Genomic DNA, 56,372 nt, shown 5'->3' on the forward strand with positions numbered 1-56,372 from the left:
GTTTCCAACATCCCCACAGTTACAACAACAATAATTATATTTTTGAATTAAATAAGTCTATAAAATACCAGTCCGAACTAAGGGAGGGTTACAGAATGTTTAGTAATATCCTAAAATAATGCGCCTTAAAACGCTAAGTGGTGGGTTATGCTTATTATTTAATATTATTTTAATTTTAAGGCAATATTTTGACATAACCCACCACTTCGGAAATAAATAGCCTGTTTTTTTGCACGTGAACGAAAAAGAATTACCCGATTGTTTGAAATCTGATGCCGCTATGCGGAATCGATGAATCGTCGAGTAGTGCTATTCCAAAACGAGTCTTTTATGAGTTTTCAATTATTCGTCGATTATTTATCTACGGTGGCCGCCTTGTCCCTGGAATTTACAAATGAGCTTAAGGACAACACTGAAACGGAACACTATCGTGCCCACCAGGTTTTCCATGCAGCCGGGCAGTTGGAGCAACGTTCATGGTTCCTTGTAAGCGGTTTTGCGAGGAGTTATTATTTCGACCAGACCGGCAAGGAACATACACTTAACTTTTACAATGAAAACGACATCATCTTTTCATACAAAGGCTACTGGAAAGAAACGACGGATTACTATTTGGAAGCGGTACAGGAAAGCGAACTGCTTGCTATCCCGTACGAAAAAATAAATCCGTGGCTGGAGCAGTTTCCCGAAATGAAAACTTTAACCCAGGTAATTACCCGCCAGCGGTACCATGAGGAACTTTTCCATTACCGCCTGATGACCTGGAACGCCGAGGAACGATATCACCAGTTCCGCAAAACCCATCCTTACATCTTTAAAAAGGCTTCCGTCAAACTAATCTCCACTTACCTCAACATGACCCGCGAGAACCTCAGCAGGCTAATGGGTAAGTAAAAACGTGATCAAACGCTTTGGTTTGCTTACAAAAACTGGTGATCTATTTCCGCGAAACTGGTAATCCAGATCACGCATAAAAAGTAATCACCCAACTACCTTAGCCTAAGTTTATATCACAAATAAAGAAAGGAGCACGGTGACAAAGAGTATTCAAAAAAAATGCAGGTTACGTACCTGCAGGTGACTGAAGTCACCATCATAAAAAAGATGGCACACACATTAAAGTCTATGGAAAGTTTAATTTTAAAGAGAGAAAGGGTTCGGTTATCGGAGCTTGCTAAAGAAAGAATAATTATCGGCATACGTTTTATATGTCTATTTTTATTCCTGTACACCGCTTACGCCAAAATAGTTGATCACGCCCGTTTTTATAAGGGTTTGACAAGAGTACACCTCATCAGCGCATTTGCCGGGTTTATTTCTTACGCAGTACCCGTAATTGAAATCATTGTATCGATTCTCTTACTCATTCCGCAAACGGCAAAAGCCGGATTATATGCCTTTACTGGTATAATGTCAGCATTTACGCTCTATATTATCAGCGCTATGCTTTGGGAACAAAACCTCCCATGCCACTGTGGTGCTGCCATCGAAAAGTTAAGTTGGGGACAGCATATATGGTTTAATCTCGCATTTATATTCATCGCCATCATTGCCCTCCGGCTCGTTCATTCAAAATATATCTTCAAAAAACAATAAAATGAAAAACTTCAAACAAATCGCCTTTGGCCTATTAGTAGGTGCAATGGCAATCGGCTTCAGTGCATTTACAACCGCCAAATCAGCAAAATTTGCAGGGGCATATTATTATAATCAAGCAGCTCAACAACCTTGGGGTGTTACCGTTGCTGATCAAACTTCCAGTCATTATACAATGATCAGCGGACAAACTTACAGTTGTGAACAGAGTTCCAACATATGTAGCTATGACTTAGTAGGAGGAAAATTTGTTCAAAATTCCAAAGGCGACAATAGCCTTGTTCCTTAATTAATAAAAGGGGAAGGACAATCTATTTCCTTTCCCTTTTATTTTACCATTTACATATGTAGAGTTAAGTAACTGATTAAGTTTTCAGGATGATGATCAGGCCTAGGCGGATCTGTTGATAAAATATCCCCATCCACCCCAACTATTAATAATTGAGGAAATGAGTTCTTAGGGACATATTTCCGTATGAAATCATTTTTTGATCCAGTTCCTCCGGTGAACAATGTTATTGTGCCTTCTGCCGGACGGTATTTTCCTGCCCATGGATTGAGTTTGGAACGTTGCTGTTTTCCGATACTTAACTTCCACATTTTCGAATCTTTATCAACGCATAAGCTGACAAAAACTATTTTTTCTTTTTTTAATTGTTCGTGAACAATTTTCAACCCGTTATTACATTCTATACATGCTCCGCAGCCGGAATACCAAATATCAACCACAACTAACTTCCCAATAAAATCTGATAGACGAACATCTTTATTAAGGTGGTTTTTAAAGACGAAATCTGTTAAATTGGCCGTATCCCTTTTATTGAATGAATCGATTGTGGGGCCCGTTGAGTTTTGTCCGTTTGTATTTGAAAAAGAAAAGCCGAATATATTAATGGCTATAAGGCCTGTTAAAAGAATATTTTTCATGTTAATTACGTTTTAAAATGATGTATTACCTATTGTTTTGTTGTATGCCTGACAATGCAATTACATCAGGAGGAATGGGTAAAACGAAACGGGGATCGTTTGGAGGCAATACATAAACTTTTCCATTTAGGGTTCGCGTCAGCGTGATATTAAAACCTTCTTTATTTAAACGCCGGATGTCGTTCCAACGAAGTCCTCGCATAACAAGTTCCTTTCTTCGTTCCGTAAAGATGGTATTTAATAACGTAGGGCCGGATAGGTTTACAAATGGGATATAAGTTCCCGTTTTATAGCGATTAGACAAAAGTGCATTCAAATCAGTCAGGGCCTTGTCGTTTTTTGCCGCTCTTGCATAACATTCGGCTCTGTTTAAATATAATTCGTCCGTTGCGATTTCATTAGAGACATTTCTACCACCTGAATAGCCGCCTTTTTGATTGATCGTAGTGCCGTTGATAGAAAAGTAAACAGCCTTCCGTAAATCATTTGTAGAATAGGAACGGTATAGCAAAGTATCAATGGAATATCCAACTGATCTAAATATTGAAATGGTCGGCGTACTGCCTACCAAATAGTTATTGTAAAGTAACTCATCATTGATCAATGGAAATGGAGATTTCGACGTTTTGCTTATTTGATTGTAATCAATTAATGTACTGTGCAATAATAACGCGCTATCAGCGTATAATCCCGCTTGTTCATAGTTCCTCATATTCAAATATATACGGGATAAAAATCCATAGGCCGCAGCCTTAGTAGGGCGATTAAAGTAATTTTTCACGTAGCCGACGGTTAACAAAGATTTGGCCTTTAAAACGTCGGATATGATCTGATCGTAGGTGGCCTGCAAAGTTGCTCTTGTTGAAGGGACATTGATATCTGCCGTTAAGCGTATTGGAATGCCTAAATCTGCACCGGCCGTAGTTTTGTCATACGGAAGAGCAAATACCTGGGCTAAATCAAAGAATATAAATGCTCTCATAAAAAGCGCGCTACCTTTAATGTTATCGTAATCCGCACCATTCGTTGAATTTCTGTCGATCCTACTTAGTTGTTCGAGCGCAACATTGGCCGTCAGAACTTCAGCATACGGAGCATCCCAATCTGAAACTTGGCCGTTTCCAGCAAAAATATCTTTCGCCCAGATGTAGGAATTTGCCTGATATGGCGCTATTAAACTGCCCCATGCAGTTGAAGACAGGTAGTAATCATCAGCGGCTAGTTCGCCTAATACCGGGCTTCGGTTAATGTCCTGCGTATTATCTAAAAGCAATTGCAAATCACTTAAAGAGCTGGGTACGTTTAGATTTGTTGCCGGTTTTTCATCCAGAAAGGACTTTTTACAACTCAATATAAATGAGATTGAACACATTAAAAGTCCGAAAAATATATAAGTAAGTTTTTTCATCTTTTTGATATTAATTATTTAAAAACTGGCTTTTAATCCTAAAGCAAAAGTTCTTGGATTAGGGTATATAGCATTACCATTTGGTACATAGTCCGGGTCTATCCCATCCTTATTTGCCCGCCAAAGAATGCCAATGTTGTTGATGTAAGCATATATCCGGACATTCGAAAACGGCATTTTGGTGAATTGCTGTTTATTAATGTCATAACTCAGGCTAATGTCTTGTAGCCGGATATGATCACCTTTGTCTATCAAAATGCTGGAGAAGTAATAAACTTGATCTCTTAAACTATTAGCAGGGTAGGTCATTGATGGAATATTTGTTTTTGCTTCATCCCCCGCCTTTTGCCATCGGTTATTAAAATCACCGTCCGGGAAATTTGCATTACCCGCGAAAAGCCTGCTGTAGTTTATAGAAGGCCGTCTAAAATAATATCCTAACTTATAAGTAATGTTAACGGATAGTGTAAGACTTTTCCAGGCAAAATCATTTCTTACACTCCCGAATGTAGTAGGGTTCGCAGTACCCTGATATTTAAGGTTGGATAAATTCATGGAGTTATATATACCAGAATAGTCTTTACTTAATTTGCCATCCAAATAAATCTGAGGATCACCGGTTGCATCAAGTCCGCCCCATTCAAATCCATATAATGAATATAAAGGATTGCCTACAATTGGATTTATACTTGAACTGAGCGCATTGTCGACATTCGAAGGTTTCAGAAGGTATTTGGTTACTTTATCTGTAGAATGACTTAACAAAAATGAAGTATTCCACTTGAAAACTCCATTAACGTTTACTGTGTTTAAAATAACGTCTATGCCTCTACCAGTCATATCTGCTGAATTGCCGGTAAAAGTGGTTACACCCGTTGTCGGATCGACCAAACTGGTCCCGATCAAATCGGTTCCCCTTTTAATGTAGTATTCTAAACTACCACTTAGAACATGACTAAATGCGAAATCTGCGCCGAAATTAGTAATATTCACCTTTTCCCACCTGAGTTGCGGGTTTGGCGGATTTGATAATGTGGAGTAAGGTTGCTGGTAATTATTAATAGTTTGAGGATCAATAGTTGCTGTCACCAAAGAAGATAAGGAGTTATCGACATTGCCCTGATAGCCGTTAGTTACTCTTAGTCGTAGATATGGAAGCCAATTTAAGCGATAAAATTTTTCTTTACTAAAATCCCAGCTCGCCCCTAATGACCACAGAGGGATTCCTTTTTGATTAGTATTTACACCAAATATGTTAGCTTCATCCTTTCTTGCACTTCCGGAAAATACATACCGGCTATTTAAAGTATACGCGATATTGGTAAAATAGGAAACGAACCGGTTGGTCGTACCCAAATGGGAGAGGTTGGAACTTATATTGCTGACCGAATAGGTTGGCATTAACAAATAAGTAGTTTTATAATCGATTGCTGCGCTTGAACCTAAATCGTCATAACCATATATCCTATTACTGGTATAATTTGTGGTGATATCCCGGACTTCGATTCCAGCTAAAACCGATAAGCTATTCCCATTATTCCATTCATGATCATAATTAGTTTGGGCACGTATGTTTTGGGAAATAGAAGATTGATATGCCTGGTCTAATATATTCCCCGTAGGAACTGGTCTGGTGTAAGTATTGGAAGTCGGATCATATTGTGTGAACTGATTAATATAATTCCTGGTGTAATAGCTTTGCGCATCATATAGTGTTTTTTGATCCGAATTTCCCTGGTCATACTGGTATTGGACAGATGCGTTAAGTCCTTTAAAAAAATTGTACCGTACCGCCGCATTGATTCTATACTCGGTTAAGGATGTAGAATTGTCATTTAGAGCAAGTTCATCAAGTGGGCGATAATTCCAATTTAATAGGTTGCCATTTCCTGCAGTATCAATATAGCCTTGTCTGTATTGATAAGGCACGTTAGCTGCGTTTCCATTCTGGTTTTTAAGTTTGACATATGGATAGGAAAATCCTAATGAATTCAAACCGTTATTGTCGGTTTTGTTTTTAGTAAAATATACGTTAGTAGTTATTTCAAGTTTTTTATTTAAAAGTGTATAAGTATTAGATCCGTTTAAACTTATACGATCAAAGTCATTACGGTTGAGGCTGTTTAAGTTTTTATCGAAGCCAGAACTGAAATAATATAGATTGTTATTTCCGCCACCTGAGATATTAATGTTGTATTGCTGATTAACGGCCTTTCTATAAAGGTATTTTGCCACATCATCGCGCGTATCCTGTCCTTTATACTGATTAATAGCTTTTGCAGAATCCGCTGACGATATTAATCCGTTTCTTCTTTTATCGAGCAGGTCAACAACTGGAGATACAATCGGAAAGGATGTGCTTGTTAGCGCGTTATCGTAAAAACCCTGTTTAAATAAATATTGTTCAACATTGATATAATTTGATGAAGAAAATTGTGGTGCATATCGTAAATCAGGCTTATTTCCTATAGTTATACTACTGTTGATTTCGACTTTGGGTGCTTGGTTAAATTTGCCTTTTTTTGTGGTAATGACGATTACACCGTTACCTGAAAATGCGCCCCATATTGACGCGGCGGCGGCATCCTTTAATACGGTAATAGATTGTACGTCATTAGGATTTATTGAAGATAGGTCCCCACTATATGGAAAGTTATCTATGACTATCAATGGATTGGGGTTTGCGAAAATCGTACTTCTGCCCCGAATTGTGATTGCTGAAGAATTATCGGTAACACCATTAGTATTCTTGTTAAAAATCAATCCGCTAGTTACTCCATCCAGCCTGTCTATAATATTAGTTCCTACACTACGATTTAATAGTTTATTATCAACATAGACGAAGCTTCCTGTGGCTCGTTCTTTTGCAACTGTTTGATATCCGGTTGAAACAACGCTTACTTCTTTAAGAATGCTCTGACCTGGGTGAAGTAAAATATTAAAAGGCCCAACATTATCGTCGATAAAGTTTATTTTGGCGGTTTCATAGCCAACAAAGCTGATTATTAATATCCCACGTTTATCGCTTGTCGCAAATGAAAAATTGCCATTTTCATCTGTAACAGTTGAAAGCAGTGAACCCTGTAATTTAATCGTTGCGCCCTTTAAGGGATGATTTGTTGTAGAGTCGGTTACCCGCCCTTTTAAAGCAAAATTTTCCTGTGCCGAAAGCTTAAAAAATGGACAAAGCATAGCCAGGACTATATAAAGTATAGTTTTTTTCATAAAAAATTTGAGGGTGTTAAACCGCAAATCATTTATGATATTAATTTTTCATACCTGATTTGCAGGCTGTTTTTTATAACTAAGAAAGAGAGCCCATTGGGCTGATAGGAAAAGCAGCCGAAGAAAAAGATTTAACTATTAACTGATCCTTTGGCTGCTTTAAAAATAATTATATAGGAGCTTTGGGCTTAAGAGGAAATAAAATCTGTTGGGGGCTTATGCCAGATGGAATGGCAACTATCTTAAGACTATAAAATGGGTCAACCTTTCCAATTACTTGAAAAACTTCAGCTTCTTCAATATGCTTAAAATTTGTATTAGTTTTCATTACTCGTTTAAATACGAGTCCCGTTGATATTAAAGCACTATGGCACCATGGGCTCTAAACACCGTACTACCAGGCTTCTGACGGCCTTGCCAACGGATTTACAATAGAGCCCATGACGCCATAGTGTACACAAAAGTACAACAATATAGTCATGGGCATAATCTATTGTCTCGTTGGCTGTAATTGTCAGAATTTAGTAGCCGAGACTCTTAATTAATACCCTGTCTAAAAGGGGGAAAATTTTAACATCAATTTCAGTTCATTGAACTTCTTATCAAATTCAAATATAATACTAAACAATCATTTATTTAAATTTATTTTTAAATAAATGATTGTTTTTGTTACGCACTCGTCATTTAGAGACCGCTTCAATACTTTTAATAAAAAAGCAATTTTGAAATTAGAAGCGCCAGATAATTTTTTAGGTCCTTATTTGACAAAAAAGGGAAAAGACAGTGTTGAAATATCTGAAATAACCGGCATACCTATTAACAGTGTAAGGAAAATGCGGAGTGGAGAAACAAAGGCAATCCCAGCAATTGAACTTTATAAGATTTCTTTATTCACAAAAGACTTAATTAACCAGTTATTGAAAGAAGTATATCCAAATTTAAAATTAGATTCAATAGATAAGGTCGTCTCATCAAAAATAAGAGCAGATTCTACAGAACTCGGCAAAATAATTTTTTCTCTGGAAGATTATGATCTTAGCAACTTAGCCTATAAAACAGGAATTGAAAGAGATCGTTTACTCCGTCTTACAAAATTAGATTCGTCAAAGATTCAGTCACATGAACTTTATCTAATAGAATTGGCATCTGATAAGGAACCGGGGGAGCTTTTTGCTAATCTTTTTAAAGACGTCACACTTTAATTCTTACTCTTGTAGATTGTTTAATTCTAAAACTTTTTGCGATGGCTACTAAAGATCAAATCAAAAAGGAATTCTTTCTGTCCTTATTAAAAGTACTTATGAACTTGCAGTAAACTATGAAATTGTTGAAGGTATTGTCAACAAAGACTTATACGAAAAATATTAATGTTACTTAACGACCAATGAATTTAATTTAATACGCCTCGGCATATCACACCATATTGCGATAATTGCTACTGAATACCTGGCAGATACGGTCGAAAGATTTTATTGCTGTTGGCCTAAAAGAAGTAACGATATCAATCGTTATAAAGCCTGATTTCATAAATTTGCAACAATTCACGAATCAATCTCATTCATGGCTGAACTTAACTTATCGATCAATTTTACGCAGCCATTCATACATCGTGAACTTATCCGGATACTTTCACCGGTCTATCACCTATCCCCCGGCGACAAAGTACATCTAACCATCGCCTTGTCCAATAATATGGTGCATTCTGATAGCCTGCTGATCGCGGCGTCAGCGGTCAATTACCTGCGTGAGAACGGTATCGACGTACAAATCACTATAAATGGTCAAAGTACCTACGCCAGCCGAATTAACTTCTATGCCCTTATTGGCGTTCCCTTCCAGGAAGGCTTTATCCGCCGCAACAGCACCGGCAGGTTTATTGAATTAAAGTCTTTTGACCGGGATACGCTTTACCCATTGCAGGATGAGCTCAATATGATCCTGTATCAAAACGGGGGCATTAATAAAGAGGTCTTGCAATTACTGTTCTATTGCCTTGGGGAGATCATGGATAATATCATCGTCCATTCCGGCTTAAATGGCGGCTGGGTATCTGCCCAGTATTATCCCAACAAACAGGAGATAAGGCTAACGATCTGCGATAATGGAAATGGCATCCACCACTCGCTAACCACCCATCCCAATAGCAAATACCAACAGGTATCAGAAGCTGCAGCACTGGACCTTTGCATACAACGCGGTGTTACTAATAGTGAAGGGCTGGGCTTTGGATTATTTGCGACCTCCCAATTTATTTTAAAGAACGACGGCGATCTGCTGATCTACTCCGGCGATCATTACCTGCTGGCCACACATGGAAATTATGAGGTACAGGAAGGCGACTTTTATAAAGGAACCCTGGTCTCCCTGCGGATCAACACGGATGTTCCGGTCGATTATAAAGACATTATGCCTGCTCATCATACGTTACCTGACGATTATGACTTTTTCATTGATAAGTATTTTGGTGAGGATAACGAACTTTGGTAATGATTTTTAGTATTTTTGTATAAATTAAAATGATGCGCATCGAGTTTTCACATATCGGCAAACAGCTTTCCACCCGTGTGGCCGGCGCAGCTATGCGTAAACAGATCATTGAGGGGATCGAAAAAAACGAAAGGATCGTTTTTGATTTTTCCGGTGTAGAGATCGTGTCCAATTCCTTTGCCGACGAATGCTTCGCCAAATTAATGATCCATTTCGACCTGCCGGTGGTAAAGGAGCATACTACCTTTCAAAATGCCTCCCCTTTTATAAAAGCGGTGATCGCCAATTCCTTTAAAGAGCGGTTACAGGCGATACATGCCCATTAACCAACCCAGGAAACTGTATACCGGCTATTAATTGTCGCTCTTAACCTTTAATTTCTGATAATCATAGGCATTTGCGCTGTCAAGCACAGCCAGCTCATCATAATATTTATTGGCGAGGTCCATGTAATACAGGTACTTTTTTTTTCGTTCCGTCGCTTGCTGGTTAGTATAGCGCCAGAGATCAACGGGGGCATATCTGCCGTTTAGTTCCTTACAGACCTCGGCTCTCAACACTTTCAGATAAAAGCTTTTCATTTTCAGGCTGTCCGCCCGGTCCGTCATCGCTTTAGCCGTCCGCAGATTATTGGTAGCCTTGGTACTGCTTAAGTCTGGATTGGCTATGATGCTGTTAAAGCGCAGGTAAAGCAATGCACGAAAAAACAGGCTGGTGGTATCTTTGGGATGCGTTTGTAGATTGCGGTCCAGGCTGTCTGTGAAAAGCTTGTACTTATTTTCTTTAGGCGTTAAAGTTCCATCATCCCAAGCGATCATGCCGGACACGACACGCACAGGGTGTTGCGCGCTAACCTGAAGAACAAGCCCAAGGCTTAATACAGAAAGGACATAAGGAAAATATTTCATAGCATTATCAGCTTTTTGAATAACGATCATCAAAAATAACCGCGCAATTTGTTCAAAGTGGTGGGTTAAGCAGCCTTTTTATGACTTTGGTCCTCTTAGTTAATGCGTAAAGAAAGAGGAAAAGAGAAAAATTCCAGGAAAGCTAGCAATCAATCGGAGCGAAAAGTTTAATCTTTCTCATTTTTACGCTGTAAGGACTCTCCCCGCTCATAAATTTCTTTAATAAGTACCTGCAGATCCACAGGAAAGTTTTTAGTACAGTTCCCATTGAGGTTTTCCAGATCGATCCCTTTCTCGCCGAGGCTTTTCAGAAACCACTCGTCCAGGTTAGACTTAAACTGCTCAAACGGCACCTGTTGAAAGTAGCCCATTATTTCACCAAGCGAATTGAAATTAGGGTTAGCTGTTTTATCTTTCTGGTTAGTCATTGTTAATCGATTAACTTAAATATAACAAAAATAATGAATGTCCAACACGCAAATAGTTTCATTAATCGAAACAGGTGTATAGGTATGCTATCCAAAATTAATGAAATTGTTTGAATTGATTATACAGGTGTACTTTAATTCTAAATAACTGTAAAGAATTTAGAGATTAATGACTGATTTAGGACTTTTTTTATCAAAACGCTCGGTAAACAAGGCTGAAGTTTCCCGTCGTACAGGAATCAGCAAATCACGTCTCACCCAGTTATCCAATAATGCGGATACCAAGTTAACAGCGGAGGAATTGTATAAAATTGCTTTGTCTATTGGAGTTCCCCCGTGCGAATTGCTTACTTCGATATACCAGGGTGTCGTACTCGAAGAAAAATAAGGGGCAGGATGCTAGGAACAGGCTATTTCTTCTGATTTGAACCGGCATCAAAAGCCCATTTTACCATCATTTCCAAAGCCCGTACCATTTCGCTCCGGCCTTCTTCTGTAGAAATATTGATATCGGAAAATATACCGCCGTTAAACCGGGTATGCAGGATCGTATAATAGATGCCCCCAACGAGCAAAGCGGCTATGGCACGAAAGTTAACTTCCGTGCCTTCAAAATTAGCATCAGTCAATTCGAGTAATTTCTGGCCGGTCATTTCCCTGGTATTATGGATGCTGCGCATCAGGGCGCTATCTGTGGAAACCTCCCAAAGGATCAGTTTTTGCATATCCTTATCCTCATAGAAAGATTTGAATTGATTTTTTAAAATGCTGCTGATCAGTTGTTGGGTATCTGCCGGCGCATTCTCATTGATCGCCTCCTGGACTTTATTTCCAAATAAAATCCAGTAATCTGTTTTGATCACATATTGTTCGACCAGCCGGTCAAACGTCTTGAAGTTATCGTAAATGTGTTTTTTATGTACCCCGGCCACCCTGGCGACCTTATTCACGCCCAGTCCGGTATGGCCTTCCTTCTGGAAGATCTCTGTAACTGCTTCGATCAGTTTTTGGTCGGTAAGCGCTTTATTACGCGACTTTTTGTTTGGATTCGATTTTTTCATAGGTATTAGGTTTAGGCCTTATTTTTATTCCTGACTAAAGGGGCTTTGTATTATTTTGCGGCGAAGTTTCGCCAACTCATTAATCAATAGTTAAACGTATAAATTAAAATAGACAAAATTTTCTAATTTATAAAAAATGGACTTGTTATGACAATATTAACTTAGTGTTAAATAAAACTATAGCCACTTATATAAACAGTTGGCTATAAATCTTTAACAGCAATCAAAAACCATTGATAAGATTCCCGATCAATCAACCAAACACCATAGAATCTCGTTCTACCCTCAGAGAATACCCGCCATCGTTTAAAATCATAAAACAAATGAAGCGCCTCCTGTCCTGGAAAGCCCCTAACGAAAAAATGGACAGGGGAAGTTGGGGCCCCGGCAAAGCCGGGGCCGCCGGGAAGTTTTCAGAAATTATTGGGGGGATCGTAACAGCTCCTGGTATTTGCCTTTCAATGATTCATGGGTCATTCCCTTGGTGTTGGCCAGTTCGACAAACGATTTAATTGTCCGTTCCCTTGTTTTCCAGTGAAAGGAATAGACCAATACCTCACCCTGTAATTTAACGGTCAGGGGTATTGGCAGGCGGTGGTCGTGGGCATTTTGCAACATGACCATTTTACAGCAGGTATCATGGTATTCTTCATCATCGGTTGCGCCCTTCAGTTTAAATGCCAGTTTTTCCAACTGGCAACGGCGCAGGTCAAGTACCGGGTTAGTTTTGTGCGCCTTGACCTTACTTGTTTTTTGCTTCAGGTCGATGGTTAGCTGCTGTTCACTATAGCCGGGATAACGGGTATGGATTTCTTCCAGTGCAAACAACTTGTTCTTTTTATATACCCGTCTGACGAAGTTCTTTCGGGTTCGCTCCTGTGACAGAAAGACTTTACGTTCGATCAGTTCGGGAGTGATCGGTATTTTATCGCTCTTTTCAAAGTTCTTATACAGTTCACGTAGCAGGATCAAGATGGACATCCGCTTGCCACCCTCCTGTTCGGCGCGCATCAGTTCTGTCACTTGCTTTGCCGTGTATTCCTGACCGTGCTGTATCAGTTTCCGTATATAGCGGATTTCTTCACTTTCCATTTGCTCCGGCTTCGCTACGGTTAGCTGGTTTTGGGATGTTCCGATAGGATAACGCTCCCCGTAGCTTTTAAGCTGCGCTAAAAATATTGTTCCCGTTCCGGGGTTTTCTTTATCCAGTTCATCCGCTTCCTGTTCCTCGGCATAGATGAGTTTCTCCCAATCCTCGTACTGGTGGTAACACAAACGGATGTCGAAATGGTGATATTCAATTTCCTCCCGGTTCATTGGGCGGGTCAAAAATGGCATGGCGTTGTATAATCCCATCGGACGGCGATTACGGTCGCACCAAATTTCCGAGTGCATGAACACATAGATCCGTGGCGGGTATTTGGTCTGCGGTTTATAATAGTATTCCACCTTGCCCGATGGTTTTCGTGGTAAGGCGTTCATCCGGTCAAACTCCGCTTTTTCCCTTGGGGTCATGACAATGCCCGCTTTGATCTTTACCATAGCCTTATTACTTTTGGTTGCATTCCCGCATCATGGAGCGCAGGTATTCTTCAAACAGGCGTTCCCGGTTTCGTATTTCCTCCGCTTTCTTTATGCGCCTGTTCCATCCCCAAAAGAATAACGCCCAAAGGCCAAAGGCTATCCCAAAGGCGGGAAACGGGTTCTTTGCGTTCAAAGCCCCTAATAAAGCACCTGTAGAAATGAAGCAGGTGCCGATAAAATAGATGAATGTTTTCATGGTCGAGTTTTTAGTGTTGTTGTTAAAGCCTGGCCTCACCTGCACTTTGCAGGGATAACAGTTTTTGGTAAACGTCCTCCCAATACGCCTGTTGCCTTTCATCAAATGAGCGAAAGGCGGGGTAGGTATGTTGGTAATGGCGGTAGTCGTCCGCTTGCATAATAGCAAGCGGTAAATTGTCTATTTCGATAATTTTTCCATTTAGGTCAATGATTTTCATAGTAGTTTATTCTATTGTCGGTCTATATTTTATGGAATTGAAAGAAGCGCAACCTTGATAGGCTGCACCCTGAAATCATGCAGGTTCATAAAAAAGCCCCGGTTAAAGAGCAACCCCTCCCGGAACAGCTGCCAAAGCAGGGATGCCCCCATATTGGCTAAGTTCGAGTTGATGAACAAGTCCTGTTTGGTGAGGGCTTCGGCAAGGGAGCAGCTCGGTGTATTGTCGGTGGTATCAGCCATTTCCAGCAGGTCTTTAAAGGTCTCCGTTACAAATGGCAGCTTACCTACGGGCGCAAATTTTTCAGATCCCGGCTGTTTGTGTTTGCCGATGGTGGACAAAACGACCTGCCCTGTGTCCCGGCTGTTGCCCAAATCTATCCAGTATAAGGGCTGATTGCGGTCATAGTTGTTGCGCCCCTCGAAGCCATCCAGTATTTCGGAAATTTCAAACCTTGCTTTAGCCGTATCAACGCAGGTAATAAAGAGGTTGGCTTTGCCCTCGTTCGGGGCTTGGGATAATAGGTCTTCATTATATAGTTCTGTTACCGCTTTCCAGTTCGTCCCGAAAAAACGATTGATACGGTTAATGAGTACCACACTTTTGTGCAAGCCTATTTCAGCTTCGGCAAAAAGCTGCCTGCCGAGGTTAGCCTCGCTTATGGTATCATTGTCATAAGCATACACCATGAGCCCGGGATGGTTCAGGGCAAGCATGGCCTGATGGATACGGGCAAGGCAAGTGAGCATCTGGCTGCCTGTTCCGCCTGTGCCAATAAGGTTCACTGTTACGGGATTAGTCGGGTTACCCAAATATTTGTGGGCGATATGTACGGGTATTATCGTGTTCATTGGATGAGATTTTTAAGGCGGTAACGGTTTTCAATTAATACATCGGTTGGAAAGTCGGCTTTGGTGGAGCATAGGCTTTGCCATAGCTGCACGATGTTCCCTTTGACAGGGGAATGACCGCCAAACAGGTGGCTGAAATAACTGTTAAAAAAGTAGTCCTGCCATAGGGTGATGAACTGTTCCAATCCGCAATCTTTGGGGATAGCGATTTGTACATTGCCCATACAAACCCTGCCGTCTGCATAGACATTAAAGAACGGGGCATGGCATAGCGGTGTTTCTTCCCTTACCGCCCCGTCTGCGATGGCGAATATTTGCAGGGCGTTTCGGCTTGCCCTCCAAATCAATGCGGGTATCGCTGCGGTTTCCGAGGGGATGCCGAGGCTTTCGGTGAACAGCAATTTAACGTGCTGCGGTTCGGTTCGCCATACGGCATAGCCGTCAACGGTACTTTTCAGGTAAAGGATATTTTGAGGCAGCAAACCTTTCGGGTTGAGAAAACCCAATGCCTTTTTTTGATTGGCTTGCAGGGCTTTGGCTAAGGCGTTGCTTTCTCTGAGGGATAAAGGATGCCCGTTGACGGGGCAACCCTGTTTGTCCATATCAAAGCTTTCTACATAATAGTCGCTCTTATCATCGTAACCCTTTTTCTCACGCTGGTAGATCACGAGCGCTTTTACAGGTAAATGGAGGTGTCCGAAGCTGTTGGTTAAGTCTTTCATGGTTTTTTGTATAAAAGAGTACACAGGTCGTCGATGATCTCAAAGACCTCACATTCATAATTCAGGTCATCGGCATATTTGCCTTTGGGTTCGTTAAAGTGGGTAACGAGTTCCGGCTCCTGGAACGATGGACGTTCGTTAAAGTCCGTGTTCACCATGCTGAATACATCGTCGCACAGCGCATCGTCCCCGCTCCCGATAAAGGAAATGTATTCTGTCATTCGGATGATGTTATCCTCCCGGTAATAATCGTCCTCGTTTTCATCTGTTACAGGCTCGTTGCAATGCAGGTAAAGGTGATTATGGGGATAAGCTGCCGACAGTTTTAAGGTTTTTTTACCAAGTTCAAGACAGGCGGTTTCATAGGTACTTTTTGGTATAAAGGCATTTACCAATGCCTCAAAGCCTGTCAGCGTGTCTTTTTGCAGCATTTTGGCCTGTATAAAATCCCCCTGTATTTCCGCAGACTTCAGGGCTTTTTTCTTTGCACGGTATTCGGCTTTGTCCAAACTGTCCTTATCGTCTTCTATCCAGTCTTTCAGTATATCATAGGTATAAGCCATATAATTGTCCCCGTCACGATAATTTTCTACCCCCGCCTTGATATAGAGGTAAGCGCAAACGGCGGTGAGCAGTTCAGCGCATTTTTTCTGCGCCCTGTTCTTCCATAATTGGTAAAGGGGCATCACCGGGATGTAATACAGCCCGAAGTCACGGGCGAAGCTTTCCTTAACGGACAGGCAGGTACATCCGTCTTCTTGTTCGGTTATCAGCAGTTCCCGGTAACGGTTCTTTATTTTCAGCTGCTTGTTGACCTCCTTTTCTGCAGATAATATATTATAGGGATAGGGCAAGCTGCGCAGGTTAGTGACGTCCATACCGTAGTGCTTTTTCAGAAAAGAGAGGGATTTAAAGAAATCCCGCTCGGTTGCTTTGCGTTCCGGCAATACTTCCGCAGGTTGATACATCTGCAAAAAGCTGTGCCTTAAAAAACCATCGGCAACAGGTGCTGTGGGGCTGAACGTGGTTTGTTCAGCCTTGCCTCCCGTGCATCGGGCAGCCTGTCGAGGTCTTGGGCGAATTGTGCGATTTGCTGATGTAGTTTCCATTGCTGCGGCTTTCTTGTTTTGATGCGTGCTTTATCTTCCTTTTTCATTTTTTAGCCTTTTGTGCCGATGGTCGATACGAACTCGTACTCCCGGCAGTCGTTATTGATCTCGGGGCCTGATATTTTGGCGTTATTGAGGATAGCGTACAAGTTGGCGTAGTGGTTGCAAACCGCTTCGGGGCTAAAGTCCTCGTTGGGGTCGGTCAGTCTTATCTTCTGTCCGTTCTCGGAGTGGATGAATATGCGTGGTAATAATTTTGTGGCTAACATGGCTTTACGTTTTAGGGTTATGAATTAAATGTCAGGGTGGCTTGCGCCATCAGTTCTTTTTTGCGGTTGAGGTCTGCCCGTTTGTTTTTGAGTTCGTTTTCCTTTTCGGGGTACTCTTCCACAGTTGGCAGCAGGTCGAGGGCTTCCTCGTATTTGCAGCGGTCGTTCAGTTCCGCAATGCTTTTCATGATACCCTCATACTTCTTTTTCTTGTCCTCTTTCGGCTCGGGTATCTCTTGGTCTGCCTCGCTTTTGGGTGTAGTTCCCGTAGTGGTGGTTTTTGCCTTTTCCTTGTTCTTTTTGTCCTGTTCCATTTTTGAGGCGGTCTTGGCTGCTTCCACGCTTTTCAGGTGGGCTTCCATATTGGTGTACAGTTCAGCGGTTTTGGGCAGGGGTTCGGTAACCTTGTCAAAAAATCCTTCGTCCAAATCCTGTGCAGTCCCGCACAGGTTCATGGGGATAATCAGTTTGGCAGCGTTGTCCCCGCAATGCAGGGCGGTAAATAGTTCCGATACGGTAAAGTTGCCGTTGGCATCTACCTGTATCGCCAGTTTCCAAATGCCGGGCGTGTTCAGATTAGCTATATGTTCAAAAAAGTTCGTTTTCATGTTCTTAAATTTTAGTGTTGGCGTTTTGTTTCTTTCTCTCCAGTAATATTTCGAGGATGTCGTAATCGGCTTCGTAGGTTTCTCCCTCGAATGTGTAATCGTCCGTTTCCTCGTTGTAACTGTATTGCTCCAAGTCTTCGTTTTCGAGGCAGGTATCGGTCAGCACCTCATTTTCATAGGTGTACTGCCCGTAGATGCCGTTGCCCATTTCCGAATAATCAAAGCGAAAACATACCTCGTAGTGGTCGGCTATCTCCTGTATCACTTCCACATTGGGCGACCATTTGGTTTCGTAATAAAGGATGTCGCCATCCCATTGGATTTGAAACAGCCAGTCCTTATCCCCTTTGCTGAACGGGGGAAGTTGCCCATGTTCCGTTGCCTTTTCTTTCGCTGCCATTTCTTCAAATAGCGTTTGCAGGGCGGTTAATTTATTTTTGTCGTTGGTGGTAAATTCCACCCTATTGCTGCACCAGTTTGCCATGATTTTAATTTTTAAGGTTATTTTTCAGGTTAATTAAATGGTTAGCCGACCTGCCGTCCGCAGTAAACAGGTATTCGTTCGCCAACATCGTTTCAATAACAGCGGTATCGCTTATTAAAAACTCGTATTGGTTTTCAAGGCTCTTGTAGAGGAATTGGTTCAGGTGTTTCGCCACGTCCCGCAATCCTATTTCGAGGTTATCCAGTTCCTCGAATAGCAGTTCGTGGTTTCTGCCGTTTTCGTTAACGACATAAATCCCCAAATCCACGGTTACATCGTATTGCTTTTGCCTCCCAATGATTTGCGGTTCATTGGGCAGGATGCCATTTTTGACCAATTCCAGTACCCTGCGGTCAATGGTCGGCAACTGGAACGGGAACTCCTGTTGGGGCGCATAGTCTTTCCATGATTGTTGGGCGATGGCGTTAAAAAGTTTGGATAAATCGACCTTTGCGGAAAATGCGCTGCCGTCACCCTGCGAATAGAAACCGCTGAATTTGATACTGTCCTTATCTACGGCAATGCCGAGGTGGGAAACCAATTCGATAAAGTCCTCGTATTCATGCTCCCACCAATCGAAGCCAATATTTAAGTCCCGAAAAGTAGTCAGGGCTTTTTCTTTGGCTTCTTTGGTAAGTTCCTTGAAACTGTATAGTTTAAGTGTTATCGTTTTCATCTGCTGTGCTTTTAAAATGAGGGGGATCGCTCCCCCTTTTGAATGTTAGTTGAGGGTCAATGCTTCTGCTCCGCTTTTGGCATAGCCGAGGCATAAATCAAATGCAGCTTGTGTGCGCAGTTGTCCTGTACCGCCTATGATGGATTTTACTTTGGCTTCATCGTCTTTGTATTCCTTGACATTTTGGAAATAGCCTGTAATGGCGTTGAACGCGCCGAACAAAGTCCCTTTAGTGGTTTCGGTTTGTTGGGTAGGGCTTGCCATTGCGTACATAAAGGCATTCTCGCAGATGTTTTTAAAGACGGTGGAAAGTTCCTCGCCTGTTTTCAGGCTCTTTAGCACTTCCTTGCTCGGTGCCATTGCCTGTTGGATGAGTTTCATGACGTCTTTATCGGTAATGCGCACTTTTGTCCATTGGTTAAAGATGCCGTCCAGTTCATCAGCCATTTTGTTGGAAATGCCCATTACCTTGTGGGCTTCTTTCAACCTGTCCTCTGCGCTGGCGGTGTGGCGTATCTTAATTGTATTGGAACTGTTACGGAGTGCAGCACCGAGGGTATTCTGGCAGACAATCCTAACCGGGGTAAATGCTGCGGTGATACTACCTGAACCATCGTGCGAAGTGGTCAGGAAAAGGTATTTCTCAATAAAATCGTCTTTGCCTACACGGATATAGCCGGGCAGTTTGGCGGTAATAAAAATGCGTTCGCCATTCCCCAAAGCCCCTGCGGTTTCGTACTGCATCCCATCCCCGCCAACGATAGCATCAAAAAAGCTGAATGCGTCCCGGTTTTGTACGATACTGTAATCCCTGCCGACTACGCCTAAAACCGTATTGTTATCGGTGCGCATGGTAGCATAGTAGTTAGGAACGGCAATGTCCATACCTGCTATTAATTCCCCTTCGTTGCCAACTGTCATTGCCCTGCTTTGGGTAAATAAGGGTGATTTAATAACCTCGTAGTCAAGCCCTGCAAATTGCAATGCTTCTTTACTGGTGGGGTAATCTGCTACGATTTGCCCTAATCCGTGCCATGCTTTTTCCTTTACGCTGAAAAAACTATGCTGTCCTGTTTGCTCGTTGAAATTGATATTGTGTGCCATGATGTTTTAATTTTGATTTTGAAATAAATGGGATTGCTAATAATTAGAATGGCAAATCGTCTTCGTCCTTGCCTATACCTATTGCTCCTGCAACTTCTTTTGCAGTTTCCTTTTTGTCCGCCCTTTGTCCTGTTTGAGTGGTCAGTGAAAAAAGCTTAATAGTGTCGCAGGTGCAAATCAATCTTGCCTGCAACCCTTTGGTTTGGCTTTGGTAGGCTTGTGCTTCCATCCAGCCCTGAATTTCTACAACCGCGCCTTTGGTGAGGTATTCGGCTATGCCGGAATTTCGCCAGTAAGCGCAATCAATAAATGCGGTTTTTCCCTGTTTTTCGCCCGCTTTGTTTTTCCATCTTTGGTTGATGGCTACGGTAAAATTGATTACCTGTTTGTCTCCTTTGACCGCTTTGCACTCTGCGTTTGCGGTTACTCGTCCTGTGAATAGCATAATTTTTAATTTTTTAATGAATAATTATTTTGTTTCTCTTTCCTTTCTTCCGTGTGACTTTTGGGATGATTTTTTTCAAAAGAAAAAGGGAAAAAAGAAAGCAAATCTTAAAGCCCGGCTACGGGCAAAAGGAAACGGAATAAGTGCCGAAGGCTGAGGGAGAGAGGTACGAACGACTGAATTATGCCGGAAATCTTTTGCAAACCCAACAACAAATCCGGGCTTGATTTTAGCTGCGCTTTTTACCCGTTTCGCCTGAAAAAATTATTGATTTAATTAAAAAATGCCATTGGAGCCATAGGCGATCAGTGTTTCAAAAGACATGGAGAAAGGAACTCAAGCTTTGAGATATGTGACGGCTCAAAAGAAAATAAATGGTGTTAAAAAGGGAGGTGTGTGGAGGGAAAGCATCAGGGATTGGAAGCGTATCCTTCGATAGAAGATATAGCGGAAAGCCCGCCCGAAGGGGATGCCATGAGAAAAAAAGCAGGATGCTATTTGGTATTCCGAGGCATTAGCCATAACATTATCAAAAAGGTGTGTTAAGCGTGCCGGGTAGTGTTTAGCTAAATTGGAGAATATTGGTTGTATTGATCAGAACTATATTGGTTGGTAGCTTATCCTTTTTTTTGCAATTTTGTAATACAAAGTCCATTAAAATGTCGGGAACCAACAAATTACCACTCAATTTATATGCCGAAGCTTTTGGTCAGTATGCGATGGTACAGCCAAATGCTTTTAATATCGGGTCAAAGGACGGCCAAATGCTTGTACAGTTTTGGGGGAATGTTTACCAGGTATCTCATTTCAATGATTTAATGGCGACCTATAAAAGCTATTTCGACATCAACCATAGTTTGATCTATATCGAACTACCGGCTGCTATCTGGAACACTTTTGTAACCAAAAAAATTGCGATTGACCCGGATAATTTTATTATCGACCTGTACCGCGCCTGGGAAATGATATGGGACAAACAGCGGGACATTTACGATAATCCGCAAAAGTATGACCATAACAAGCAACAGTCGTATGCTGATTTCAAACACTTAACCTATGAAATCCACAAGCATTGCTGGGAAGAAGTATTCGATATTGCTCAGATTGATCCAGTTATACTTTTCCCGGCCCTTGCAGTGGCTATTAAAGGTCAATATGCAGATGAACTGGTGTTTTATAAGGAATGCGTTTCGCTAATGACACAAGAGTTTCATGATCAAATTGGTGATGGGTTTGTTTTCGAACAGGTTAATCTGCTTCAAATTGATGAAACGAGGGAGATATTTTTTATTTATACTGTTGATGAGGCATTTTTAACTGTTTAATAACAGCAGTCTTTTTAAATATGGGAATCATAGAATGGCTTTTACTGGTAATTATCATCATATTTGGTTACAAACAATACCAAAAGCAGGAATACTGGCTTGACCGGAAAATTGCCGGATTGATCAGACTGATCAAATCAAAGTTATCATAAAAGATGGCTTTTAAGGATCTTAAAAAATAAAATTGTAGATTAACTTATAAGTGAATATCTTTGCATTAGAAGTTTGGGATGATGAAGGAAAAAAGTGTACATTTTATACGGTACGTTGGGAAGATGCGGCGGAGAATGAAACTGACAAGTTCTTTAATAAGTATGATGCTGTCCCGGAACTAAAACTGGCCACACAGCAGCTTTTAAGTTTTGTGCTGGATAGCATAGGTGATGACCACGGGGCGGTTGACGCTTTGTTCAACCGTCCGGAGAATGAGGTTACGGGTTTGCCGAATACCGGCAAGGTAAAAATACAGCAATTACTATTTGCTTATCCCAACTTTCCACTCCGTCTTTACGCTTTGCGGGTCAATAACCGGGATGATATCGTGGTACTGTTCAATGGCGGCATAAAGTCCGCATGGACAAACCAGGAAAGCAAGGACATCCATTTTAAATGGATAGAAGCCTGCCGGTTTGCAAAACGTATAGAAGAAGCGTTAAGGGATAGTGAAATCATCATAGATGAAGATAACAGGCGGATGCTGACCGCAGCTAATGACGTAGAAATACTATTATAAATTACAGGCTAATGAGAAGTAAAGTTGCACAAAGGATACAGGATGAAACGCCAGAAGAGGTGCGCATTTTTGTACGGCAGTATACCGATATCGTAGTCAGGATCAATGAACTGCTACATGAGAAGGGTTACACACAAAAAGACCTGGCATTAAAAATGAATAAAAAGCCGTCCGAAATCAATAAGTGGCTGAAAGGGAACCATAACCTTACCCTCAAAACTCTGGCGAAACTGGAAGCAGAATTAGGGGCACCGCTGATCTATACATCGCGTGAGCTCGCCCACGTTTAATACAGACATTAATATTTGGCTACAATTATTGAACTATCTGTTGCCTGGAAAATATTAAACGGGTTGAAGTAACAACGATTCGATTACACTATACAGGTTCACCAAGTCAAATGGCTTAGACAGGCAAGCGTCTGCGCCGGCCTCTGCGGCCAAGCTTTTCGCATCTGAGCTTGCCGTGAAAAAGATGATCGGAATATGTTGTAATTCTTTTTCCATTTTGATCTTTTTTGTGGTGGCTACACCACCATGATCAGGGATATTATTATCCATCATAATGATGGCAGGTTGTATTTTTTTTATTTTCTCTACTGCATCATTACTGTTGTGGCTGCAAAGTACTTCCCATCCTTTTTCTTCCAGTATATATCGGATGATCGAGGAAATGTCCTTATCGTCATCAAAAACGAGTATCCGCTTAGTCATTTTGAATAATTTAAATTTTAAAAAATATTTTAAACGTACTGCCTTTACCGGCCTCGCTTTCCACCTCTATTTTCCCACCTGATGCATCTACGATCTTCTTGACCAGGTAAAGGCCCACACCCTGGCCCTCCACATCGTTATTGATCCGCTGATACATTTTAAAGATAAAATCTATCCGGTCTTTTTCTACACCAATGCCGTTATCTTTTACGGTCAGCAGAATAAAGCCTTCTTCTTTTTTTGTACTGATCGTGATATCAGGATTCCTGTCAGTGGGACAAAATTTAATCGCATTGGTAATCAGGTTTAATATAATGCTTCTCAAATACTTTTTAGAAAATTTAACTTCTTTTTCCTGAAAATCAACCGAAAAATTTGCCCCGGCTAATTTTATCCTTTCGGATATGATCTCTGTTATTTCTTCAAAAGTATCAATAAAGCTTTCCGGTTCGCTGTCTTCCAGCATTTCAGCATCGATCAAGCCAATTTTGCCTAAATCATTAATAACAGTTTTGAAATTTGTAATGGCGTTATTCATCATCACTGATAAATTGATCACGTCCGGGTCCTGGCTGTCAATCTTTTTGTTCAGTATCTTTAAAACCATTTCAATGTTCAATATCGGTGCGTTGAGGTCATGTGATGCGCCGTAGACAAAATTATTCAGATCAGCGTTTATCCGTAGCAAACTCTTGTTGCTTTTATCGAAGTTTTTATTGCTGATATCGAGGTCGTGAAGTAATTTCTTTAATTCCGTAATATCATAAAAACTAATAATTGCGCCATCCCCCTTTTTGCTTTCTTTCCTTATATAAGGCATGGTCATCACCTGGTACACTTTTCCATCCGATGCCTCAGCCTCCCTGGTAATCGTTTTCCCGTCAATCATCACCTGTTTAACATCATCTATGAGTGTTTCAAATTTAATGTTGGTCGTAATATTGCTTAATGGACGGCCAATATCACTATCCCGGACATTGATATGTTTGACCGCACCGGGGGAGTACTTTTTGAGCATGATGTTATGGTCAACAAACAACTGGCCGTTCAAGTTACTGCGGAAATAATTGTTGAGGTCATCGTTTGATTCGGTCAACTCCGCATTAGTAAGTTGATGTTCTTTATTAATCGTTTGTAATTCTTCGTTCACAGATTGCAATTCCTCATTCGTGCTCTGCATTTCTTCATTAGCGGATTGCATTTCCTCATTGGCAGACTGCAACTCTTCATTAAAAGATTGCATATTCTCATTAGTTGACTCAACCCGCTCATTAGCCTCAGCGAGATTATATTTTGATTCGGCAAGTTCATGTTCCAGATTGATAACATGCTCTTTTGTAAGCTCACTTATATCGGCACTCTTAATAATGTTCTTTTCTAACGGCTTTACCAAGCTTTCAGAAAACAGGATCAGCAATATTTGTTTTTCTGATCTATCCATCAAAAAAGGAGAGATCAGGACATTAACCGAACTATCTTTTAAAATGGGTATGCCCTCAAAATTTACATCGCTCAGTAAAACTTTTTCATTCAACTTCAATGCTTTATGTGCTGCAGCCTTAAAAGCTATCGAAAAGTCTCCGGGCAGTAATTCAATCAAATCATGATTGAAGTTTTCACTTTTCAGATAAATCGAGGTATTACCAAATGACTGGATAACCATTAAATTTTCATCGGTACAAACACCGCTAAACCCGGATTCTTTCAATATGGCCAGATTGATCTGATCGGCTAAAGCTGATTTAGAAACAGGAAGGTCGGATTTCTTATGGACTTCTTTAAGCGGTGTTTTAATTTCCTCCATAACCGGTGAGGAAAAAGCATCAAATTTTACCTTTCGTCCGCTTTTATTACTTTGTAAAATATTCCATTTGGAGCTTATCTCGGAAAAATCTTCCTTGATAACGGTTGCGCTTTCGCTTGGGCCTAAAAACAGGTATCCATCTTTCTTTAATCCAAAGTGCATCATCGAGAATACTTTTTTCTGCAAAATTGGGTTCATGTAGATCAGCAGGTTGCGGCAGCTAATCAAATCAATATTACAGTACGGTGGGTTCTTAACCAGGTCATGCTGGGCAAAGATCAACATCTTCCTGATCTCATGTTTGACTTTGTAATTGCCCCCCTCAGCAGTAAAAAAATTATCCAGTCGTCCTTTGGATACCATTTTTTTTATCGTGTCCGGATAAATCCCTTTTGAAGCGATATCTAAGGCTGTTTTATTAATGTCTGTAGCAAATATTTTAACTTCCAGGTTTTTATTGTTTTTATCCAAATATTCTCTGACGAGGATAGCTATCGAGTAAGCTTCCTCTCCTGTAGCACAGCCTGCTACCCATATTTTTAAAACTTCATCCCTGATTTTATGTTTGATGATATCCGGCACTACGTTTTTTTCAATGACTTTAAAAGCTTCCGGGTCGCGAAAAAATGAGGTAACCCCAATTAAAAAGGCGTTGGCTAAAAGTTCTATTTCTTTGGGATTGTTTTTTAAGAACTCATGGTATTCGGCAACCTGTCCAATATTTTGTTGTACCATCTGCCTTTTGATCCTGCGTAATATGGTAGGACGTTTGTAATCGGTAAAATCAAGTGGTAAACTTCCTTTTATTAAGCCAATGATGCCCTTTAGCTCACTTTCACTTATATTTTCATGTTTGTCTGTCAAAACATCTAAAATTCCGTCTTGGTTTACGTAATCTTCTATAACCTGCGGCATGGCCTGCGGAGAAATAATAAGATCAGCATATCCGGTTGCAATCGCCGTTAGTGGCATCTCTTTGAAAGTAGCGGTATCGGGGTCTTGGACCAGAACAATCCCACCTGCTTTTTTAATCGCTTCCACTCCTTTTGAACCATCATGCCCTGTACCGGATAAAATGATACCAATTGCCTTATCGCCCCGTTCCTCCGCTAAGGATATAAAAAAGTAGTCTATCGTTAAATGCGGGCGCTGTTGGTCTTTTTTATCAGACAAGATCAATCTTCCATTTTTGATCTTCATGAATTTAGAACTCGGAATAAGGTAAACCTTATTGGATTCTACATTCATATCTTCGGTAACATCTACAACCTCCATTTTACTGTGGCGGGTCAATATTTGCCCCATCTGGCTTTTGAAGTCGGCCGAAAGATGCTGTATCAAAATATACGAAACCGCGTCAAGCGGAGTATAATCAAAGAAAGCAGATATGGCTTCCAATCCTCCGGCAGATGCGCCGATGGCTATAATGTATTGTTTATGCACAATTTTAGCCACGATCTTAAATAATTAATGGAAACAGCGGTAGGAGAAAGAAAACAAAGATACTTTAATTCTTGATTAAATATTTTATTTTCAAAAGGTTATCCTTCATTGGAACTCATCCATAAGATCATCAGAAGATTCCATCCAATTTCTACATCAAACCTGAATTACAGTCCCGTTTTATAAATTAAGGATTAAATAGGAAGGCGGGAAAATAGATATATACAAAGAAAGCATCTGGATATCTTATTACAATTTAGGACAAGACTCCACTATGCAATATGCCAAATACACATCTAATCACGTTTGGCTTATCCCATGGAACCATAGGAAATTTTAAAAATTGGCCCCGGAGCCCCGCCGGTACTGACCAGGCACGGCTGGATGATCGTTTATCACGGCGTACATGAAATGGCAGGATCAACAGCATCAAACCCTGAATTTTGCTATTCGGCAGGGATAATGTTCTTATCCATAAAATATCCACAAAAAATTCTTTACCGTTCGCCCAAACCTATTTTTAGTTCCGGAATTGCAGGAAGAAACGATTGGTACAATCAGAAACGTTGTGTTTCCAACAGGGACTGACCGACGACGATATTGGCCAGCCTAACCGGATCGATGTTTATTATGGAATGGCTGATGACCAGATCAGCGTGGCTAAGATGGAAATACCGGACACCCTGCCCGGAGTTTAGGTCGTTTTACCTGCCATCTTCCCTTTGAATAAAAATCCCTTGCTCGACCACAGATAAAATAGCTAAAGAATGGCAGCCGCAGATCGGTGTGAAATATCAAGTTTTTAAAGAGCAATGTAGGGATATGTTTCAGGTTAATATATAAAATAATTATAACGTCATAGGACGGATTCTAATCTGTATCAGGTTCCTAAAGATAGCTGTAAGGTGTAAATTTTGTCAGCCAACAGGGGTAATTGTCGATATTTTATAAAATTTAAGCAGAATCATGTAAGAGCCGGAATGCCCTTCTACAGTAATTTTGTATTATATAAAAACAGCTCATGCAAAATACACAAACGCTTACATTCCCGGTTACAGGGATGACTTGCGCTGGTTGCGCGTCCAGTGTTGAGTCCATGATCGGTTCGCAAAAAGGTGTCGAGAAAGCAGAAGTGAACTTTGCTACACAAACGGTGAAGGTCGCCTTTCATCCCGAAATCGTACAGCCCGCTGCTTTTCAACAAGCGGTGCAGTCCGTAGGATATGACCTGATCTTAGATACAGAAAATGGAAAAGCGATGCAGGAAGAGGCGCAGCAGAATAATTACCAACTCCTAAAAACAAAAATCACTTGGGCAGCAATTTTAACCGCGCCCATCGTGCTTATAGGGATGTTTGGCATGGATTTGCCGTATGCCAATTATATCATGATGGCGATGACCGCGCCGGTATTATTCTTTTTTGGCCGCAACTTCTTTACCGGTGCCTGGAAACAGGCCGGTCATGGAAAGGCTAATATGGATACCCTCGTTGCGCTGTCGACAGGTATTGCTTTTTTGTTCAGTGTCTTTAATACTTTAGATCCCGGATTTTGGTATAGCAAAGGCTTGCATCCTCATGTATACTTTGAGGCCGCTGCCGTAGTCATCGTTTTTATTATGTTGGGAAAGTTGTTGGAAGAACGGGCGAAATCCAACACTTCTTCGGCCATCAAAAAACTAATCGGCCTGCAACCTAAAACAGTGCAGTTAATTACTACGGAAGGCGAAAAGGAAACCGCCATTGCAGATGTCCAGATCGGCGATAAAATATTGGTACGGTCTGGTGAAAAGATCCCGGTCGACGGCATTCTTTACGAAGGGAGCTCGTTCGTCGACGAAAGTATGATCTCGGGCGAACCTGTAGCTTTAGAAAAAAAAGCAGGCAGTCCCGTTTTTGCGGGCACCATTAATCAAAAAGGCAGTTTTCGTTTTACAGCCGAGAAAGTCGGTAGTAATACCATGCTGGCGCAAATCATCCAAATGGTACAGGATGCCCAGGGCTCAAAAGCACCTGTACAAAAGCTGGTGGATAAAATAGCGGGCATATTTGTTCCGGTGGTTATAGGTATCGCTATAGTTACCTTTGCGATCTGGCAAATATTCGGCGGCCAATATGCGTTTACCCAGGGTTTGCTTGCAATGGTGACTGTTCTGGTTATCGCTTGTCCCTGCGCTTTAGGTTTGGCAACGCCAACAGCCATTATGGTTGGTATGGGCAAGGGTGCTGAAAACGGGATCCTGATCAAAGACGCCGAGGCGCTGGAATTAGGGTATAAGGTAAACGCCATTATCTTAGATAAAACCGGGACGATCACTGAAGGTAAACCGGTAGTGACTGATCTGTTTTGGTCAGAAAGCATTGTAGACAAAGACACTTTGCAAGTGATATTCGGGGAAATGGAAAAACAATCTGAACACCCTTTGGCGGATGCTATTGTCACTTATCTGCAAAAAGGCACCAGCATACCTTTGCGTATATCCAGCTTCGAAAGTTTAACAGGACTTGGTGTAGAGGCTAAATATGAGGGAAACCTTTACCAGGCAGGCAGCCATAAATTGGTTGACGAAAGGAAATTGAGTATACCTGCTGACTTGCAAACTCGTATCGAAGGATTGCTGGCACAAGCCAAAACGGTGATCTATTTTGGTAACCAAAAAGAAGTGCTGGCCATTGCAGCTATCACAGACCGAATTAAAGAAACCTCAGCTAAAGCTGTAGCAGCATTAAAAAGTCAGGGTATTGAAGTTTACATGCTGACCGGCGATAATAGCGTAACCGCCGCCGCTATCGCTAAACAAGCGGGAATAGATCATTACCAGGCAGATGTACTGCCATCCGGGAAAGCGGATTTTGTAAAAGCATTGCAGGCAAAAGGTAAAACGGTTGCCATGATCGGCGATGGTATCAATGACAGCCAGGCATTGGCCCAGGCAGATGTTTCTATCGCGATGGGTAAAGGTTCTGATATTGCGATGGATGTGGCCAAGATGACTTTAGTGTCATCTGATCTTTTACAGGTACCCAAAGCTTTAAAACTTTCTAAACTGACTGTCCAAACTATCAGGCAAAACCTTTTCTGGGCATTCATTTATAACCTGATCGGTATTCCTTTGGCGGCAGGAATCCTTTATCCAATCAACGGTTTTTTATTAAACCCAATGATCGCTGGAGCAGCAATGGCATTAAGTTCAGTTTCAGTAGTCAGTAACAGCCTGCGGCTGAAACTCGCAAAACTCAATTAATAAATTTAAAATAATTCAAAAATAGAAATCATGGAAACTTTAAAATTCAAAACAAATATCAACTGCGGCGGCTGCATAGCTAACGTTACCCCAACTTTAAACAACTTAAAAGGTGTTAAACATTGGGAAGTAAATACGGCTGATCCCAATAAAATTTTATCTATCGAGGCTGAAGACGGCCTGACAACTGTGGATGTGATAAACACACTTAAAAACAAAGGGTATAATGCTCAAGCAGTTTAATTAAAAACAATAAAGCCTGCAATGCAGGCTTTATTGTTTTACAAAAAGGGATTACATTTTCATGCCGTCCATCTTTTTCATGCCTTTCATTTTCATACCCTTTATCACTTTGCCGTTCATGTCCACGCAGTAACCGTTTTTCATCATCATGGTTTTGCCGTTTTTCATCTTGACCATGCCGCTGGACATAACCATAGTACCGTTCTTCATGGTCATGTCTTTATCCATGGCCATCATTTTACCGTCGTGCATCATCATCATTTTGCCGTCTTTCATCATACAGCCGTCTTTCATTTTCATACTGCTCGTTTGTGCCATGGCACTAAAACTTAAAACAATAGCAGTTAGGGCAATCAATACTTTTTTCATCTTCTCTGATCTTTAATTATGGTGTCATCATACTACAAACAGACCATGTTAAAGTTTCAGTTATAATTTATAAGTTTTTAATTATCAATATTTTATGCCGTTACAAAATTAGCGGCTGCAATTGTGATCAACGTCACCTTTTGGCCTGACAATGGTCATGCCATGGCCGTTATATCCAGGCTACCTTTATCAAAATAACATAGCACTTAAAAAAACAGATCATGATGTATAACAACGGTTTTGGCGGAATGAACATGATATGGTGGTTCCTTTGGTTCGTAATGATATTTTGGATTTTCGCTACCCCTTATGATATCCCCGGACAGCGAAAAAGGAAAAACTCATCGCTCGATCTGTTGCAGAGGCGTTTTGCTTCTGGTGAGATCACAAAAGAGGAATACCAGGATCACAAGGAAATTTTAGAAAGCACTTCACTCAAATAAAACAACTTAATAAATTTTAAGATCATGAAAAAAATATGGCAGTTATCTGTTTTAATATTAACGGTTTGCACACTGTTCTCCGTTAATTCATTTGCCCAAAAGAAAAAGGATTCAACCAAGTACACATTTATTTCTATTGATGGTAAAGGAGGCATCCATAACCATGCCGGCACCAAACTGGGTTATATTACCAAAGACAACGTTGTCAAAAATAACCAGGGAGAGACCCTATATTCTATTGACAAAGGCGGTGCAGTGGTCGATGCCAAAGGCCATAAACTTGGTTTTGCTAAAAATAACGGAGATTATGTTAACAATGCCGGCGAAACCGTACTCCAACTCAAAAACACCCAGGAGGAAGAATGCGCTATCTTAGACCCGGAAGGACATAGCTGGGGATATGTTCACAGGAACTACAAACTGCACGCCTGTGCCGCCCATTGCTTTTTTCTACAACAGGCAAAGGATAAAGCGGCACAAGATAAAAAGGTCGATTAACAGTCGCAATTCACCAGGCCAAATTGAAAATAAACAAATATCTTTATACCGTGAAAAAAATCACTATAGTGCTATTAACTGCTTTTTACCTGCTCTCCGCTACCGGAGTGTCTGCAAGTAGTTATTATTGCTGTGGTTTTTTAAGTTCAACGACTTTTTCAATCGGTGAAATCCAGGGGGCGAACACTAAAGTGGCGGCTAAAACTAATGATTGCTGCAAAACCATTAAACATTCTTTTAAGGTAAAGGACAATCATTATGGGCCAGGTTTTTCAACAATTGTAATCCATTTTGTCCCGGTAATCTTACCTTTTTCTTCATTGGAACCCATAGAGGGAACTTTTGAAAAGTCTTATACCGTCCTTGACAACCACGCACCACCTTTCGGGCAGCATACCTCTATTTATACCTTATACTGCTCTTACCTGATTTGAGCTGTTGGCTGCTTTTCATAGCAGCATCCCTTTAAAATCATTTAATTAAGCATAATACTATGATGTATTATCCAGTGATTTCATTTATCCATTTTTTAAATTTTAATAAAAAACGATTAAAATGATTGAAAAGTTGATCAGTCTGTCGCTTCATAACCGATATATAGTTATAACAATTGCCACCGGATTGTTTATTTGGGGTTGGTTCTCTATACAGAGAAACCCTGTTGATGCGATCCCTGACCTATCGGAAAACCAGGTGATTGTTTCTACCGAATGGATGGGACGAAGCCCGCAACTGATAGAAGACCAAGTGACTTATCCTTTAGTTTCCAATTTTCAAGGTATTCCTAAAATAAAAAATATACGCGGCACATCGATGTTCGGAATGAGTTTCGTGTATATCGTATTTGATGATGATGTAGATTTATACTGGGCCAGAACAAGGGTATTGGAGCGGCTGAACTATGCGCAGCGCCTGCTGCCCCAGGGTGTGACGCCATCATTAGGCCCTGATGGGACAGGGGTTGGGCATGTTTTCTGGTATACCCTCGATGCAAAAAAAATGCCTTTAGGGGATCAGCGCGCCTTGCAGGACTGGTATATCAAATTTGCACTACAAACAGTACCTGGAGTATCAGAAGTGGCTTCTTTCGGCGGCTTTGAAAAACAATACCAACTGATTGTAGATCCTGTAAAGCTGCAATACTATCATGTATCGCTAATGGACGTAATGAATAAGGTACGGGCGAATAATAATGATGTGGGCGGAAGGAAGTTTGAGATGAGTGATATGTCTTATATCATTCGGGGTTTGGGCTATGTAAAAAGCATCGCGGACCTGCAAAGCGTTGCAGTTGGGAATTACAATGGCATTCCAGTTAGGGTAAAAGATGTTGCAAGCGTTCAAATGGGGGGTGATCTGCGATTAGGTATTGTGGATCAAAATGGCACAGGCGAAGTTGTCGGTGGTATTGTAGTAATGAGATATGGCGAGAATGCTGATCAGGTTATTAAAGCGGTAAAAATTAAAATGGGCGACGTACAGAAAGGTTTGCCGGATGGCGTAACTTTTAAAACGGCATATGATAGAAGTACATTAATTGAAGCGACATTGAAAACGATAAAGGGTAAGCTTTTAGAAGAAATCATTATGGTTTGCCTCGTTGTACTCATATTTCTGTTTCATTGGCGAAGCGCGCTTAGCATAATCATTCAGCTGCCTATAACCATCGCTATAAGTTTTATTTTATTGGACGCCTTTGGTTTATCGTCTAACCTGATGTCGCTTACCGGTATCGCATTAGCAATCGGGGTCGTGGTTGATAATGGGATTATCATGTCAGAAAACTCCTACCGTAATTTATCGGTTTGGCAAAACAAACAGGAAGATGAGCACAAATAAATTATACGGCAATCAAATGATTGTATCTAATTAATAATGACAGGATGTTCAACAAGAAAACAGAACTAAAAGCAAAAAAAGAAAAGGGATATCGTATTATACCTGAAGATATTAGGAAAGCTATAATTGAAAGTTCTTCCAAACAGGTATCCCGTGGTGTATTTTTTTCAACCATCATCATTATCAGTTCATTCCTGCCTGTTTTTTTACTTACCGGGCAGGAGGGGAAATTATTTGGCCCGTTAGCGTGGACAAAATCATTTATCTTAATTGTAGATGCCATTTTGGTGGTTACACTGGCCCCTGTGCTTATTTCATTTTTTATGAAAGGCCGGTTTCTTCTGGATACCGCAAACCCGGTCAATCGCTTTTTGGAAAAATTGTATGAGCCGCTAATCCGTTCTTGCCTTAAATGGAGAAAAACAACGATTGCCATAAATTTAATTGCACTTGCAATTGGCGCGATTATGATCATTCGTTTGGGTTCGGAATTTATGCCGCCGTTAGATGAGGGCTCTTTACTATTTATGCCGGTACTGATGCCGGATGTTTCCAATTCAGAAGTGAAAAGGATATTACAGGTACAGGACGCGATTATTAAAACAGTACCGGAAGTAACAAATGTATTAGGAAAGGCAGGCAGGGCGAATACAGCCACAGATAACTCGCCTATAAGTATGATAGAAACCATCGTGTTATTAAAACCTCAATCTCAGTGGCGCAAAGGATTGACAAAGGACATGATCATTGATGAGTTAAATTCAAAATTGCAGATACCCGGAGTTACCAACGGATGGACGCAACCTATCATCAACCGCATCAATATGCTTTCAACAGGCATTCGTACCGATGTGGGAATAAAGGTATATGGACAAAACCTCGATACGATTTATGCCTTTGCCCAAAAAATAAAGAAAGAATTGAACGGGATTCCTGGTATCAAGGATTTATATGTGGAACCGATAACCGGGGGCAAGTATATTGATGTAATTGCTAAACGCGATGAGATCGGCCGTTACGGGTTGAGTATTGACGATGTTAACGCGGTTGTAGAAAGTGCTTTGGGCGGAATGAATTTAACTACCACCATAGAGGGACGCCAGCGCTTTTCTGTCAATGCAAGGTTTGGCCAGGATTTTAGAAATAATTTAGGGGCTCTGAAACACTTACAGGTACAGACCATGAATTTTGGCCCGGTCCCGCTGGAAGCTGTTGCTGATATAAAAATAACTGAGGGGCCTCCTATGATCAATTCAGAAAATGCCATGCTTCGCGGTACTGTACTGTTTAATGTAAGGGAAAGGGATTTGGCCAGTACGGTACAGGCAGCAAAAGATAAATTGGATAAATCACTTTCAAAAATGCCCAAAGGGTATTTTATGGACTGGAGCGGGCAGTATGAAAATTTGGTACGCAGTGAAAAAACCTTAAAAATGATCATGCCTGTAGTGATATTAATTATTTTCTTTTGTATGTACTTGGCGTTTAAGTCTGCAAGGGAAGCTTTGATAAGCCTTATATCCATCCCATTTGCTTTGATCGGCGGTGCCTTTATCGTGTATTTTTGGGGCGTAAACCTCTCGGTGGCTGTTGCTGTTGGTTTTATAGCCTTATTCGGCCTTGCCGTAGAAACTAATATCGTTATGGTGATCTATCTCAACGATGCCATGCAGCAATTAGTGGCGTTAAAAGGTAACTCAAGCGAAACCATTACAAAGGAAGACCTGAAGGAATATGTCATTTTAGGGGCAGCCAAAAGATTACGGCCTAAATTAATGACTGTGTGCGTTTCGCTTTTTGGCCTTGTCCCGATCCTTTGGAGTACCGGTGTTGGGAGCGATGTAATGATTCCTATTGTATTGCCCATGATCGGCGGCGTGTTAACATCATCTACCTATGTCCTTTTGGTTACCCCGCTTACTTTTTTAATGACCAAGGAATATGAGTTGCGAAAAAATAAGAAAATCGACGTAATCGAAATAAAACATTAAACCATGAAAAGTAAATTATTAATGATCGTTTTATTCATGGTTTATACCACCACTGTTAAAGCACAACAAATAAAACTCGATAGCATTTTGAATGAAATTCAAAGGGTAAACCCGCAGTTGAAAATGTACGATGCTGATATACGATCCATGGATGAAGATGCCAAAGGGGCCAGGAGTTGGATGCCTCCCGAAGTTGGCGCTGGCTTTTTTATGACACCGTATGACACTAAAATGTGGAAGGGCGGTGGTATGGGGAACCCCGGTATGGGACAATTTATGATCTCTGCCCAACAAATGTTCCCAAACCGGAGCCGTCTAAACGCGGAATCAAACTACATGCAAACCATGTCTTCGGTGGAAAAGGAGAAAAAGAATTATTCGCTTAACGAATTGAATGCCGAGGCGAAAAAGGATTTTTATGGCTGGCTAATGGATAAAAGGAAGTTGGAAATCCTCAAACAGGATGGGAAATTGCTTCAATTCATGATTGAAAACGCCGAATTGCGTTATAAGAATGGCATGGAAAAGATCAGCGCTTACTACAAGGCGAAGGCAGCATTAGGCAAGGTGCAAAATATGACGGTTCTGCTTGAAAGTGAGATCAGTCAGAATCGGATTGCGCTTAATGCGCTGATGTACAGGGATAAACAACAGCCATTGGAGATTGATACGGGATATGTGATCAAAGACTATTCGGGCATAGCGCTGGACAGCGGGACTTTTATAAACGCGCGTAGTGATATTAAAGCCGTTGACAGGGAGATACAGCTAAATGATTTGCAGGGCAAGCTGGAGAGAACAAAATTAAAACCTGAGTTCGGTATTAAATATGATCACATGATCGCTTTTGGTGATCTCCCGCTGCGCTTTTCATTAATGGCTATGGTTAAGATCCCAATCGCGCCATGGTCTTCCAAAATGTACAAAGCCAAAATTGAAAGTTACAAATGGAAAGGCGAAGCGCTTGGCCAGCAAAGATTAATGGTGATCAACGAAGCTCAGGGGATGACCGCTTCGATGATGACGGATTTTATAGCTAAGAAAAGGCAGGTGAAATTATATGAAGACAATATCATCCCAGCCCTAAAAAGGAATTACCAAACCATGCAGTTAGGCTATCAGCAGAATACCGAAGAAATGTTTATGCTTTTTGATGCATGGGAAACATTAAATATGACACAGCTGGAATACATTGACCAGTTGCGCCAGTTATTGATCATGCAGAGCGAACTGGAAAGATTACTGGAGATAAAAAACTAAAAACATGAAGCGGAATTATAAATTGTTTTTTTACTCATTGTTTGTAGCGGGCCTATTGTTTGCATTATTTTACGGGTGTAAACAAAAAGAAAAAAGGGTAGCAGATAGTAGGGTTAACATTAACCTTAATTCTTTACTAAAGCCCACTAATGCCTATGTCATTTCATCCATTCCAACCACCTCCCTTAGCGATGACGAAATAACCCCGGAAATTAATGCACTGGGTGTTGTTGCCTATGATACCCGACAGGTAGGTGTGATCGCTGCATGGGTATCCGGCCGGATTGACAGGCTGTATGTGAAATACAAATACCAGGAAATAGGTAAGGGACAAAAGGTCATGGATATTTACAGTCCCGAATTAATGACCTTACAGGAAAACCTGCTATTCCTTTTAAAGAATGACCCCTCAAATACCTCAATGATTAACGCGTCAAAAGAACGGCTCCGGCTATTGGGGGTGAGTGCGGGGCAAATCGGATCGATCATCGAATCCCACCAACTAATCAATAGCTTAACCCAGTACAGTAATTATAGCGGGCATATCCACGAAGCAGGCCCGGAGAACATGGGTAATGGTAAGGTCACGATGAGTGATAATTCATTGGTGACAGAGCCGCTTACAATAAAAGAAGGTACTTATGTGCAAAAAGGGCAACAGTTATTTAGCGTTTACAACACCGGTAAGGTTTGGGCGCTGTTAAGTATTTATGCCGATGCCCAGGGTATAGTTAAAACAGGTAATCCAGTACATTTTGTTTCTGATGTTACACCTGGCGAAATCATCGATGGGAAAATTGATTTTATAGAACCCTTTTATAGTAAAGACACCAAAACTATGACCGCAAGGGTCTATTTTAATAACAACAAGCTTTCCATACCTGTAGGGAGCCAGGTAAGGGCTACTATTTACAGTATGAAAAAAACAATTTCTTCCATCCCCGCTGGTTCGGTGGTGTCACTCGGTATAGACCAGGTTGTTTTCAAAAAAGCAGATGATGGTTTCAGGCCGCAGAAAGTTTCCATAGGCGGCACCTACAAAGGCAGGGTGCAAATCCTGGGCGGGCTGTCACCAACAGACAAGGTTGCCGTTAACGCGCAGTTTTTAATGGATAGTGAAAGTTTTATACAAGTAAAAGAATAAACCATGAAACCCATACACCTCATCCTCCTGATCGTTCTTTTAGCTGCCTGTAAAGGTAAGCCTGCGAAGATTGCCAAAAATCCGGGCGTGTATTACACTTGTTCGATGCATACCCAGGTGATGGAGCCTGTTCCGGGTAATTGCCCGATATGCGGAATGAAACTGATCGCGGTAAAACAAAGCAGGTCAATCGACAAGGATGAAATAAACCTGAGTGACCAGCAGGCGCAATTGGGAAATATCAGTGTTGATACGATCCGCGACGGCATGTCGGGCGGCCAGTCTGTTTTGACAGCTACCATCAATTTTGACCAGGCCAAAGTTACAACGATCAGTTCAAGGATAATGGGCCGGATCGAGAAGCTATATTTTAAAACCGAGGGAGCTTATGTTCATAAGGGCGACAGGCTTTATGATCTGTACAGCGAAGATTTGAATAATGCGAAGAAGGAATACTTGCTGGCTATAAAAAATAAGCCGCTACTGGATAATTCTGTCATTGATTTTGATCAGCTGATCAGCAGCGCGAAGAATAAATTGTTGCTTTGGGGTTTGTCAGAATCGGAAATTAAACAATTGGTCTCGACGAAAGACGCAGGAACGAAAACTGCCTTTTACAGTGCCGCCAGCGGATACATTAATGCATTGGATGTTAAAGAAGGCTATTATGTGATGGAGGGCGGTGCAATTGTACATTTGGCAGACCTTTCTACCGTATGGGCCGAAGCACAGGTATATAGTTCAGAGCTTTCTAAAATAGAAAAAAATGTGGTAGCTCAAGTTAGGATACCCGATTTAGGTCAAAAAGCCTTTATGGGGAAAGTTGAATTTGTTAACTCAGAACTCAACTCCGGGACGCAGATAAACCTTGTGCGGGTGGAAATTCCCAATAACGACCACCTATTGAAACCGGGGATGGCGGCGTATGTTATTATTAAGAACCAAAGCCATGCCATGCTTTCCATGCCTGTCAACGCCGTATTAAGAGACGGAAAAGCCGCAACAGTATGGCTGAAAACAGGTGCCCACACCTATAAAAGTGCCATGGTGCAGGTAGGCATGGAGACGGGTGATAAAATTGAAATTACTTCGGGCTTGAAAGGTCGTGATCTTGTGGTGATCACCGGAACCTATTTATTGAACAGCGAATATATTTTTAAAAATGGAGCAAACCCGATGTCGGGTATGAAAATGTAAATAACCCATGAAAAACCTTCTGTTATATTGGTTTAAAATACAAGCTGCCAAATCAGCGAAAATTGAATTGATTAAGCTTTATGATATTGAAACGGTAAAAAAAATACTTTCCTGTTATTGGCAGAGGTATCAAAAGTTAAAACCTGAAGTCCCGGTTATGCCTACTTTGGGCGGGTATGTCACTGTGCATCTTGCAGCCTTGTCAACAGCCTTCTACCATGAATTAACTGCCAGGGGACAAAATGAAGAAGCAACTGCCAAAATATTTTACGACATAGCATGGAAAGTTTATATAAAGATGGGCAAGTTGTCCTGGTGGTTAGCAGGATGGCGTAATCGCAAAGTTTATGGGCGGTTACTAAAAACAACGCAATTATTCAGGGCATTTCCGTTTAATAGCCCGTCCTATCAATGGCAAGATATTAAGACAGCGGACAACGTAGTGGGATTTGACTGTTTAAAATGCCCGGTAGCCGAATATTTTCGATCAAAAGGATTATCAAAATTCTGCACACAAACCTGGTGTTCTTTGGATTATCCTTTGGCACAACTATGGCATGCTAAACTGGAGCGAACAGGAAGTATTGCTGGCGGGGCCGACAAATGTGATTTCAGGTGGACAGCAGAGGATCCGCCCCGTTCAGAACCTTTAACCCCCAATATTCATTAATATATATAATCAAGCTGATTTTCTTTAAAATTTCCACCAATTAAAAGATTTATGAATGAATTTAAAATGCAACGCCTCGGCGTGATCATGGAACCCGAGCCGGGAAATCTACAGGAAGCCGGTGGCGTTTTAAATCCCGCAGCAGTTAGGGGTAAGGACGGAAATCTCTACCTGTTTCCCCGCATTGCCACTAAGGAGAACTATTCCAGAATTGGTATTGCAAGGGTAAAATTTAATGAAGCCGGCGATCCTGTCGGTGTTGAACGGCTTGGCATAGCTTTGGAACCTGAAGAGGATTACGAGAAACGTCCGGATGGCGGCGGAGGATGTGAAGATCCAAGGATAACCTATGTCGAACCATTGGAACATTACATGATGACATATACCGCCTATACGCCAAATGGTCCCCGAATCGCCCTTGCGCAGTCAAAAGATTTATTCCATTGGGAGCGATTGGGCCTTGCTACCTATCTACCGTACGAGCACATTGAGTTCAACGGCATTAATGACAAAGATGCCTGTCTGTTCCCAGTAGCAGTGCCCAGTCCTCACGGGCACAATTGTTTGGGTATGCTGCACAGGCCGCTCTTTCCCGGAACGAGCCCTGAAGAAAAGCGGCATCAGGCGTGGGACAAAGAGATAGATATTCACAAAGAAAGTATTTGGTTATCTTACTGCCATAGCCACCCCAAGAATGGGAGTAAATGGCTGTCCCCTGAGTTTACTTCCCATCGTCCACTGGCAATGCCTATTTCTGCATGGGAAGTGCTAAAAATTGGTGCCGGTACCCCTCCGGTTTTAACCAAATTTGGCTGGATGTTCCTTTATCACGGTGTTAAGGAAGAATCCAGATCCGGTAACAAAACGCAGCTTTGCTATTCAGCAGGATTGATGATACTTTCCGAGAGCAATGTAATGGATATTATTTATCGTACCGTACAGCCAATACTAAAACCTGAGCTGCCGGAGGAACAGGTGGGTATTATCGCTGACGTGGTTTTTCCAACCGGAATAGATCGCCGGGACGACCTTGGAACGCCTGACCGCTTTGATGTTTATTATGGCATGGCCGACAACCGGATTGGTGCAGCACGGCTCGATTTGCCCGATATTTTGCCTTAAAGAAAAAGATCAAGAACAGCGAAATGTTTACGCTACCAAAATATGTTTGCTATTTACAGGTATAGTTTCCTAACCGGCGTTTGTTTAAATGGTTCGCTTTCACAATTTAGTGATTAACATCATAGGATCACTTGACAAAGGTCATCTTCCAACACTTAGCTTGCATGTACCTTTATTTTATTGGCTACTGTATTAAAATGAGCAATTTAATAATTTGAAAAATCATGAAAACCAAGGATCAAAAATTATCAAAAAGTAAAAGTCACTCTAACGAAATCGCCAAAACGGCGAAACCAGCAAATAAAAGATCTGATGCTGTTGATGAGTTAGAACAAGAACAGAATCAAAGCAGTAATGACGGTTCGTATAGCGAGAACCTTGATGTTACCCCGCCGAAACCGCATGAGTTCCCTTCTGTTGGCATTGCGGAAACAGATTTCCAACCAAGCGATCATGGACGTACGACAGGTAGAATGATAGATCATGAGCCAGGTATATAAATATACCTCGTACTGTGGATTTAACAGAGCAAATAAGTTAATATTCTATTAACTTATTTGCTCTGTTGGGGTTGAGTAAGTTACATCAAATTATTGCTTTTTATTAATTACAATGCTTGTTTAAAGCATCACTTGGCTTCACCTTTCTCAGTTTTGTTGACCCATAGAATGGACTTTACTAAAAACAGAAAATTAATTTAAAATCATTAATAACAATTTAAATAAATTATGGAAAATTCAACTTTACATACCTACCATATCGGCGGTATGAGTTGCGGTGGTTGTGCCGCAGCAGTCAAACAAAGATTATCTAATGTGGCTGGGGTAACAGCAGTAACAGTAGACCTTGGAGCCAAACAAGCTGATATTTCTTCAACACACCTGATTAATATCAGTGTGCTTCAGGAAGCATTAGGTATTAACAGTTATACCATCTCAGAACTTAGAGCCCCTGTAATTTTATAAACCAGGGGTAGTCTATAAATAATCATTAATAATTTTATAAACATGATGTACAACAATGGTTTTTGGGGAATGAACATGATATGGTGGTTTATTTGGATGATAATGATATTCTGGATTTTCGCTACCCCTTACGATATACCCGGTCAGCGGAGAAGGAAAGATTCACCGCTTGATCTTTTGCAAAAACGCTTTGCTTCGGGTCAGTTAACAAAAGAGCAGTACCAGGAACACAAAACAATTTTAGAAAATGATTTGGCTAAAAAATAGGTCCAAATCATGAAAAATAAATTAAAGACGTGCCTATATCATTTACCGCCAGCGTAAGAATAACTTCCAAAACATGTGAATTATGCAACTTATTTGCCTATTTGTGTAACACATAGCAGCTTAAAGACATTATTTTTAGGTGTGTTTATTCTATTACAAAAATGAAAAACATATTTATTATCGGCTGGCTAAGCGGTCCTGCATAAGGAGTTTTGATAAAGCATTTAGGCAAAAAGAAACAAAGGGCTTTCTTGATGCCAACGATCTATAAAATACCGGGCTTTAAACCATGGCCTATATGTTTTAAGGGCAACAACTGAAGATGTATTATTCTTTTCAGAAACGGTGAGGTTGATATTCATGACGAAGTTGACGAAAGGCGGCTAACCTTTAAAATTGTCGATTGATAATGCTATTGCCAATATATACTATATAATTTCAGACCTATGGACAAAAACAAAGCAGGCGAAAAAAAGACAATTACAAACCCCAAAATCGACGGAACGAATAGGCCCGTTCCAGATAGGTCGTTGCTTCGTATAGTTTCAAAGAGTGAGACTGAGTTATTTCGACAAGCCAGAAATCCTCTTGGTGATCCCAATAAGGTTTACTAAACGCTTAATAAACACAGTCAATTTACCATAATTGCGAGGGATAGCTTTGTCCCAACTTGTATATAGTTACTAAATTTAAAATCATGGAATTAAATGATGTTGCTGGTATTGATACCTATAAGAAAGAGCCACTTTCGCCGGAATTGTTAAGGAATATTCATGCCTATTGGCGTGCCGCGAATTATTTGTCTGTAGGCCAGCTTTACCTGCGTGATAACCCCTTATTAAAGGAACCGCTAAAATTAGAGCACATAAAGAACATGCTGCTTGGACATTGGGGTACTACCCCGGGCCAAAATTTTATTTATACCCACCTTAACAGGGCTATAAAAGAGCATGATCTCGACATGATCTATATTTCTGGCCCAGGACATGGCGGCCCCGCAGTTGTTGCAGGCACGTATCTCGAAAGTACTTATAGCGAGGTATACCCGATGATCACACAAGATGAGGAGGGGCTTAAGAGGTTATTTACCCAATTCTCCTACCCCGGTGGAATTTCAAGCCACGCATCCCCGCAAACCCCCGGATCAATTCACGAAGGCGGTGAACTCGGGTATTCCATTAGTCATGCATTTGGGGCAGTGTTTGATAACCCTGAACTAATTGTTGCCTGTGTCGTAGGTGATGGCGAAGCGGAAACAGCTCCTCTTGCTACCGCCTGGCATTCGAATAAATTTCTTAATCCGGTTACAGACGGTACGGTATTGCCCATTTTGCACCTCAATGGTTATAAAATATCTAACCCTACAATTTTAGCAAGAATTACGCGCGAAGAACTGGATCAGTTATTCCGTGGCTACGGTTGGACACCAATATATGTGGAGGGCTCCGAGCCAGAGGCTATGCACCAAGCCATGGCAGCGGCATTAGACGAGGCGATAGCACAGATCAAAAAAATAAAATATGAGGCTCATGATCTTCATGAGGGAACGCGGCCCCGCTGGCCAATGATCATTTTAAAGTCGCCAAAAGGCTGGACCGGCCCAAAAGAGGTTGATGGCAAACAAGTTGAAGGCACTTTCAGGTCCCATCAGATACCGCTTTCAGTTTCGGCATCAGCCCCCGAAGATCATTTGAAACAGTTAGAAAACTGGATGAAGAGTTATAAGTCTGAAGAGCTTTTTGATGAAGATGGGAGGTTAAAACCGGAACTGGCTGAACTGGCTCCGAAAGGCGAAAGACGGATGGGGGCAAATCCGCATGCCAATGGTGGCATATTGATGCGCGACCTGAGATTGCCACAATTCAGGGACTACGCGGTAGATGTAGCTGTTCACGGCGTAGATGGCGAAGGAGATGTTCATGTTACCGGTCGGTTTCTGAGGGATGTGATCAAGTTCAACGAGGATAGTCGTAATTTCAGGATCTTCGGCCCGGACGAAACTATATCCAACCGCCTCGAAGCGGTATTTGAAGCCACTAACCGCCAATGGAATACCCTAACTCAGGATAACGACGAATTTCTCGCTCCAACCGGCAGGGTGATGGAAATGCTAAGCGAACATCAGTGTGAAGGCTGGCTGGAAGGATATTTACTTACAGGCAGGCACGGAGTTTTTAATTGTTATGAAGCTTTTATTCACATTATTGACTCCATGTTTAATCAGCATGCCAAATGGTTAAAAATGACGCTTGAGATTCCATGGAGAAGAAAGATAGCTTCATTAAATATACTGCTCACCTCAACGGTATGGCGGCAGGATCATAACGGCTTTACCCATCAGGACCCAGGTTTTATTGACCATGTGATCAATAAAAAATCAGAGATTGTCCGCGTTTATCTTGCCCCTGATGCTAATTGCCTTTTATCTATAATGGATCATTGCCTGCGCAGCCGCCATTATGTGAATGTAATTATTGCAGGCAAACACCCCGCGCCCCAATGGCTTAGCATGGATGAAGCTGTTGAACACTGCACACGTGGAATAGGTATTTGGGGCTGGGCCAGCAATGACCAGGATTGTGAACCTGACCTGATAATGGCCTGTAGCGGCGATGTGCCTACGCTTGAAACGCTGGCAGCAGTATCCATATTGAAGGAACATTTGCCCGATCTGAAGATCAGGGTGGTAAATGTAGTTGACCTGTTAAAGCTGGAAAGGCAAACAGAACATCCCCATGGCTTAAACGATAAGGATTTTGATTCCTTATTTACAAAAAACAAGCCTGTGATCTTTGCTTTCCATGGTTATCCCTGGTTGATCCACCGATTGACTTATAACCGCACCAATAACGGCAACATTCATGTGCGTGGCTATAAAGAAGAGGGAACCATTACTACAGCTTTTGATATGACGGTACTCAACGAGATGGATCGTTTCCATTTAGTCATGGATGCAATAGATCGGTTACCTCAAACTGGCAGCAAAGGTACTTATCTTAAGCAAAAACTTCGCGATAAGCTAATTGAACACAAACATTACATCGATATAAACGGCGAAGATATGCCGGAAATTAGAAATTGGAAATGGGTTAATTAATGATGTATTGAAACATGACTTTTAAAAAAAATCTGATAATTCTCTTAATTGGATTGTTTTTAGTAATGGTAGGATTTGGAATAACCCTACCATTACTTCCCTTTTATATTCAAAAGCTTTCAATAGCGGAAGGCATTTCTTCTGAAAAAATTTGGTTGCATGTTGGCTTAATAACAGGTGGCTACCCCCTCATTCAGTTTTTGTTTTCACCATATCTTGGCTCATTATCAGATAAAATTGGAAGAAGGCCGCTAATTTTATGTGGTCTCCTTGGATATTCGGTTACCATGTTTTTGTTCTCAATTAGTGGAAGTATATATCTCCTTTATCTGTTTCGCTTATTATCCGGTTTATTTTCAGCTGCTTTTTTAACTGCATCCAGTGCCTACATAGCTGATAAAACTACTGAAAAAACAAGAGGCGGCGGAATGGCTTTGTTAGTCAGTGCTACAGGGCTTGGCGCGGTTGCAGGGCCATTAGTAGGAAATTTATTTTCTAAAGTTAAAATCTCTTTCGGACAATTGACATTCGACAGGTTCTCTTTACCATTTACCATTTCTGCCATTTTGGTATTGTTGGTTTTTTTGTTTTTATTCTTTGCGTTATCAGAATCGAAAATCAGTAGTAATCAACAAATTACTAATTCAAATACAACCGCAAAGGAACCTATATTTTCCTTTTTTAGATCAGTCAAAAAATCATTCATTGTTCTGCTCGTTTTTTCCTTTATCAGCCAACTTTCCCTGGCTATGTTCGAGGGTACTTTTGCATTGCACTCCCAACGGCTATTTTCATTCGGCCCCAAACAAATGAGTATTGTTTTTATTGTTTGCGGTTCCGTAATGGGATTGTTGCAATTAGGGCCAGTTACCTGGTTAATTAAGAAGAAAGGTGAAGATGCCCTGCTCCCGTATGGTCTGGTTATGCTAAGTATAGGGATGTCATTGCTGATGCTTTCAAATAAAATGGAATTCATTTTGTTGTTTGTGTCCTTTATTTCTGTTGGGATGGCTATTCTTACCCCTTGCCTTGCTTCATTGATCACCAAAGATTCAGGTAAGAAATACGGAACAACTTTAGGTATTTTTAGTTCTATTAATAGTTTAGGACAAGTTCTGGGCGTTGTAATCGGTTCGGTCATGATGATCTGGTTTGTTCATTTGCCCTACTTTATTATTTCAATCCTCTTATTAATCATTGCTGCGATATCTGTACCCAAGTTCAGATTGAAAATCCTTCATTTTTAAACACTTGACATTGAAAAATATAAATGATATATCAACTAAAGCCTCTTTCCTCCTTAAAAAGCCTGAGGAAAATAAACAGCTGTAGAAACACTTGAAAATTTAAAAAAGAATTACCCTAAATAAACATAAAACCATGGCAAAAATCACTATTACTATCGACACGGAAGATAACGATCCGAAGATTATCACGAAAACTGATGATGCCAATGTTTCAAAAGCAGAGACTTCAACAAAGGAAGCCCCTAAAGAGGTTCAGAAGGAAAGTAACCCTACGCATGAAGATGCTACTGAAGATAAATCTTCAAAGAAAAGCGATGCAAAAAAAGACTTATCCAAAGATGAGCAAGGCAAATTGAGCTCTCCGGAAACCAAACCCGCTGAAGAAGAAACACCAAAAGAAGAACATAAGGTAGATGCCCCTTCAGAAAAAGAATCCCCTAATGACGAAAGGTCGAAGGGAGACGATTCAAAAATGGATATGACTGGTGAAGAACACGCCAAAATGAGTGAATCGGAAGCCAAAGCTCCTGAAGAAAATACAGCAGAAGAAGGAGCCCCTAAAGATGATCAAAAAGAAGGAACTCCGGCAAAGGAACCGGCTGAAGATGCCTCCAAAAAGGACGATTCCAAAATGGATATGACCAAAAAAGAACATGCAAAAATGGACCATGGAGATGGTGGTGATATACCTATGGGAATGGAAGGGCATGACCATCACCAAATGATGATTGAAGATTTTAAAAAACGGTTTTGGGTAAGTTTGGCGATAACCATCCCCCTGCTTGTTTTTTCGCCAATGATCCAGGGTTTTTTTCATTTTAAATTTTTACTGCCGGGGAACAAATATATTCTCCTTGCGCTTTCTTCCTTTGTCTATTTCTGGGGTGGCTGGCCCTTTTTGAAGGGGTTTTGGGGTGAAATAAAGAAGGGTGCGCCAGGCATGATGACCCTGATATCCATGGCAATTAGTGTGGCTTATTTTTATAGTGCCGCAACGGTTTTAGGCTTGAAAGGTGTAGACTTTTTTTGGGAATTGGCTACCCTGATCGTGATCATGTTATTAGGGCACTGGATTGAAATGAAATCAGTATTGGGCGCATCAAAGGCACTGCAATTATTGGTAAGTATGATGCCGGCAGAAGCACACCGCGTAAAAGCAGACGGACAAGTTGAGGATGTTAAACTGGAAGTATTAGCATTGAACGACGTAATCCTGATAAAACCAGGCGAAAAAGTACCAGCTGATGGTATCATCGTAGAGGGAAGCAGTTATTTGAACGAATCCATGCTTACCGGTGAATCTAAACCGGTAAAAAAGGAAATGGAAAACAAGGTAATTGGAGGGTCTGTTAATGGCAATGGCTCTTTAAAAATAAAAGTAGAGCATACCGGAAAAGATAGTTACCTCAACAAGGTAATAATGCTTGTTTCAGAGGCGCAAAAGTCAAAATCGGCCATGCAAAATCTTTCCGACCGTGCAGCTAAATGGCTTACTTACGGGGCATTGGCAGTTGGCTTCGGAACCTTAGCGACCTGGCTCATTTTAGGTTTCCCTTTCGTGTTTGCACTGGAACGAATGGTGACGGTAATGGTTATTGCTTGCCCCCATGCCCTCGGACTTGCCATACCTTTAGTTGTTGCCATATCCACTGCGGTTTCAGCGCAAAACGGCCTCTTAATAAGAAACCGCACCGCCTTTGAGGAATCCAGAAAAATCACGACGATTTTGTTTGATAAAACAGGCACATTAACCAAAGGAGATTTTGGGGTTACCCGCATTGTATCGCTTAACAAAATGTCAGAAGATGAATTACTAAGCTTGTCCGGCGCATTGGAACAAAGTTCAGAACACCCCATTGCTATCGGTATTCTTCGCAAAGCGAAAGAGAAAAAAGTCAGCATTCCCAAATTGGAGAAATTTAACGCGATAACAGGAAAAGGAGTTGAAGCTACTGTAGAAGGCAAGAATATAAAAGTAGTAAGTCCGGGTTACTTGAAAGATAAAAAAATAGAAATTCCTGCGGATGCCTACAGCAGTGATGCTGAAACTGTTGTATTCATAGTAATTGATGAAAAACTTGCGGGTTATATTGCTTTAGCTGATGAAATAAGGCCGGAAAGTGCCGAAGCGATTAAAGTGTTTAAAAATAATAAGATCAAGGTACTGATGGCAACCGGAGATAACGACAAAGTTGCCAAAGCTGTGAGTGACAAATTAGGGTTAGATGGCTATTTTGCTGAAGTACTTCCTGATCAAAAAGTAAAAATCGTAAAAGATTTACAAAGTAAAGGTGAATTTGTTGCGATGACCGGTGATGGAGTGAATGATGCACCAGCCCTCGCTCAATCAGATGTGGGTATCGCGGTGGGTTCAGGAACTGACGTAGCTGCTGAAACGGCGGATATAATTCTGGTTAACAGTAACCCGAAAGATATTGCCAATCTTATTCTGTTTGGGAAAGCTACTTATAATAAGATGATACAAAATTTGGTATGGGCAACCGCTTATAACTTGGTTACTATTCCATTAGCCGCCGGTGTTTTGTACAAAGAAGGGTTTGTATTGGGCCCGGCAGCGGGAGCAGTCTTTATGAGTTTAAGTACTGTGATAGTTGCAATAAATGCGCAATTGTTAAGAAAGAAGATTGGTAATATGAAAGGAAAAAACCATTGAGTAAGGATTATATTTGACAAATACAGTCAATATCTTGATCGGAAATTCTGTGATAAATAAACAAAATTCTATAAAAACTGTAGTTAAAAAAATAGTATATCTTTGTGTTTAATGAAGAAAGCGGCAATTTTAAGTATAGCGGCATTTTACCTGTTACTGACGACGGGTATGTATGTCTGTATACTGCATTGTACCGCCGAATACTTTGTTCAGCCTAGAATAGCGATGCATGACGATTGTGATGAAGCGCACGAAGGTAAAGAACATAAGCCTTGTAAAGATAAAGATGGCTGTGATTGCTGTAAAAAACATGGCACTTATGTCGTCAAAGAAAATATAAAACCTGCTGCCGACTTCCAATCTTTGCAATTTGCAGTTACAATAGATTATCCGGTAATATTAAACTTTATCCCGGAATACCCTACCACAGCTACCTTGGCATGGCAGGACAGCAACGCGCCGCCGTGGAAGTCCGGTAAAGCTATATCCATTCAATTCCGTTCCCTCCAGATCTGATTCAGGCAACCCTGCGCACCCTGCGTATGGGCATTTCTTTGTTTATTTTTTAACAAAAGCTTGAATCAATAATGATACTTCATATTAAAAATATGGTATGCGACCGTTGCTTGATGGTGGTGCGTCAGCAATTAGAAAATTTGCATTTCCAGGTTACAGACCTTGTTTTGGGGAAGGCAACCATTGATCCTGATCCAGACGAAAGCCATCTGCTGGAAATTGGTTCCTCTTTAAAGCTGATGGGCTTTGAGCTGATCGACAGCGAAAAGCAGCAGATCGTTGAACGTATAAAGAACCTGGTTATTCAGCAAGTCCATTATACCGACTTGTCAAAAAGCCACATCAATTTTTCAGACCTGCTTTCTTCCCAGCTTTTTAAAGACTATGCTTACCTGAGCCGTTTATTCTCTGAATATGAAGACATCACTATCGAGAAATTCATCATCCAGCAAAAAGTTGAAAAGGTAAAAGAACTGCTCGAATACGGGCAAGCCAACCTTAACGAGATCGCTTTTCAAATGGGCTATAGTAGCAGTGCGCATTTATCCGCGCAGTTTAAAAATGTGACCGGCCTGACACCTAGCCAATATAAAACCGGTGAAAAAAATGAACGCAAATCCTTAGACAAAATTTAAAAAATAAAATATTATGAAAATCTTAAAAACTGTTTTATTATCGTTAACCATATTAGTTGTATTTGCATCAGCAAAAGCACAGGCAGTTTCGACCACCACATCGGTGAACAATGTCATAACTGCCTATCTGGGTGTTAAAAATGCCCTGATCGCCGGTAATAATGATGCAGCAAAAAGTAGTGCCAAGGAATTATTGACTGCCATTAGCACAGTGCCTGCTAAGCAATTCACCCCTGAACAAAATACGCTTTGGGCAGCATACACCGATAAGCTTCAATTTGACAGCAGGCACATCAGTGAATCTGCCGCAATAGATCATCAACGGGAGCACTTTGCCAGTCTTTCTAAAAATATGTTTGAACTGGTTAAAGGTTTAAAACTGAATGCCACTACTTTATATGAACAATATTGCCCGATGAAAAAAGCGACTTGGTTAAGTGAAACGGCAGCTATTAAGAACCCTTATTACGGCAGCCAAATGTTAACCTGTGGTAAAACTACCGAGACGCTTAACAAGTAATTTTAAAAATAACAAAATCCGCTATGATGATTTTTAAACCATCATAACTTCAAATTCAAATTAACTATATCATGAAAAATCTAATTATAGTATGCGCACTGGCTATTGTATCATTTACAATAATAGCCTGTAATAATACCAGTAAATCATCAAATACGGATACGACAGGAAAAATAAGTCCTTCTTCCGCAGCTACATCAAGCACTGCAAAAGGAGGCGTTGACCCCAAAACTACTGCTTCTGTAAAGGAAATGGTTGGAAACTATTTACAATTAAAAAACGCGCTGACCAAAGATAATAGCACCGATGCGGCTACCGCTGGAAAAGCGCTATCAACGGGGTTTGCAAAACTTGATCAATCGGTATTAACACCAACGCAAAAGAAATCATTTACTGACATTGCCGATGATGCGAAAGAAATGGCCGAGCATATTGGGATGAGTGGCGGTAAGCTACCCCATCAGCGGGAGCATTTTGATATGTTAAGCAAGGATATGTATGACCTGGTTAAACTATTTGGCGCGGCACAACCTTTGTTTGTAGATCACTGCCCAATGTATAATGATAAAAAGGGTGCAATCTGGTTGAGTGAAACCAAAGAGATCAAAAACCCCTATATGGGTTCAGGTATGTCAACCTGTGGTACCATCCAGGAAGAATTAAAATAGCCGTTATGAAACGTGTAATTAAGATTTCGCTAACTGTTGTAGTTGCGCTATTTATCATTATTCAGTTCATCCCCCGCGATCACAACGAAAGTGAAGCTATTCAGGCGAATGACATAAGCAAGGTGTATGCGGTTCCGGTAAACGTTGGTGCCATTCTTAAAACATCATGTTATGACTGCCATAGCAATCATACCGAATATCCGCTGTATTCCTGGCTCCAGCCAATCAGGTTCATGATGGACAGGCACGTCAGCAAGGGGAAGGAAGAACTGAATTTTAATGAGTTTGGGACCTATTCTTCCAGGAAACAAAGAAGTAAATTAAGGGCTATCGGTGAAAGCCTGGAAGAAGGCTCGATGCCATTATCTTCCTATACCCTCATTCACAGGAATGCTATTCTTTCAACAAAAGATAAAGCAACACTGATGAATTGGGTTAAACAGAACAACGATAGCCCCTTACTAAAAAATTAAAGATGAAAAAAATACTATTCGTGGCGATGATGCTTTGCTTAAAGCAGTTCGCGTTCGCACAAAACGATATGCAAAATATGGCTGGCATGCAAAAAAAACAACCAGTCACCTATACTTGCCCAATGCACCCGGAAATCCATTCGACCAAGCCTGGTAATTGCCCTAAATGCGGTATGAAACTGGTTAAAGAAAAACCGAAAGCTACGGCGAAAAAGACCGCAGGTATGCCCTCGAAAGCATCCGGAAAGAAAGTGGATGATATGAGTGGAATGAAGATGGACGGGATGAAAATGGATCAGAAAAAGTCACCCGCTGAGAAGGCTGATGGGATGCAAATGTCCAAAGATACTGGTAAAAAAACAGGAGATATGGGTGGAATGAAAATGGATGGGATGAAAATGAATGATGCTGGTGAAATGGCTACTGATATGAAAAGCGCAAAAGCGAAATTAGGCCCAATCAAAACACTCGTCAATAATGTGCCGCCACGTACTGTTCGTTATGACCTGTATATTGCAGATACCATAGTCAATTTCGGAGGGAAACCAAAAAGGGCAATCGCAGTAAATGGAAGCATTCCCATGCCAACGCTAACTTTCACTGAAGGAGATACCGCCGAGATATATGTACACAATAAATTAAAAGAAGAAACATCACTGCACTGGCATGGGCTTTATTTACCCAACCGTTATGACGGCGTACCTAATCTCACGCAGATGCCGATCATGCCGGGTGAAACGCACTTATATAAATTCCCGATCAAGCAACATGGTACACATTGGTACCATAGCCATACCGGCTTGCAGGAGCAGATCGGTATGTATGGTGCCTTTATTATGAATAAGCGGAAAGAATGGAATATCCCAACGTTACCGGTGGTTTTAAGCGAATGGACAAACATGAACCCCAAAGAGGTTGACCGCAGTTTACACGCGGCGTCCGACTGGTTCGCTATACAAAAAGGCACTACCCAAAGTTATCTGGAGGCAATCAAATCCGGTCATTTTAAAACCAAGGTAGCTAATGAGTGGAAGCGCATGAATGCAATGGATGTAAGTGATGTTTACTACGATAAATTTCTGATCAACGGCAAAGATCAAAACGAGCAGCCCCAATATAAAGCCGGCGATAAGGTAAGGCTGCGTATCGCCAATGGCGGTGCTTCTTCCTACTTCTGGCTCAAATATGCCGGCGGTAAAGTTACTGTGGTGGCTTCTGATGGTAATGACGTTGATCCGGTTGAAGTGGACAGGCTGATCATCGCACCATCTGAAACCTATGATGTTGTAGTTACTATTCCGGAAAGTAAAAGCTATGAGTTTTTGGTTACACCCGAAGACCGCACCAAATCAGCTTCGCTGTGGTTGGGCAAAGGGGAAAAGGTTTACGCAGAAAAAATGCCGAAACTGAAATACTTCGCCGGTATGAAAATGATGAACGACATGATGGACATGAACGGTAACATGGTACAAATGGAAGGCATGAAAATGCAAAACCAAACTATGGACATGAATACCGTAATGTATCCTGAAATAACCGGCGCGGATAAACCACAGGCAGACGATAAAAAAGGCGCTATGATTGGTATGCAGATGCCGAATGATAAAAGCATGGCGGGTATGAATATGGCGGCCGACAACTCGGATATTGTGACCCTTAACTACGGGATGCTTCGTGACCCGCATAACACCACCTTACCCAAAGGCCCGATGAGGGAACTTAAATTTGATCTGACCGGCAATATGAACCGTTACGTATGGACGATGGATAATAAAACAGTATCAGAATCAGATCGGATATTGATCAAAAAAGGTGAAAATCTAAGGATCATCCTATACAACAACAGCATGATGCGCCATCCGATGCACCTGCATGGACATGATTTCAGGATAATCAATGGGCAGGGTGAAAATGCCCCAATGAAAAATGTGGTGGATATTATGCCGATGGAACGGGATACCATAGCGTTCAACGCGTCTGAAGCTGGCGGAGACTGGTTCTTTCATTGCCACATTTTATACCACATGATGAGCGGTATGGGCAGAATATTCAGTTATGAAAACTCACCGCCTAACCCGGAAATACCTGATCCTAAGCTGGCGCGGAAGATGTTAAACATGGACGACCAGATGCCACATTTCATGGGCAAACTCGGATTGGAAAGCAATGGAAGCGATGCACAATTTATGCTCTCCAACACCCGCTGGAAAGCCAGCACCATGTGGCATTTAGGTACCGATGCTATGATGGGCTATGAAAGTGAAACTATGGTCGGCCGTTATATTGGTCGTAACCAGTGGTTATATCCTTATATTGGCTTTGATTACCACTATAAAAAGTTCAATCCCAACGAAAAGAACATTTTTGGCAGTGACTATAAAAACATGTTCGGCCAGGTGAGTAACAAAGACAACAGGCATACCGTAGTGGCTGGTGTGGCTTATACGCTACCTATGTTGTTTGTCGCCGACGCGCGTATCGATGGAGATGGGAAGTTGCGTTTTCAGTTAGGACGGGATGATATTCCCATTTCCAGCCGTATGCGCTTTAATATTATGGTGAATACCGATAAAGAATATGCAGCAGGACTTCGGTATATCGTTACCAAATACTTTTCGCTATCCACGCATTACGATAGTGATATGGGCTTAGGTGGCGGTTTAACGCTAACATATTAGAAAAGTGATCAATGGGATGGCTCAACTTAAAATTGAAGATATTTTTTAAAATCCTCGTTTAAACATTACCTTTAGAAGGTATTATTTGTGTCTTTAATGAAAAAGATTTGTGCATTTTGCTTGACTGCATTCTACCTGTTATTGGCATCAGGTGGCTATGAATGCGTTTTGCACTGCACGGCTGAATACCTCTTTACTGACAAGATTGAAGTCTTTGTAAGTAAAGATACTGATACAAACAACAAAAAGGGGAGGCTACGGAGGACGATGATAAATGCGGTGCGGACTGTACCTGCTGTTATCATCATGGCACATACGTAGTCAGGGAAAATATCAATGCGGTCGTTGGCTTGCAATTATCAGCAATACATATTTCACTGGTTCCTTTTGTAGCAGACAAGGTTTATTTCATACCTAAAATAGTTAATAACTCCATAAGCTGGCCCAGGGCAACCGGGCCTCCATTTATTTCCGGAACTGCCATTTATCTTGCCAACCAAACTTTTCTAATCTGATTGATCGTTGCCGTCACTCTGGCGGCCTGATAGCTTACTATCTGTAAACGTTCAAAAGATATGGCCCACTTTATGAATTTAAGGTTTAATTCTGGCATTCTATAGTAGGCCAAACGACCCTGATGCTAGTTTCAAATTTTGTATTTGTGAACTAAGTCAGGATTCCAACTATTTTGCTTCGTTTTCAGAAGTGGGGATTCCCCTGCCTTAAATGCTATTTGCCAAATTTCGTCCCTTTTTTATTGTCTACCCGGGCCACTGGCTGGGTTTAATTACGCAATTAATAACTAATAATCAACATTACACAAATGTTATATTCTATAAATGTGCCGCTGAAAACTGCTACGGGAAGTGTGCGGTCCTTTGACCTGATACCTGAACTTGTACCCGGCATCAATGGTCGTCAATCCATTACAGGCGTATTCACAATTGTCAAAAAACATAATGACGAAAGCATTGATCACATGTCTGTCGAAAAGGCATATGGCAAGCTTATTTTTATTAACGAAAATTTTTTTGAGTGGAAGTACGAGGGGAACATGCTTAACCAACTTGAGGTGCATCAGCTTGTAGACCATGTTCAAAACCATGCGGAGGAAATCCTGAAAGACATCGACAATATTCCTGACCAATTCTCCCCTGGTTTTGATAGCATTGAAAATTTCCCTCATATAGATGAGGATTTGCTTGATGATCCCGAGGTCAAACGCCTGCTGGCTATTTCGCCATATTTCTTATATGGTTCTAAAGACGACTTGGTAGCAATTGTAAAGAATTTCGGACACTACGACATCCTGATCAACGACGACCTCACGGCAAAGCTGGACAAGGACGAAAATGATGGATGGCAGATTACATGGGGAGTCCTTAATTGTCCGGGACTGTTTGACGAAATCGTCAGGAGAATAGAGGCAATTAACAACTTAGGTTGATTTTACAGCGCGCCAGATCGTAAAAAAGTATCAGTACAGCGATTGTTGACTCGCAAGTACTGTATCAAAATTATACTGGACAGGTAACGAACACTGCAATTATTTTCATTTATTATGCTGAGGCCAAAACAACCAAAAGAAAAAAATCCAATGAACGACTTTAAGGTTGTCCACTTAGATCTACCTTATATGATTAAAATGTAAAATAGTTTCCAAATTTATACCTTAATAAAATGAAAGCACTCCTCTTTATGCTATCAGTCATGATGATACTTACGTTAAGTTCACTGTCCGGTAATAGGACTTCAATCGGTCAGGGACAGCAACCACAGGTTAGTGTTGATAATAAAGGAACTATAAGAGTTGTATTTGGATCAGGTGATCAAATCTTTTGCGCTACATCCATCGACCATAGTGCTTCTTTCGGAAAGCCGGTATTGGTTGCTAACGTTCCTGAGATGCACCTGGGCATGTCCCGGAGGCCGCAATTAGCCAGTTCTAAAAACTATTCGGTGATCTCGGCTATAGATAAAGCGGAGCAATCAGGCGAGATATTCGTTGATGCGGGTCTTGACAGCTCTGAATATTGATCGTAACAGTTTTAACGAGCATGAAGAACATTATAAATCGTTGCAAAAATATATTCATGCGGTTTTGGATAAGGTATTTGATGAAACAAATAAGGCCGCTATTCAAAAAAGAGAGGTTGTTAAAGAAACGAAGCTTTCGACTCAAAGTAAAAAAATAAAATTAAAAGCTATGAAACTTATTTAATTTTTGGCATTCTAGTTTGTTTTTTGCTAAAACCTGGCGTTAATTTTACTAAGTCATATTTTAAC

Annotated in this window: 62 protein-coding genes; 39 read left to right on the top strand and 23 right to left on the bottom strand. The window is 41.1% G+C overall.

Annotated features, from left to right (window positions below; all coding sequences use genetic code 11):
* Positions 1 to 330 precede the first annotated feature (330 nt).
* The 3 genes from ABIB39_RS21945 (at position 331) to ABIB39_RS21955 (ending at position 1,885) form a co-directional block, all read left to right on the top strand.
* On the top strand, positions 331 to 894 hold the full coding sequence (locus ABIB39_RS21945; protein ID WP_354432337.1) for a Crp/Fnr family transcriptional regulator: 564 nt from the start codon (positions 331 to 333) through the stop codon (positions 892 to 894).
* A gap of 231 nt (positions 895 to 1,125) precedes the next feature.
* On the top strand, positions 1,126 to 1,596 hold the full coding sequence (locus tag ABIB39_RS21950) for a MauE/DoxX family redox-associated membrane protein (RefSeq protein ID WP_354432338.1): 471 nt from the start codon (positions 1,126 to 1,128) through the stop codon (positions 1,594 to 1,596).
* A 1-nt stretch (position 1,597) separates the two neighbouring features.
* Positions 1,598 to 1,885 carry a hypothetical protein gene (locus ABIB39_RS21955; RefSeq protein ID WP_348082763.1) on the top strand — a complete coding sequence of 96 codons (288 nt, stop codon included), beginning with the start codon at positions 1,598 to 1,600 and terminating at the stop codon, positions 1,883 to 1,885.
* A 50-nt stretch (positions 1,886 to 1,935) separates the two neighbouring features.
* On the opposite strand, the gene ABIB39_RS21960 is transcribed toward ABIB39_RS21955, so the two are convergent.
* The 4 genes from ABIB39_RS21960 to ABIB39_RS21975 form a co-directional block, all read right to left on the bottom strand.
* A complete protein-coding gene (locus ABIB39_RS21960; protein WP_348082762.1) occupies positions 1,936 to 2,523 on the bottom strand; it encodes a thioredoxin-like domain-containing protein in 588 nt (195 codons plus the stop codon).
* 25 nt (positions 2,524 to 2,548) lie between these two features.
* Positions 2,549 to 3,931: a RagB/SusD family nutrient uptake outer membrane protein gene (locus ABIB39_RS21965; protein ID WP_354432339.1), complete on the bottom strand. Its 1,383-nt coding sequence runs from the start codon at positions 3,929 to 3,931 to the stop codon at positions 2,549 to 2,551.
* 18 nt (positions 3,932 to 3,949) lie between these two features.
* Complete coding sequence (locus ABIB39_RS21970; RefSeq protein ID WP_354432340.1) at positions 3,950 to 7,156, bottom strand: SusC/RagA family TonB-linked outer membrane protein; 3,207 nt, start codon at positions 7,154 to 7,156, stop codon at positions 3,950 to 3,952.
* A gap of 169 nt (positions 7,157 to 7,325) precedes the next feature.
* A complete protein-coding gene (locus ABIB39_RS21975) occupies positions 7,326 to 7,484 on the bottom strand; it encodes a hypothetical protein (protein WP_348082759.1) in 159 nt (52 codons plus the stop codon).
* 328 nt (positions 7,485 to 7,812) lie between these two features.
* Between ABIB39_RS21975 and ABIB39_RS21980 the strand changes: the two genes are divergently transcribed.
* From ABIB39_RS21980 to ABIB39_RS21990, 3 genes are all read left to right on the top strand, one after another.
* Positions 7,813 to 8,358, top strand: a complete 546-nt coding sequence (locus tag ABIB39_RS21980; RefSeq protein ID WP_354432341.1) for a hypothetical protein — start codon at positions 7,813 to 7,815, stop codon at positions 8,356 to 8,358.
* Positions 8,359 to 8,716: 358 nt separating this feature from the next.
* Positions 8,717 to 9,643, top strand: coding sequence for an ATP-binding protein (locus ABIB39_RS21985; protein WP_354432342.1), 927 nt, complete (start codon positions 8,717 to 8,719; stop codon positions 9,641 to 9,643).
* A gap of 29 nt (positions 9,644 to 9,672) precedes the next feature.
* Entirely contained in the window at positions 9,673 to 9,969 is a 297-nt protein-coding gene (locus tag ABIB39_RS21990) for an STAS-like domain-containing protein (protein WP_348082756.1), read from the top strand.
* A 27-nt stretch (positions 9,970 to 9,996) separates the two neighbouring features.
* Here ABIB39_RS21990 and ABIB39_RS21995 read toward each other — a convergent pair whose 3' ends face one another.
* A complete protein-coding gene (locus ABIB39_RS21995; RefSeq protein ID WP_354432343.1) occupies positions 9,997 to 10,581 on the bottom strand; it encodes a basic helix-loop-helix domain-containing protein in 585 nt (194 codons plus the stop codon).
* A 137-nt stretch (positions 10,582 to 10,718) separates the two neighbouring features.
* The gene (locus tag ABIB39_RS22000) at positions 10,719 to 10,979 is read right to left on the bottom strand and encodes a hypothetical protein (protein WP_354432344.1); all 261 of its coding nucleotides are present in this window, start codon (positions 10,977 to 10,979) and stop codon (positions 10,719 to 10,721) included.
* A 169-nt stretch (positions 10,980 to 11,148) separates the two neighbouring features.
* Between ABIB39_RS22000 and ABIB39_RS22005 the strand changes: the two genes are divergently transcribed.
* On the top strand, positions 11,149 to 11,367 hold the full coding sequence (locus tag ABIB39_RS22005) for a helix-turn-helix domain-containing protein (protein ID WP_354432345.1): 219 nt from the start codon (positions 11,149 to 11,151) through the stop codon (positions 11,365 to 11,367).
* A 22-nt stretch (positions 11,368 to 11,389) separates the two neighbouring features.
* Here the strand turns inward: ABIB39_RS22005 and ABIB39_RS22010 are convergent, their stop codons facing one another.
* The 14 genes from ABIB39_RS22010 to ABIB39_RS22075 form a co-directional block, all read right to left on the bottom strand.
* Entirely contained in the window at positions 11,390 to 12,040 is a 651-nt protein-coding gene (locus ABIB39_RS22010) for a TetR/AcrR family transcriptional regulator (protein WP_354432347.1), read from the bottom strand.
* A 420-nt stretch (positions 12,041 to 12,460) separates the two neighbouring features.
* A complete protein-coding gene (locus ABIB39_RS22015) occupies positions 12,461 to 13,582 on the bottom strand; it encodes a hypothetical protein (protein WP_354432348.1) in 1,122 nt (373 codons plus the stop codon).
* 7 nt (positions 13,583 to 13,589) lie between these two features.
* Complete coding sequence (locus ABIB39_RS22020) at positions 13,590 to 13,820, bottom strand: hypothetical protein (RefSeq protein ID WP_348082750.1); 231 nt, start codon at positions 13,818 to 13,820, stop codon at positions 13,590 to 13,592.
* A 22-nt stretch (positions 13,821 to 13,842) separates the two neighbouring features.
* Complete coding sequence (locus tag ABIB39_RS22025) at positions 13,843 to 14,040, bottom strand: hypothetical protein (RefSeq protein WP_354432349.1); 198 nt, start codon at positions 14,038 to 14,040, stop codon at positions 13,843 to 13,845.
* Between the two features lie 29 nt (positions 14,041 to 14,069).
* A complete protein-coding gene (locus ABIB39_RS22030; RefSeq protein WP_354432350.1) occupies positions 14,070 to 14,891 on the bottom strand; it encodes a PRTRC system ThiF family protein in 822 nt (273 codons plus the stop codon).
* The gene (locus ABIB39_RS22035; RefSeq protein ID WP_354432351.1) at positions 14,888 to 15,613 is read right to left on the bottom strand and encodes a PRTRC system protein B; all 726 of its coding nucleotides are present in this window, start codon (positions 15,611 to 15,613) and stop codon (positions 14,888 to 14,890) included. Before ABIB39_RS22035 ends, ABIB39_RS22030 begins: the two co-directional genes overlap by 4 nt.
* On the bottom strand, positions 15,610 to 16,581 hold the full coding sequence (locus ABIB39_RS22040) for a hypothetical protein (protein ID WP_354432352.1): 972 nt from the start codon (positions 16,579 to 16,581) through the stop codon (positions 15,610 to 15,612). The genes ABIB39_RS22035 and ABIB39_RS22040 overlap by 4 nt, the downstream gene beginning before the upstream one ends.
* Positions 16,582 to 16,598: 17 nt before the next feature.
* The gene (locus ABIB39_RS22045; protein WP_354432353.1) at positions 16,599 to 16,769 is read right to left on the bottom strand and encodes a hypothetical protein; all 171 of its coding nucleotides are present in this window, start codon (positions 16,767 to 16,769) and stop codon (positions 16,599 to 16,601) included.
* A 3-nt stretch (positions 16,770 to 16,772) separates the two neighbouring features.
* Positions 16,773 to 16,991, bottom strand: a complete 219-nt coding sequence (locus ABIB39_RS22050; RefSeq protein ID WP_354432354.1) for a PRTRC system protein C — start codon at positions 16,989 to 16,991, stop codon at positions 16,773 to 16,775.
* A gap of 17 nt (positions 16,992 to 17,008) precedes the next feature.
* Positions 17,009 to 17,599: a PRTRC system protein E gene (locus tag ABIB39_RS22055; RefSeq protein WP_354432355.1), complete on the bottom strand. Its 591-nt coding sequence runs from the start codon at positions 17,597 to 17,599 to the stop codon at positions 17,009 to 17,011.
* Between the two features lie 4 nt (positions 17,600 to 17,603).
* Positions 17,604 to 18,083, bottom strand: coding sequence for a DUF1281 family ferredoxin-like fold protein (locus ABIB39_RS22060; RefSeq protein ID WP_354432356.1), 480 nt, complete (start codon positions 18,081 to 18,083; stop codon positions 17,604 to 17,606).
* 4 nt (positions 18,084 to 18,087) lie between these two features.
* The gene (locus ABIB39_RS22065) at positions 18,088 to 18,759 is read right to left on the bottom strand and encodes a DUF8835 domain-containing pootine (RefSeq protein ID WP_354432357.1); all 672 of its coding nucleotides are present in this window, start codon (positions 18,757 to 18,759) and stop codon (positions 18,088 to 18,090) included.
* A 45-nt stretch (positions 18,760 to 18,804) separates the two neighbouring features.
* Complete coding sequence (locus tag ABIB39_RS22070; RefSeq protein WP_354432358.1) at positions 18,805 to 19,863, bottom strand: DUF932 domain-containing protein; 1,059 nt, start codon at positions 19,861 to 19,863, stop codon at positions 18,805 to 18,807.
* Positions 19,864 to 19,906: 43 nt separating this feature from the next.
* Complete coding sequence (locus ABIB39_RS22075; RefSeq protein ID WP_354432359.1) at positions 19,907 to 20,308, bottom strand: single-stranded DNA-binding protein; 402 nt, start codon at positions 20,306 to 20,308, stop codon at positions 19,907 to 19,909.
* 659 nt (positions 20,309 to 20,967) lie between these two features.
* Here ABIB39_RS22075 and ABIB39_RS22080 point away from each other — a divergent pair.
* From ABIB39_RS22080 to ABIB39_RS22095, 4 genes are read left to right on the top strand one after another with little or no spacing between them, the layout of a single operon-like run.
* Positions 20,968 to 21,633, top strand: a complete 666-nt coding sequence (locus tag ABIB39_RS22080; RefSeq protein WP_354432360.1) for a hypothetical protein — start codon at positions 20,968 to 20,970, stop codon at positions 21,631 to 21,633.
* Positions 21,634 to 21,653: 20 nt separating this feature from the next.
* Positions 21,654 to 21,785 (top strand): hypothetical protein, encoded by a 132-nt coding sequence (locus ABIB39_RS22085; RefSeq protein ID WP_354432361.1) that lies wholly within the window; start codon positions 21,654 to 21,656, stop codon positions 21,783 to 21,785.
* A gap of 50 nt (positions 21,786 to 21,835) precedes the next feature.
* Positions 21,836 to 22,366 (top strand): hypothetical protein, encoded by a 531-nt coding sequence (locus tag ABIB39_RS22090; RefSeq protein ID WP_354432362.1) that lies wholly within the window; start codon positions 21,836 to 21,838, stop codon positions 22,364 to 22,366.
* Positions 22,367 to 22,377: 11 nt separating this feature from the next.
* Positions 22,378 to 22,656: a helix-turn-helix domain-containing protein gene (locus ABIB39_RS22095; RefSeq protein WP_354432364.1), complete on the top strand. Its 279-nt coding sequence runs from the start codon at positions 22,378 to 22,380 to the stop codon at positions 22,654 to 22,656.
* 54 nt (positions 22,657 to 22,710) lie between these two features.
* Here the strand turns inward: ABIB39_RS22095 and ABIB39_RS22100 are convergent, their stop codons facing one another.
* Together ABIB39_RS22100 and ABIB39_RS22105 are read right to left on the bottom strand one after the other, a co-directional pair.
* On the bottom strand, positions 22,711 to 23,079 hold the full coding sequence (locus ABIB39_RS22100; RefSeq protein WP_354432365.1) for a response regulator: 369 nt from the start codon (positions 23,077 to 23,079) through the stop codon (positions 22,711 to 22,713).
* A 10-nt stretch (positions 23,080 to 23,089) separates the two neighbouring features.
* The gene (locus ABIB39_RS22105; protein WP_354432366.1) at positions 23,090 to 26,338 is read right to left on the bottom strand and encodes a CheR family methyltransferase; all 3,249 of its coding nucleotides are present in this window, start codon (positions 26,336 to 26,338) and stop codon (positions 23,090 to 23,092) included.
* Positions 26,339 to 26,710: 372 nt separating this feature from the next.
* Between ABIB39_RS22105 and ABIB39_RS22110 the strand changes: the two genes are divergently transcribed.
* The 4 genes from ABIB39_RS22110 to ABIB39_RS22125 all read left to right on the top strand — a co-directional run bounded on the left by ABIB39_RS22110 (position 26,711) and on the right by ABIB39_RS22125 (position 29,813).
* Positions 26,711 to 26,914, top strand: a complete 204-nt coding sequence (locus ABIB39_RS22110) for a hypothetical protein (RefSeq protein ID WP_354432367.1) — start codon at positions 26,711 to 26,713, stop codon at positions 26,912 to 26,914.
* Entirely contained in the window at positions 26,875 to 27,024 is a 150-nt protein-coding gene (locus ABIB39_RS22115) for a hypothetical protein (protein WP_354432402.1), read from the top strand. Before ABIB39_RS22110 ends, ABIB39_RS22115 begins: the two co-directional genes overlap by 40 nt.
* 323 nt (positions 27,025 to 27,347) lie before the next feature.
* Positions 27,348 to 29,570 (top strand): heavy metal translocating P-type ATPase, encoded by a 2,223-nt coding sequence (locus ABIB39_RS22120; protein ID WP_354432368.1) that lies wholly within the window; start codon positions 27,348 to 27,350, stop codon positions 29,568 to 29,570.
* A 30-nt stretch (positions 29,571 to 29,600) separates the two neighbouring features.
* Complete coding sequence (locus ABIB39_RS22125; protein ID WP_354432369.1) at positions 29,601 to 29,813, top strand: heavy-metal-associated domain-containing protein; 213 nt, start codon at positions 29,601 to 29,603, stop codon at positions 29,811 to 29,813.
* Between the two features lie 51 nt (positions 29,814 to 29,864).
* Here the strand turns inward: ABIB39_RS22125 and ABIB39_RS22130 are convergent, their stop codons facing one another.
* Positions 29,865 to 30,182: a DUF6799 domain-containing protein gene (locus ABIB39_RS22130; RefSeq protein ID WP_354432370.1), complete on the bottom strand. Its 318-nt coding sequence runs from the start codon at positions 30,180 to 30,182 to the stop codon at positions 29,865 to 29,867.
* A 221-nt stretch (positions 30,183 to 30,403) separates the two neighbouring features.
* Between ABIB39_RS22130 and ABIB39_RS22135 the strand changes: the two genes are divergently transcribed.
* The 24 genes from ABIB39_RS22135 (at position 30,404) to ABIB39_RS22250 (ending at position 56,123) form a co-directional block, all read left to right on the top strand.
* Positions 30,404 to 30,625 (top strand): SHOCT domain-containing protein, encoded by a 222-nt coding sequence (locus tag ABIB39_RS22135; protein ID WP_354432371.1) that lies wholly within the window; start codon positions 30,404 to 30,406, stop codon positions 30,623 to 30,625.
* Positions 30,626 to 30,649: 24 nt separating this feature from the next.
* Positions 30,650 to 31,123, top strand: a complete 474-nt coding sequence (locus ABIB39_RS22140; protein WP_354432372.1) for a 5-fold beta-flower protein — start codon at positions 30,650 to 30,652, stop codon at positions 31,121 to 31,123.
* A gap of 50 nt (positions 31,124 to 31,173) precedes the next feature.
* Positions 31,174 to 31,557 carry an HYC_CC_PP family protein gene (locus tag ABIB39_RS22145; RefSeq protein WP_354432373.1) on the top strand — a complete coding sequence of 128 codons (384 nt, stop codon included), beginning with the start codon at positions 31,174 to 31,176 and terminating at the stop codon, positions 31,555 to 31,557.
* Positions 31,558 to 31,678: 121 nt separating this feature from the next.
* The gene (locus ABIB39_RS22150) at positions 31,679 to 32,962 is read left to right on the top strand and encodes an efflux RND transporter permease subunit (protein WP_354432374.1); all 1,284 of its coding nucleotides are present in this window, start codon (positions 31,679 to 31,681) and stop codon (positions 32,960 to 32,962) included.
* 44 nt (positions 32,963 to 33,006) lie between these two features.
* Positions 33,007 to 34,953, top strand: a complete 1,947-nt coding sequence (locus tag ABIB39_RS22155) for an efflux RND transporter permease subunit (RefSeq protein ID WP_354432375.1) — start codon at positions 33,007 to 33,009, stop codon at positions 34,951 to 34,953.
* Between the two features lie 3 nt (positions 34,954 to 34,956).
* Entirely contained in the window at positions 34,957 to 36,213 is a 1,257-nt protein-coding gene (locus tag ABIB39_RS22160) for a TolC family protein (RefSeq protein ID WP_354432376.1), read from the top strand.
* Positions 36,214 to 36,217: 4 nt separating this feature from the next.
* Positions 36,218 to 37,357 carry an efflux RND transporter periplasmic adaptor subunit gene (locus tag ABIB39_RS22165; RefSeq protein WP_354432377.1) on the top strand — a complete coding sequence of 380 codons (1,140 nt, stop codon included), beginning with the start codon at positions 36,218 to 36,220 and terminating at the stop codon, positions 37,355 to 37,357.
* Between the two features lie 3 nt (positions 37,358 to 37,360).
* A complete protein-coding gene (locus ABIB39_RS22170; protein ID WP_354432378.1) occupies positions 37,361 to 38,554 on the top strand; it encodes an efflux RND transporter periplasmic adaptor subunit in 1,194 nt (397 codons plus the stop codon).
* Between the two features lie 7 nt (positions 38,555 to 38,561).
* Positions 38,562 to 39,224 (top strand): L-2-amino-thiazoline-4-carboxylic acid hydrolase, encoded by a 663-nt coding sequence (locus tag ABIB39_RS22175; RefSeq protein WP_354432379.1) that lies wholly within the window; start codon positions 38,562 to 38,564, stop codon positions 39,222 to 39,224.
* 51 nt (positions 39,225 to 39,275) lie between these two features.
* Complete coding sequence (locus ABIB39_RS22180) at positions 39,276 to 40,346, top strand: glycoside hydrolase family 130 protein (RefSeq protein ID WP_354432380.1); 1,071 nt, start codon at positions 39,276 to 39,278, stop codon at positions 40,344 to 40,346.
* A gap of 224 nt (positions 40,347 to 40,570) precedes the next feature.
* A complete protein-coding gene (locus ABIB39_RS22185) occupies positions 40,571 to 40,846 on the top strand; it encodes a hypothetical protein (protein WP_354432382.1) in 276 nt (91 codons plus the stop codon).
* 228 nt (positions 40,847 to 41,074) lie between these two features.
* On the top strand, positions 41,075 to 41,311 hold the full coding sequence (locus ABIB39_RS22190; RefSeq protein WP_354432383.1) for a heavy-metal-associated domain-containing protein: 237 nt from the start codon (positions 41,075 to 41,077) through the stop codon (positions 41,309 to 41,311).
* 42 nt (positions 41,312 to 41,353) lie between these two features.
* A complete protein-coding gene (locus ABIB39_RS22195) occupies positions 41,354 to 41,578 on the top strand; it encodes an SHOCT domain-containing protein (RefSeq protein ID WP_354432384.1) in 225 nt (74 codons plus the stop codon).
* A 697-nt stretch (positions 41,579 to 42,275) separates the two neighbouring features.
* On the top strand, positions 42,276 to 44,675 hold the full coding sequence (locus ABIB39_RS22200; protein WP_354432385.1) for a phosphoketolase family protein: 2,400 nt from the start codon (positions 42,276 to 42,278) through the stop codon (positions 44,673 to 44,675).
* A 14-nt stretch (positions 44,676 to 44,689) separates the two neighbouring features.
* A complete protein-coding gene (locus ABIB39_RS22205; protein ID WP_354432387.1) occupies positions 44,690 to 45,922 on the top strand; it encodes an MFS transporter in 1,233 nt (410 codons plus the stop codon).
* 133 nt (positions 45,923 to 46,055) lie between these two features.
* Positions 46,056 to 48,596: a copper-translocating P-type ATPase gene (locus tag ABIB39_RS22210; RefSeq protein ID WP_354432389.1), complete on the top strand. Its 2,541-nt coding sequence runs from the start codon at positions 46,056 to 46,058 to the stop codon at positions 48,594 to 48,596.
* A gap of 111 nt (positions 48,597 to 48,707) precedes the next feature.
* Positions 48,708 to 49,112 carry an HYC_CC_PP family protein gene (locus ABIB39_RS22215; protein WP_354432390.1) on the top strand — a complete coding sequence of 135 codons (405 nt, stop codon included), beginning with the start codon at positions 48,708 to 48,710 and terminating at the stop codon, positions 49,110 to 49,112.
* Positions 49,113 to 49,183: 71 nt separating this feature from the next.
* Positions 49,184 to 49,747: a helix-turn-helix domain-containing protein gene (locus ABIB39_RS22220; RefSeq protein ID WP_354432391.1), complete on the top strand. Its 564-nt coding sequence runs from the start codon at positions 49,184 to 49,186 to the stop codon at positions 49,745 to 49,747.
* 13 nt (positions 49,748 to 49,760) lie between these two features.
* Positions 49,761 to 50,267, top strand: a complete 507-nt coding sequence (locus tag ABIB39_RS22225) for a DUF3347 domain-containing protein (RefSeq protein WP_354432393.1) — start codon at positions 49,761 to 49,763, stop codon at positions 50,265 to 50,267.
* Positions 50,268 to 50,338: 71 nt separating this feature from the next.
* Positions 50,339 to 50,935, top strand: a complete 597-nt coding sequence (locus ABIB39_RS22230) for a DUF3347 domain-containing protein (RefSeq protein ID WP_354432394.1) — start codon at positions 50,339 to 50,341, stop codon at positions 50,933 to 50,935.
* Between the two features lie 5 nt (positions 50,936 to 50,940).
* Positions 50,941 to 51,408: a heme-binding domain-containing protein gene (locus tag ABIB39_RS22235; RefSeq protein WP_354432395.1), complete on the top strand. Its 468-nt coding sequence runs from the start codon at positions 50,941 to 50,943 to the stop codon at positions 51,406 to 51,408.
* Positions 51,409 to 51,410: 2 nt separating this feature from the next.
* Entirely contained in the window at positions 51,411 to 54,086 is a 2,676-nt protein-coding gene (locus ABIB39_RS22240; protein ID WP_354432396.1) for a multicopper oxidase domain-containing protein, read from the top strand.
* A gap of 823 nt (positions 54,087 to 54,909) precedes the next feature.
* Complete coding sequence (locus ABIB39_RS22245) at positions 54,910 to 55,533, top strand: hypothetical protein (protein WP_354432397.1); 624 nt, start codon at positions 54,910 to 54,912, stop codon at positions 55,531 to 55,533.
* A gap of 233 nt (positions 55,534 to 55,766) precedes the next feature.
* Positions 55,767 to 56,123 (top strand): hypothetical protein, encoded by a 357-nt coding sequence (locus tag ABIB39_RS22250; protein ID WP_354432398.1) that lies wholly within the window; start codon positions 55,767 to 55,769, stop codon positions 56,121 to 56,123.
* Positions 56,124 to 56,372: the final 249 nt, after the last annotated feature.

This window comes from Mucilaginibacter sp. UYP27 (assembly GCF_040547175.1).
In the GTDB taxonomy this organism is placed as follows: Bacteria; Bacteroidota; Bacteroidia; order Sphingobacteriales; family Sphingobacteriaceae; genus Mucilaginibacter.

What these genes read in the sequence shown, in the direction of transcription:
- ABIB39_RS21990 (WP_348082756.1), top strand. Translation starts at nt 9,673, where the DNA reads ATGATGCGCATCGAGTTTTCACATATCGGCAAACAGCTTTCCACCCGT.
- ABIB39_RS21960 (WP_348082762.1), bottom strand. Translation starts at nt 2,523, where the DNA reads ATGAAAAATATTCTTTTAACAGGCCTTATAGCCATTAATATATTCGGC.
- ABIB39_RS22175 (WP_354432379.1), top strand. Translation starts at nt 38,562, where the DNA reads ATGAAAAACCTTCTGTTATATTGGTTTAAAATACAAGCTGCCAAATCA.
- ABIB39_RS22025 (WP_354432349.1), bottom strand. Translation starts at nt 14,040, where the DNA reads ATGAAAATCATTGACCTAAATGGAAAAATTATCGAAATAGACAATTTA.
- ABIB39_RS22190 (WP_354432383.1), top strand. Translation starts at nt 41,075, where the DNA reads ATGGAAAATTCAACTTTACATACCTACCATATCGGCGGTATGAGTTGC.
- ABIB39_RS22195 (WP_354432384.1), top strand. Translation starts at nt 41,354, where the DNA reads ATGATGTACAACAATGGTTTTTGGGGAATGAACATGATATGGTGGTTT.
- ABIB39_RS22060 (WP_354432356.1), bottom strand. Translation starts at nt 18,083, where the DNA reads ATGGCAAACTGGTGCAGCAATAGGGTGGAATTTACCACCAACGACAAA.
- ABIB39_RS22180 (WP_354432380.1), top strand. Translation starts at nt 39,276, where the DNA reads ATGAATGAATTTAAAATGCAACGCCTCGGCGTGATCATGGAACCCGAG.
- ABIB39_RS22080 (WP_354432360.1), top strand. Translation starts at nt 20,968, where the DNA reads ATGTCGGGAACCAACAAATTACCACTCAATTTATATGCCGAAGCTTTT.
- ABIB39_RS22100 (WP_354432365.1), bottom strand. Translation starts at nt 23,079, where the DNA reads ATGACTAAGCGGATACTCGTTTTTGATGACGATAAGGACATTTCCTCG.
- ABIB39_RS21985 (WP_354432342.1), top strand. Translation starts at nt 8,717, where the DNA reads ATGGCTGAACTTAACTTATCGATCAATTTTACGCAGCCATTCATACAT.
- ABIB39_RS22045 (WP_354432353.1), bottom strand. Translation starts at nt 16,769, where the DNA reads ATGAAAAAGGAAGATAAAGCACGCATCAAAACAAGAAAGCCGCAGCAA.
- ABIB39_RS21950 (WP_354432338.1), top strand. Translation starts at nt 1,126, where the DNA reads ATGGAAAGTTTAATTTTAAAGAGAGAAAGGGTTCGGTTATCGGAGCTT.
- ABIB39_RS22205 (WP_354432387.1), top strand. Translation starts at nt 44,690, where the DNA reads ATGACTTTTAAAAAAAATCTGATAATTCTCTTAATTGGATTGTTTTTA.
- ABIB39_RS22130 (WP_354432370.1), bottom strand. Translation starts at nt 30,182, where the DNA reads ATGAAAAAAGTATTGATTGCCCTAACTGCTATTGTTTTAAGTTTTAGT.
- ABIB39_RS22120 (WP_354432368.1), top strand. Translation starts at nt 27,348, where the DNA reads ATGCAAAATACACAAACGCTTACATTCCCGGTTACAGGGATGACTTGC.
- ABIB39_RS22235 (WP_354432395.1), top strand. Translation starts at nt 50,941, where the DNA reads ATGAAACGTGTAATTAAGATTTCGCTAACTGTTGTAGTTGCGCTATTT.
- ABIB39_RS22150 (WP_354432374.1), top strand. Translation starts at nt 31,679, where the DNA reads ATGATTGAAAAGTTGATCAGTCTGTCGCTTCATAACCGATATATAGTT.
- ABIB39_RS22010 (WP_354432347.1), bottom strand. Translation starts at nt 12,040, where the DNA reads ATGAAAAAATCGAATCCAAACAAAAAGTCGCGTAATAAAGCGCTTACC.
- ABIB39_RS22200 (WP_354432385.1), top strand. Translation starts at nt 42,276, where the DNA reads ATGGAATTAAATGATGTTGCTGGTATTGATACCTATAAGAAAGAGCCA.
- ABIB39_RS22125 (WP_354432369.1), top strand. Translation starts at nt 29,601, where the DNA reads ATGGAAACTTTAAAATTCAAAACAAATATCAACTGCGGCGGCTGCATA.
- ABIB39_RS22005 (WP_354432345.1), top strand. Translation starts at nt 11,149, where the DNA reads ATGACTGATTTAGGACTTTTTTTATCAAAACGCTCGGTAAACAAGGCT.
- ABIB39_RS21955 (WP_348082763.1), top strand. Translation starts at nt 1,598, where the DNA reads ATGAAAAACTTCAAACAAATCGCCTTTGGCCTATTAGTAGGTGCAATG.
- ABIB39_RS22230 (WP_354432394.1), top strand. Translation starts at nt 50,339, where the DNA reads ATGAAAAATCTAATTATAGTATGCGCACTGGCTATTGTATCATTTACA.
- ABIB39_RS22225 (WP_354432393.1), top strand. Translation starts at nt 49,761, where the DNA reads ATGAAAATCTTAAAAACTGTTTTATTATCGTTAACCATATTAGTTGTA.
- ABIB39_RS22075 (WP_354432359.1), bottom strand. Translation starts at nt 20,308, where the DNA reads ATGCTATTCACAGGACGAGTAACCGCAAACGCAGAGTGCAAAGCGGTC.
- ABIB39_RS22110 (WP_354432367.1), top strand. Translation starts at nt 26,711, where the DNA reads ATGATCGTTTATCACGGCGTACATGAAATGGCAGGATCAACAGCATCA.
- ABIB39_RS22040 (WP_354432352.1), bottom strand. Translation starts at nt 16,581, where the DNA reads ATGTATCAACCTGCGGAAGTATTGCCGGAACGCAAAGCAACCGAGCGG.
- ABIB39_RS22035 (WP_354432351.1), bottom strand. Translation starts at nt 15,613, where the DNA reads ATGAAAGACTTAACCAACAGCTTCGGACACCTCCATTTACCTGTAAAA.
- ABIB39_RS22250 (WP_354432398.1), top strand. Translation starts at nt 55,767, where the DNA reads ATGAAAGCACTCCTCTTTATGCTATCAGTCATGATGATACTTACGTTA.
- ABIB39_RS22000 (WP_354432344.1), bottom strand. Translation starts at nt 10,979, where the DNA reads ATGACTAACCAGAAAGATAAAACAGCTAACCCTAATTTCAATTCGCTT.
- ABIB39_RS22220 (WP_354432391.1), top strand. Translation starts at nt 49,184, where the DNA reads ATGATACTTCATATTAAAAATATGGTATGCGACCGTTGCTTGATGGTG.
- ABIB39_RS21980 (WP_354432341.1), top strand. Translation starts at nt 7,813, where the DNA reads ATGATTGTTTTTGTTACGCACTCGTCATTTAGAGACCGCTTCAATACT.
- ABIB39_RS22245 (WP_354432397.1), top strand. Translation starts at nt 54,910, where the DNA reads ATGTTATATTCTATAAATGTGCCGCTGAAAACTGCTACGGGAAGTGTG.
- ABIB39_RS21945 (WP_354432337.1), top strand. Translation starts at nt 331, where the DNA reads ATGAGTTTTCAATTATTCGTCGATTATTTATCTACGGTGGCCGCCTTG.
- ABIB39_RS22135 (WP_354432371.1), top strand. Translation starts at nt 30,404, where the DNA reads ATGATGTATAACAACGGTTTTGGCGGAATGAACATGATATGGTGGTTC.
- ABIB39_RS22050 (WP_354432354.1), bottom strand. Translation starts at nt 16,991, where the DNA reads ATGTTAGCCACAAAATTATTACCACGCATATTCATCCACTCCGAGAAC.
- ABIB39_RS22155 (WP_354432375.1), top strand. Translation starts at nt 33,007, where the DNA reads ATGTTCAACAAGAAAACAGAACTAAAAGCAAAAAAAGAAAAGGGATAT.
- ABIB39_RS22030 (WP_354432350.1), bottom strand. Translation starts at nt 14,891, where the DNA reads ATGAACACGATAATACCCGTACATATCGCCCACAAATATTTGGGTAAC.
- ABIB39_RS22095 (WP_354432364.1), top strand. Translation starts at nt 22,378, where the DNA reads ATGAGAAGTAAAGTTGCACAAAGGATACAGGATGAAACGCCAGAAGAG.
- ABIB39_RS21995 (WP_354432343.1), bottom strand. Translation starts at nt 10,581, where the DNA reads ATGATCGTTATTCAAAAAGCTGATAATGCTATGAAATATTTTCCTTAT.
- ABIB39_RS22055 (WP_354432355.1), bottom strand. Translation starts at nt 17,599, where the DNA reads ATGAAAACGAACTTTTTTGAACATATAGCTAATCTGAACACGCCCGGC.
- ABIB39_RS22085 (WP_354432361.1), top strand. Translation starts at nt 21,654, where the DNA reads ATGGGAATCATAGAATGGCTTTTACTGGTAATTATCATCATATTTGGT.
- ABIB39_RS22065 (WP_354432357.1), bottom strand. Translation starts at nt 18,759, where the DNA reads ATGAAAACGATAACACTTAAACTATACAGTTTCAAGGAACTTACCAAA.
- ABIB39_RS21975 (WP_348082759.1), bottom strand. Translation starts at nt 7,484, where the DNA reads ATGAAAACTAATACAAATTTTAAGCATATTGAAGAAGCTGAAGTTTTT.
- ABIB39_RS22015 (WP_354432348.1), bottom strand. Translation starts at nt 13,582, where the DNA reads ATGGTAAAGATCAAAGCGGGCATTGTCATGACCCCAAGGGAAAAAGCG.
- ABIB39_RS22170 (WP_354432378.1), top strand. Translation starts at nt 37,361, where the DNA reads ATGAAACCCATACACCTCATCCTCCTGATCGTTCTTTTAGCTGCCTGT.
- ABIB39_RS22240 (WP_354432396.1), top strand. Translation starts at nt 51,411, where the DNA reads ATGAAAAAAATACTATTCGTGGCGATGATGCTTTGCTTAAAGCAGTTC.
- ABIB39_RS22020 (WP_348082750.1), bottom strand. Translation starts at nt 13,820, where the DNA reads ATGAAAACATTCATCTATTTTATCGGCACCTGCTTCATTTCTACAGGT.
- ABIB39_RS22165 (WP_354432377.1), top strand. Translation starts at nt 36,218, where the DNA reads ATGAAGCGGAATTATAAATTGTTTTTTTACTCATTGTTTGTAGCGGGC.
- ABIB39_RS22215 (WP_354432390.1), top strand. Translation starts at nt 48,708, where the DNA reads ATGAAGAAAGCGGCAATTTTAAGTATAGCGGCATTTTACCTGTTACTG.
- ABIB39_RS22160 (WP_354432376.1), top strand. Translation starts at nt 34,957, where the DNA reads ATGAAAAGTAAATTATTAATGATCGTTTTATTCATGGTTTATACCACC.
- ABIB39_RS21970 (WP_354432340.1), bottom strand. Translation starts at nt 7,156, where the DNA reads ATGAAAAAAACTATACTTTATATAGTCCTGGCTATGCTTTGTCCATTT.
- ABIB39_RS21965 (WP_354432339.1), bottom strand. Translation starts at nt 3,931, where the DNA reads ATGAAAAAACTTACTTATATATTTTTCGGACTTTTAATGTGTTCAATC.
- ABIB39_RS22210 (WP_354432389.1), top strand. Translation starts at nt 46,056, where the DNA reads ATGGCAAAAATCACTATTACTATCGACACGGAAGATAACGATCCGAAG.
- ABIB39_RS22140 (WP_354432372.1), top strand. Translation starts at nt 30,650, where the DNA reads ATGAAAAAAATATGGCAGTTATCTGTTTTAATATTAACGGTTTGCACA.
- ABIB39_RS22070 (WP_354432358.1), bottom strand. Translation starts at nt 19,863, where the DNA reads ATGGCACACAATATCAATTTCAACGAGCAAACAGGACAGCATAGTTTT.
- ABIB39_RS22185 (WP_354432382.1), top strand. Translation starts at nt 40,571, where the DNA reads ATGAAAACCAAGGATCAAAAATTATCAAAAAGTAAAAGTCACTCTAAC.